We start from the raw sequence: 53874 nt of genomic DNA, 5'->3' as shown, positions 1-53874 counted from the left end.
ACCGGCCAGTACTTCCTGCGCTGGCTGGAATGGGACGCCTTTATCGTTTCGGCTGACATGGCAGCCGCATTGCGCGATACCGGTCTCGACATTGCCGAAAGCCCGACCTCGAAGAAGGATCTCGACAAGATCCAGGCTCAGATCAATGCCTGGGCCGCGCAAACCGGGCTGCCGCGTCGACACATTTCGCGCATCCTGGCGATGTCGATCGGCGAGAACCATTCGGCGGAAGCACTGCGCGAATATATGGGCGAGTAGGCATCCATTGAACGGTCTGACACGACTGACATATGTCCATCTGTCTTGGGTACCCAAGCAAACGCTTTGCCTATTCATCCATTTTTCAGCGTTATCCGTTCCGTTGTGCCTCCATTGATCGTCGGCTACAGTCATTCCCATAAGAGCAGGCTCGTCTTGGAATACTTGTCTTGATTGAGGGGGGGCATGTCGGAGCTGTTGGATAGGCTGGAGGCAGCTTTTACAGCCAAGCGGCCTGAATATGAGGCTTTCGTCGACAATCTGAAAGCTCTGCTGCAGAACCTACTCGAAGCCGGCGAAATCGAGGTAGTCCGCATCGAGGGCAGGGCGAAAGGGCTCGCCAATTTCCGTGACAAAATCAGTAGACCGAGCAAGCAAGGTAAGTACCACGCCTTGGAAGATATTACTGACTTGGCCGGTCTCAGGATCGTTGTTTACTATCAGAAAGATGTAAGTTCTGTAATTAAAATACTGGAATCTAATTTTGAAATAGATACTAAAAATAGTACGAATAAAGCAAAGGAAATAGAAATCGATAGGCTTGGATATCAGTCAATCCACTACATTGTTTCTCATTCTGCCGCTCGTCGAGGATTGGACGAGAACAAGCGCTTCCAAGGAATGAAGGCAGAGATTCAAGTTAGCACTGTTCTGCAGCACGCTTGGGCGGTTCTGGATCGACGCTTGCGTTACAATAATAACGCAGAGATGCCGGATGCCATAAAAAGGATATTGTTCTTAATAAGTGGGCAACTTGAAACTGCTGATATCTTATTCACTCAAGTTGACGACGAGGTTTTCCGTATACGAAAGGAATACGGCAAGAAGCTGCGAGAAGGTCAGGTAAGTGTTCCAATAAATGTGGACTCATTGACGGCATTTGTGACGTCAAGTTCCTTGGTTCAAGATATAATAAGCAGCGCAAAAGCCGCCGGACTGATGTCAAAAGACCGTTCTCCGACGAGTGAAGTGAGGGATTATAGCCGCCAAAAGCTCGTTGATATATTGGATGGGGCAGGAATCAAAAGTATATCGGAATTTGAAAATATACTGCAGAACCTGATTGCTGAATTCGATAAAATCTTCATGGAGGTGGTAAGCGAACTCGTTCCGATGGAATACCGTATGTCGATTTTTGCGGTGTTAAGGGCACTCATGTTCTTTTCGGACGACCGGAATGTCGTACAAGCTGCAAAGGATTACGGGGCGTTTTCTGGGCGCACAAGGGAGCGTATACTCGCCGCCTACGGTGCGCTCGTTCAAGGTGGATCGGTGTAACTCGTATCCCACAAAGGTCCGACAGACTTGAGATTGTTCGCTTTCATGACCGAGTCGCCTGCCGAATCTCTTCGTAAAAGTTGTGCAGACCAAAACCGGCTTTGTCCCGGAACTCTTTCTCTGTCGCTTTTAGCTGCTGGGAGACGGGCCTGTAGTCTTTGATCTTATCAATTGCGTAAAGGCAGCCGGCAAGCCTGATAGCGCTACGGCTTTCGCCACCTCGCATTTGATCTGGAACCTTAGGTTGGCACGTTCCCGTTCCAGCTCCTCGGCCTCCTTTCGGTAAGCCGAAATGCTCGCTTGTGCCTGCTCTTGGAAATCTGCCCTGTCGCCTATTTCAGCCGATATGGCAGCGATAGACTGAAGCATTTCGTCCCTAGCTGCAGCTTGATGACCCCACGCAAGGGTGCGCAGTTTCAACACTTCGTCTACAGGCATGGCCGCTAAACACCGCCTCGTCGATGTACTCGCTATGGCCAATTCGCATCACCTGTGAACGTGTCGCCCAGAACGGATCGAACTCCGTGACTTTGTCCATGATCGAATTGGCTCGGCTTGCAATCCGATTGGCGACGTTTCCCGACGAAGCTTGTCCGAAGAACGGAACCATGTTCCGTGATGCGCAGAAGCCGATTGTCCTCATGACAGAGGCTATCCTCGCACGGCCAATTCTGGAGTATTCCTCTCGAAGGTTCGCTCGCTTTAGCGCCCGCTTGATTGGCTGAATGGCCGGGTCGTTATTGATTCCACCGTCGGCAGCCGATTTGACGGCGAGTTCCTGAACTATTTCGTCGGGTAAGGAGAAAAGCCATTGGTCATTCTCCAGCGCAGCGGACACAACGTCTTCGTCCCGTGCAACGTTGCGAAAAGCCCACAGAAGAAATCTCGGGTTGAGCGGATAGCCGCCCGCTAAGACACTACCGATGGTCACGGAATCTGATGAAGATCGATCATAAGAGGAAGTGACGTCAAGCAGCCCCTGTCTACCCGCTATCGCAAACTCGTCGAGGATTTGTTGGAAATCATCGTCGTAGCCGGGAGCCTTTCCAAGCGGTTTCACCGGTCCAATGTTAATCCCAAGGAGCGGCGGCATCCCCATCGCTATCATGAACGACTGCGGGGGAAAGAACTCTCGGTCATCGGGATCGAACAGTACGACCCGATCAAAGGTGAGAAGTGCCCTTTTAAGTTCAAGCGAGCTAGGAACTCGCTCTGTCGGAGAAACTACGGTCTCATAAATCAAGGGGCTTATAGTCCCTTCGCAGAAATTGGCGATCTATCTTTGTTCTCCTGGATGTGTTCTTGAAGGCGTTCGTTGTCTAGCAGCATAATATTGATGCGGTCCGCAAAACATGCAACCTGAAGTGGAAAAATACCCTCTGACCCTGCTTGCGAAACAGAGAAATTGTTTTCTTTCTGGTGGTATTCCATGTCCGGATATTTTTGTTTCAAAACACTTGATAATTCCATTATTAACTCTGTACATTCTGAATATCTTGATAGGCTGCTAGCGTCTATTTCGTATATCAGAGCGGTGGCAGGGTTGTATTTAACCGAATATTCTTTGAATAAAGGGTTCGGGTCCGGTGGAGATATCTTCTGAATCCATTCGGGCGCTGCCCATAAACCCTTTTGAACCACCAATTCTCCTATTAAGTTATAATTACTTACCTCGTTTCCAATCCTGACGCCAAACAACCTTTCAAATGGCTGTTCCGCAACGGCTGAAGCGGGGTCTGTTACGAGAATGGTGTCAAAGACGGCTGTCTCTATCGGGGTGTGTTTGGCAGTGCCGGTCCAGAATGGCGTTGCAGACTCGGGCATAGCTCCCGCTGTTTCAATCGTGACAAGACACGTGGTAGCTGCAACAAGGCGCAGTATGTGACCAAATTCCATAATTAGACTCCCCATGCACCACTCGAACCATTGTGCATAATTGCATGGATAATGCGATGCGCATGTTGGCCTTCTTCGGGCGATCCCATGGAAGTTGGCAATTTGGACTTTAGAGAATGTCGTCGGCTATTTGGTTACGGGTTCAGATGCACGTACTTGCACTCCAAATAGAAGTCCTTCGTTTGCCATGAAAACTGATGCTCGGATTGATCCTGATTGGAGCAGGTTTGCCCATTCCACTGCTTGCCATTGGGATTGGTTATGATGTTTTTTGTGCTGTAGTTCCAGAATGCAAATGCCCCGCTATCTGGAGCACGGTAGAGTTCGCTGTAAGCGATGGTCCCGCACACGTCAGAATTCTGTTCAGTTGCCTGCCACTTGTTCGTGTTCGGGTTGAGCGTGAATTCTTGGTCAAATGACAGGGTCGAAACGACACACGTTGAGCCATGCACGTCTTCCGATGCACGAACGAAGGCTTCCGCCATTTTCGGGTTTCTGTTCGCACAGAATTTTGCCCCTGTCTCCAATATGGCGAGTGTCTGTGCCCGTTCTTCCTCTGGTAGACGATTCCACCTCGCCGTGAATTGCTCCGGATTCGTGTTCGGTGGAACCTTGCCGGCTTTCAAAGCCTCAATGGTTGGCCCCATGCCTTGACAGGCTTCCATTTCTTTTGGCGATGCATTCAGTGCATCGGCTATGCCTTTAGCGATCCGCTTTTCCGTTTCATCCTTGGTAGGCTTTGGCACGCTGATTTGCCGGAAGTGGCATTTCAGTTTGTCAATCTGTGGTGGATCACAGGTGAAGTAGAGATTGGCATTGTCCTGAAGGCCTTGCACTATGCCGCTGTTCGGAAAATCCGCTGCCGCCGCATGGCCGAACGGAACAACCAAAAATGCAAGCGGTAGAACTTTTCGCATGGAATGCCCCTCTGTCCACTTCCTACTAACATGCGAAAATCTCGGCTCAAACATGGTGTCTAATTGACTGGTAGCGTGTCATCGAGCAGAAGTGGCCTGGTTTCGAGGAAGCGTTCCTCGGCTTCGCACGAGCTGGCGTCTGACAAGCGCATCGTGCGCAATCCGCAGAAGATCAAATCCGTGCGCGACAACGCCGCTTTCGTCGAGCGCGTGTCGAAGGAACATGGCGGCTTCGGCAAGTTCCTCGCCGAGTGGCCGGCCGACGACCAGGTCGGCCTGATGGCCTATCTCGGCAAGCATGGCAGCCGGCTCGGCGGCAATACCGGCCAGTACTTCCTGCGCTGGTTGGAATGGGACGCCTTTATCGTTTCGGCTGACATGGCAGCCGCATTGCGCGATGCCGGTCTCGACATTGCCGAAAGCCCGACCTCGAAGAAGGATCTCGACAAGATCCAGGCTCAGATCAATGCCTGGGCCGCGCAAACCGGCCTGCCGCGCCGGCACATTTCGCGCCTCCTGGCGATGTCGATCGGCGAGAACCATTCACCGGAGGCGCTTCGCGAATATATGGGCGAGTAGCCCCTGATCGATACCCGTCACACGAGTACGATTGGTACAAGCAAACGCCATTGCGGGGCGAATTCCGCCACGCTAAACCCACTGTCATGACCAAGAAGCCCGACATACTGCGCATCGCCGTTGCCCAGCTCAACCCGACGGTCGGCGACGTCGCCGGCAATCTCGCCAAGGCGCGCGAGGCGAGGGCGGACGCCGCCCGCCAGGGCGCCGATCTCGTGCTCTACACCGAGCTGTTCCTCGCCGGTTATCCGCCGGAGGATCTGGTGCTGAAGCCGGCGTTCCTGAAGTCCTGCGAACGGGCGGCGGAAGAGTTCGCCAAGGATACCGCCGATGGCGGGCCGGGCGTCATCATCGGCACGCCGCTGAAGCGCAAGAGCGGCGCCCACAATTCGATCATCGTCGCCGATGGCGGCAAGATCCTGGCCGAACGCTACAAGCTCGATTTGCCCAATTACGGCGAGTTCGACGAGAAGCGCGTCTTCCAGGCCGGACCGGAACTGCAGGGGCCGGTCAACTTCCGCGGCGTGCGCATCGGAATCCCGATTTGCGAGGACATCTGGGGTGAGGTCGCCGTCTGCGAGACGCTGGCTGAGAGCGGGGCGGAAATCCTGCTGGTGCCGAACGGCTCGCCCTACTACCGCGCCAAGATGGACGTCCGCCACCAGGTCGTCATCCGCCAGGTCATAGAATGCGGACTGCCGATGATCTATGCCAATCAGCTTGGCGGCCAGGACGAGCTGATCTTCGACGGCGCGTCTTTCGCCATCGGCGCGGACAAGACGCTGGCCTTCCAGATGAGCCAGTTCGAGGAGGCGGTCGACGTCAGCATCTGGAAGAGGACTTCGGACGGCTGGATTTGCTCCGAAGGGCCGATGTCGAAGATTCCCGAAAGGGAGGAGGCGGACTACCGCGCCTGCATGCTCGGCCTGCGCGACTACGTCAACAAGAACGGCTTCAAGAACGTCGTGCTCGGTCTTTCCGGCGGCATCGATTCGGCGATCTGCGCGGCCCTTGCCGTCGATGCGCTAGGCGAGGAACGGCTGCGCGCGGTGATGATGCCCTATCGCTACACGTCGAAGGATTCGCTGAAGGACGCCGAGGACTGTGCCCGCGCGCTCGGCTGCCGCTATGACATCGTGCCGATCTTCGAGCCGGTCGAAGGTTTTCTGCACGCGCTGACGCAGATGTTCGAAGGCACCAAGGAAGGCATCACCGAGGAGAATTTGCAGAGCCGCGCGCGCGGCACGATCCTGATGGCGATCTCCAACAAATTCGGCTCGATGGTCGTCACCACGGGCAACAAGAGCGAGATGTCGGTCGGTTACGCCACGCTCTATGGCGACATGAATGGCGGCTTCAATCCGATCAAGGACCTCTACAAGATGCAGGTCTATGCGCTGTCGCGCTGGCGCAACAGCCATGTGCCGCCGGGCGCGCTCGGACCTTCCGGCGAGGTGATCCCGAAGAACATCATCGACAAGGCACCGTCGGCGGAACTGCGCGAGAACCAGACTGACCAGGATTCGCTGCCGCCCTATCCGGTGCTGGACGACATTCTGGAATGCCTGGTCGAGCACGAGATGGGTGTCGACGAGATCGTCGCGCGCGGCCATGACCGGGCGACGGTGACGCGGATCGAACACCTGCTCTACATCGCCGAGTACAAGCGCCGGCAGGCGGCGCCGGGCGTGAAGATCACCCGGAAGAACTTTGGCCGCGACCGCCGCTATCCGATCACCAACCGATTCAGGGACCGCGGATAGGTCACCGTCTCGGCTTAGGTGCAGCCTGTACGGCAACGGCGCGCAACCGGCCGTTGTTGCAAAATCGTCTCACTGCTTGGACCAGTTGCGCTTTTGGCCACGGCCCGCCTTGGCGATGCGCCAGGGCGCCTCTATAAGAACTCCTCCGCGCTTCCCCTTCAGGAGGAACCGAATGCCACGATTTGACATCGTTATGCGAGGCCGCGAAGCCTAGGTTCTGGTCAGCATGCCGCGAAGGTCCGCCTTCGCGACAGAAGCTGAACTGAGGACAGGCATTTGCCGCTGCCGGTCGCCGCCCCATGCGGGCGTGCCGCCAATATGCCGAACCTCCGCATCTTCGGGCGCCAATGGCGCCAGCGCGGTTTTTTCAATTTCTACCTGACCGGGACCGGGCATTTTTGCGCCCGGATGACATCATGGCTCGTTTTCGACTCGACCTGCGCGCCGACGCCTTCCGCAGCGTTCTCGGCTTCACACTCACCCACTGGCGGCGCCAGCCGTGGCGGCTTTCGCTGATCATGGGCGCTTTCCTTTTGTCAACGCTGGCCGACGTGCTGACGCCGCTCTATTCGGGACGGCTGGTCGACGCGGTGGCCAGCAGCGCCGCGGCGGACGAGGTCGCGTGGAATGCGGCGATCGCGGCCTTTTCGACGCTGGTGGCTCTGGCGCTGGCCGGCGTCGTGCTGCGCAACGCCGCCTTCATGGCCATCGTCGAGCTGACGCTGAAGATGATGGCGGATATCGCCGCCGATGCCTTCCACCGCGTCCAGCGCTTTTCCACCGACTGGCACGCCAACAGCTTTGCCGGATCGACGGTGCGCAAGGTCACGCGCGGCATGTGGGCGCTTGACCTGCTCAACGACACGATCCTGATCGCGCTGCTGCCCTCCGTCGTCATGCTCGTCGGCTCGACACTGCTGCTCGGTTGGTTCTGGCCGCTGATGGGCGCGGTGGTCGCGGCAGGCTCGGTGCTGTTCATCGCTGTCACGGCGATGCTGTCGCTCGGCTATGTCGCGCCGGCGGCAAGGCTCGCCAACACATGGGACACGCGCCTCGGCGGCTCGCTGGCCGACGCGGTGAGCTGCAACGCCGTGGTCAAGGGATTTGGCGCCGAGGCGCGCGAGGAAACGCGGCTCGCGAGGGTGGTCGCCAAGTGGCGAGCGCGTACGCGCCGCACCTGGGTGCGCGGCACCGTCAACGGCACCACGCAAGGCACGATGCTTTTGCTGCTCAGGACGGCGGTGATCGGGCTGGCGCTGATGCTGTGGGCTTGGGGTGAGGCCAGCGCCGGCGATGTCGCCTTCGTGCTGACCTCGTTCTTCGTGCTGCAGGGCTATCTGCGCGACATCGGCACGCATATCCGCAATCTGCAGCGCTCGATCAACGACATGGAGGAACTGGTCGACTTCCAGTCCGAACCGCTCGGCATCGAGGATCGCGCGGGCGCCGGGCCAATCCGGATCGGCGACGGCCGCATCACCTTCGACAAGGTCACCTTCCACTATGGCAACCATCGGCTGCCGCTCTATCGCGACTTCTCGGTAGAGATCGCGCCGGGCGAGCGCGTCGGCCTGGTCGGCCATTCCGGTTCGGGCAAGACGACCTTCGTCAAGCTGATCCAGCGCCTCTATGATGTAAGCGCCGGAAGAATCCTGATCGACGGCCAGGATATTTCCGAGGTCGCGCAGGCGTCGCTGCGCGGGCAGATCGCAATCGTCCAGCAGGAGCCGATCCTGTTCCACCGGTCGCTGGCGGAAAACATCGCCTATGCCCGCCCGAACGCCACCCAGGCCGAGATCGAGCATGCGGCCCGGCTGGCCAGCGCGCACGACTTCATCGCCAACCTGCCGAAGGGCTACGGGACGCTGGTCGGCGAGCGCGGCGTGAAGCTGTCGGGCGGCGAACGCCAGCGGGTGGCGATCGCGCGTGCGTTTCTTGCCGATGCGCGCATCCTGATCCTCGACGAGGCCACGTCGAGCCTCGACTCGGAATCGGAAGTGCTCATCCAGCAGGCGATGGAGCGGCTGATGGTCGGCCGCACGACGCTGGTCATCGCGCACCGGCTTTCGACGGTGCGGGCGCTGGACAGGCTGCTGGTGTTCGATCGCGGCCGCATAACCGAAGAGGGCTCGCATGACGAGCTGATCCGGCTGAACGGCGGCATCTACCGCCGGCTGTTCGAGCGTCAGGCGCTCGAGCTGACCAAAGGACTGGTGGTCTGATTTCGCCTGACACCCGGATAAAGGGCACCCGGATCGAATGGTCCGGGTGCCTTCGATGGAATGGCGTCAGCCGTAATGCAACTTCGGCTTCGGGGCGGTGCCGGTGAAGCGGACGCCGACGCGGTCAGTGCGGCGCCAGCGGACTTCCGCGCGATAGGCAATTCCATCGACCGGCACATAGAGCAGGAAATTGTCGGGAACCCGCGAGTCGGGAGCAACCTTCAACTCGGCGCCGCCAGCATGCTGATTGCGCAAGGTGCAACTGACCTCGGAATTCTGGATGCCGGTGATGATCGTGCCGCCCTTGAGCACACGCTGGCGATGCGCGCGCTTGTGTTCGCCGGAATTCTCTTCGAGTGGTCGTGCCGTGTTCGTCATCGGTAAAACGCCAGAGCAGTCGAAACGACTCTAGACGCAACAGCCGCAATAGCAAAGCATTCGTCGCCGGCGCCCGGCGACGTCTGGCCGGGCTGGCACCCCTCGGCCGGTCAGCTCCAGATCAGGCGTATCCGTGCGGATCGGCGCAGAAATGGGCGATGATCTGGCAGAGGTCCGGCTCGTTGATCATGCGCACGGCCTCTGCCGAGCTTACCCATTTGCGGGTCCGCGCGCGCTTTTCCTTCCAGCGCTCGGCGACGCGGTCGACCTGCAGCGGAAAGACCAGCACCTCGCACGGCACTTCCTCGCCGGAAGCCAGCGCCTTGGCGTAGAAATAGCGACCGGCCTCGAAATGCGAGACCGTGCCGCGCAATCCGGCTTCCTCGCCGGCCTCACGCGCCGCCGCCTCGCAAAGCGGCTCTCTGGCCTCTGGCCAGCCCTTGGGCAGCACCCAGCGGCCGGTGTCGCGGCTGGTGATCAGCATGATTTCGACGCCATTCCCGGCCTCTCGCCAGGGCAGGGCGGCAACCTGCAGGCGGCACGGCGCGGTGCCGAAGAGTCGCCGGACTCTTTCGACCAGGTGATTGTGCGTCGTTGGCCTCGTCAACATCGGAGAAGCTGCCCCAGCCTCCAGAATCATTTGCCGCCTGATGAATCTTACGACGTATCTTGGGCATTAAAAGTAAAAAACTTCACTCGCATTGGTTAAATTCCACCAAGGCGGACTGGTTCCACAGAATATCGTGCCCTGAAGATCCTTTTGTGGAGCAAAGGGTGCTCGCCGAGGCAGGCTAGGCGGAAAAATGGCTTCCTGGGAATCAGCCGGCGTGGTCGTCGGCGATCGGCTTCTGGTAGGTAAAACCCATGTCCCATGGAAAGTAGATCCAGGTGTCCTGGCTGACCTCGGTGACGAAGGTGTCGACCAGCGGGCGGCCTTTCGGCTTGGCGTAGACGGTGGCGAAATGCGCCTTCGGCATCATCGCGCGCACGATGCCCGCCGTCTTGCCGGTGTCGGTGAGGTCGTCGATGATCAGCACGCCGGCGCCGTCGTCGGCGAGCAGCGCCGGTGTGATCTCCTTCAGCACCTGCAACTGCCCTTGCGAGGTGTAGTCATGATAGGAGGCGACGCAGACGGTCTCGATGACCCGGATGCCGAGTTCGCGCGAGATGATGGCGGCCGGAACCAGACCTCCGCGCGTGATGCAGACGATCGCCTTCCATTGTCCTTTGTTGGCGCCGGCAAGCCGCCAGGCAAGCGCGCGGGCGTCGCGGTGGAACTGATCCCAGGAGACTGGGAAGGCTTTTTCGGGAAGAGACATGGTCGCGCACTCCGCAGGCGCGCTGGCCGCGCGCAGTCACGATGGAATGCAGGCGGAATTAGCCGGAAAGCGCTGGTCTTGGCAAGGTGGCGGCAAGCGATGCCTGTGGACTTGAAGCGCGTCGCACACTTTTGGGCGACATGCATTACCTTGAGAGGAAGGCCGCAACCTGCACTGAGCGCAGCACCGTGCGCGTCACGCCGCCGAACAGAAGCTGGCGCAGCCAGGAGTGGCTGTAGGCGCCGAGCACCAAAAGGTCGGCGCCGGTCTCAGTGATCCTGGTCTGGATGAGGTCATCGACCGAGATGCCGCCCGACTGCTGCACCGAGACGCTCACGGTCGCGCCATGCCTGGAAAGTGCGGCGGCGATTTCGGCGCCGGCGGCGTCCGGGCTCTCGTCCAGCGTCTCCGGCGGATCGATGACCAGTATGTCCGTCTTCTCGGCCTCTATGATGAAGGGCAGGGCGTCGAAGGCCGCGCGGGCTGCCTCCTTGCTGCCGTTCCAGGCCAGCAGCACGTGCTTGAAGGTGGTGACAAGAGGGCCGGCATGCGGCACGACGAGCACGGGCCGCCCGGCATCGTAGACCAGCGTGTCGACGTCGGCGCTCGGGTCGCCGCCGGTGTCGCGCTGCGCGGCGATGACCAGATCGGCGGCGCGGACGCTGGAGATGCCGGTCAGCGCGCTGTCGCCGGAAAAACTCTCGAGGCTGCGCCATTCGAAGGACAGGCCGGACTCCTCGATGCGCTTGAGGAAGAGCGCCTGCAATTTCTCGGCCCGCTCCTTGTTCATTTCGGCGGAGACCTGCAGGAACTCAGTGTCGGGAAAGCCCGTCGCGGAGGTGTAGGGGACGGGAAGCGCCTCGGCATGGATGCCGACGAGGTGGCTCTGGAAGCGCTCGGCGAGCGGGATGGCGCAGTCGAGCACGCGCTCGGCATCCTGTTCGTTCTGCAATATCGCGACGATGGTCTTGAAGCGCATGGGAATCCCTCAAAATCTGCTGGCGCTGGGTGCGCCCCGGGGGAAACGTCAGAACGCCATGCTTGGTTCCGGGCCGCTCACGGCCCGGGGATCACGGGTCAGTTGCGCCGGCGGCGATGCCGGCCACCATGGCTTCGACATCCTTGCGCGCCGCCTCCAGCGCCTCTTCGCTGCGGGCGCGGACGACGAGCTCGGTCCAGAACTTGCCGTCGCCATATTTCGGATAGGAGCCGATGATCGTGTCCGGATGGGCTTTCTGGATGTCGCCCAGCGGTCCGCCGACCAGGCCTTCGCCGAACGGGCAATGCACGGTCGCCGAGAGCATTTTGGTGCCCGCCTTCAGCGTCGGCACGACATTGTCGAGCATGGCCTGGAAGATCGACGGCACACCGGCCATGACATGGACGTTGCCGATGCGAAAGCCGGGCGCGATCGAGACGGGATTGTCGATATGGTCGGCCCCGCGCGGCATGCGCGCCATGCGCTTGCGTGCTTCGGTGTATTCGATGCCGCGCGCGGCGTAGCTCGCTTCCAGCATGGCATAGGCCTTGGCGTCGTATTCGCACGGCACGCCGAAGGCCCTGGAGATCGAATCCGCCGTTATGTCGTCATGCGTCGGGCCGATGCCGCCGGTGGTGAAGACGTAGGTGTAGCGGGCACGCACGGCATTCACCGCGGCGACGATCTCGTCCTCCTCGTCGGGAACGATGCGCACTTCCTTCAGGTCGATGCCGATCGCCGTCATGATGTCGGCGAGGTGGCCGATGTTCCTGTCCTTGGTGCGGCCGGACAGGATCTCGTCGCCGATGACAAGCATGGCGGCGGTGACGATTTCAGGCATGAGGGGCTCCGGCAAGATGTCGCCTTGGGAAGACTGGGTCGCCTGAGATAGCGCGGCGGGCGGCCGGCGGCAATGCGCCACGGATCGCGCGTCGATGGCCTTGCGGTGGCACCGGCGGCAGGTATGGTGCGGGGCGTTCGCTTCGGGTGAAAAATGCTTCTGTCCGTTTTGTCGTGGCTGTTCGGCGGCCTGCTGCTGCTGGCGGTGATCGTGGTCGCCGGCCTGGTTCTGGCGACATGGTGGATCGCCGCGAAGGCCGAAAGGCTGGTGCCGGCGAACGGAAAGTTCATCGAAATCGACGGCAACCGCATCCATTACGTCGAGGCCGGCGAGGGCAGGCCGATCGTGTTCCTGCATGGGCTTGGCGCGCAGCTTCACCATTTCCGGCATACGCTGTTCGACCGTTTCGGCCCCGGCTACCATCTGATCGCGCTCGATCGCCCGGGCTCGGGCCATTCGCTACGGGCCCGCGGAGCGACTGGCCGGCTGCCGGAGCAGGCGCAACTGGTGCGGCGCTTCATCGAGGCGCTTGGGCTGGAACGTCCTTTGGTCGTCGGCCATTCGCTTGGCGGCGCCATCGTGCTGGCCTTGGCGGTGGAACATCCCGAGACGATTTCGGGCATCGCCTTGCTCGCGCCGTTGACGCATCCGGAAACCAGGGCGCGCCAAAAATTCGACCTGCTCTATGTTCCTTCACGCCTGTTGCGCTGGATCATGGCCTATACGGTGGCGATACCGGTAAGCTTGAAATACGCGCAGCCGACGATGAAATTCATCTTCGCGCCGCAGCCAGTTGCCGGCGACTACATGATCGCAGGCGGTGGCTGGCTCGGACTGCGGCCCGCCCACTATCATGCGACTTCGACCGATGTCGTGGCGGTAGAACAGGATCTCGGCCGCATCGAGCAGCGCTATGGCGAGATCGCCATGCCGGCCGGCATCCTGTTCGGCACGGCCGACCGCGTCATTGGCATCGCTGTCCATGGCGAGCCGATGCGGGACAGGATCAAAGGGCTCGATTTCGAGGCTGTCGACGGGCTTGGACATATGCCGCAATTCGTCGAGCCAGAACGCGTCATCGCTTTCATCAAGCGCGTTGCCGAGCGGGCGTTCACGGGCCGAACATCAACACAGCCTCACAACAATTTCACTGAACCTTTGGGCTGACTACCGGTTGTACCCGCGCTGCCCCTTTGCGGCAGAGACACGGAGTAGACATCAATGATCATGAAAATTCTTGCTGCGTCGGCCTTGACCATCGGCCTCGCCACATCGGCACTGGCCCAGTCAGCCGAGTCAACGTCCGACAGTCATCACAATTGGCTATTCGGCAATGAGGACAGGAGGTCTGTCGATCGAAACACCACCGGCAGCATAGCCGCGGGTGGCGATGCATCAGGCCTGAACACGCTGGGCAATTCCGGTCCGGTCGGCCCCTGCGCCTCTAACACGGCTGGACCCGACGCCAATGCCGGGCTGAACGTCAACGATCATTACTGCGGCAAGTAATCAACCGCTCTTGCGAGTGGCTGGCAGGATGCTCTCGGGGGGCATCCGCAGCCGCCGCAGTCACCAACACCGGGCTAATCGGAAACTTCGGTTTGCGGCCGATCCCGGCCATCGGCCAGTTCGTCATGCCATTTGCCGTCGGCGTCCTCGTACTGGATGCCGTCCGTGGTGCCGGCAATCTGCTGCTCGGCCGAAGCGATCTCGGCGGCGCGCAGCGCATCCTGATGGCTGGGGAACGTTTCCGAGAAGGTCGAGCCGACCTTGTAGGCCCAGCCGCCATCATGCTCGACGATCTTGTAAGTCAGCTTCGCCATGAAGTCCTCCGGTTGAAGATGCCCCCGTAGTTCAATGCAGCTTGCTGTCGAGCAGCCTGTCGTCGGGAACCAGCACCTCCGATTCCTTGGCGGCTTCGATCAATGCCCGCCGCGCATCGGCGGTCGAGCGATATCCCTCCAGCACTTTGAGGCAAGTGTCGAGCGCATCACGATGCCGTGGGCCGCGGTTGAGCGGCCACACCGTCATCAGGCACTCCGCGGCTTCCCGCGTGCTGCGGATCTGGCGATATTTGCCGACATGGCCGAGTTCGACCACCACCGGCGTTTCAAAAGGTTTGCTGTCCATCATGGCCGCCAACGCAAAGCAGCCAATTTGGTTGCAATCGTGTCTGCCAGCGTGCGCCCAAACGTCTCAGTCGCCGCAATCCGACGCGATCAACCCGTTGTCGACGCAGTCGATCAACCCGCCGCCTTCATCCAGTGCCGCATCGTCGTTACCGAGCGGGCAAGCTGCGGCGCCGGGTGGATTTCCTCGCCGAAGGTGGCCGCCGCACGCCAGCCCCAGCGCGGATCTGCCAAGAAGGCGCGGGCCAGCGCCACCATATCGGCGCGGCCGTCGGCGATGATCATCTCGGCCTGCTGCGGATCGTCGATCAGGCCGACGGCGCGCGTCGGGATGTCGGCTCCCTTGCGCACGGCTTCCGCCAGATGCACCTGATAGCCGGGGCCTGACGGCAGCTGCTGCAATGGCGAATTGCCGCCGCTCGAACAGCAGAGATAGGCGATGCCCTCAGCCTTCAGCGCCTTGGCCACTTCGATCGCGTCCTCGACATCGAAGCCGCCATCGACCCATTCCTTCACCGACAGCCGCGCGCCGAGCATCAGCCCGGGCACGGCCTTCCGCACCGCCTTGGTGATCTCGACGACAAAGCGCATGCGGTTTTCCAGCGAGCCGCCCCAACGGTCGGTGCGCTGGTTGGACAGCGGCGACAGGAACTGGAAGATCAGATAGCCGTGCGCGGCGTGCAGCTCGATGAAATCGAAGCCTGCCCGTTCGGCCCGCCTTGCCGCCTCGGCGAAGCGTTCGATGAGTTGCAGGATCTCGCCGTCCTCCAGGGCATGAGGCACCTGCCAGCCTGTGTCGTAGGCGATAGCCGAGGCGGAGACGACCGGCCAGGGATCCTGATCGGCCGCGAGCGGTCCGCCGCCTTCCCATGGCCGCCTGTTGGAGGCCTTGCGGCCGGCGTGGGCAAGCTGGGTGCCGAATTTCGTGCCGGGTGGGGCGACGCGCCTGGCCGCATCGAGCGTGCGCCTGGCCGCGGCCTCGTTGTCGTCGGAATAAAGCCCGAGGCAGCCATGCGAGATGCGGCCGCGCCGTTCGACATCAGTCATCTCGACGGTGACCATGCCGGCGCCGGACATGGCCAGGTTCATCCAGTGGTGGAGGTGCCAGTCGCTGGCCGAGCCGTCCTCGGCGGAATACTGGCACATCGGCGCCACCGCGATGCGGTTCGGAAAGTTGAGGCCGCCAAGCGTGATCGGCTGGAAAAGCGATGTGGTCATCGAAAGCTCCTGGAGGGCGTAATCCGCTATTTAGTCAGGCGATGCGGCCAGCACCAGACACGGGGCAGTGATTGAATGCCCTGGACCAATGGCTGGCCCGATTGCATGAATGGCGGTTCACGGCTACGCCTCATGCGCGAGCACGGGAGGTTTTCGGAGTTCATCATGGAAGATCGCATTCGCATCCGTTCGGAGGAAGTGCTTTCCGATGACTGGGCGGTCCTGAAGAAGACCGTGCTCGACTATCGCCGCCGTGACGGGCAGTGGGAGACCCAGATCCGCCAGACCTACGATCGCGGCGACGGCGCGGTGATCCTGCCGTTCGATCCCGAGCGCTCGACGGTGCTGCTTGTGCGACAGTTCCGCTATCCGGCCTATGTCACCGGCCATCGCGAGCCGCTGATCGAGGCCTGCGCAGGCCTGCTCGACGAAAACGACCCGGAAACCTGTATCCGCAAGGAAGCCGAGGAGGAACTCGGCTATCGTCTGAAGAACGTCGAGCGGCTGTTTGCCCCCTATATGAGCCCAGGCAGCGTGACCGAACGGCTCTGGTTCTTCATCGCCCGCTACACGCCCGCCGACCGCATTTCGGCCGGCGGCGGCGCACCGGAGGAAGGCGAGGACATCGAAGTCCTGGAAATGACCCTTGATGACGCGCTGGCCGGTATTGCCGACGGCCGCATCGTCGACGCCAAGACGATCATCCTCATCCAGCACCTGAAATTACACCCAATTCCGGCCTGAAACGACTGCCTGTTTCAGCGCCCGCGTGCGCGGGACATCGAGCGCTTGAGGCAGCTCGGTTCTCGGATGCCGAGGCTCCCGCACAGCCTGTTGCGACCTCCGCAGCCCATGTTGAGGAGGGACGCATTCTTGTGCCTGCACAGAGGCTGTTGACGTTTTGGCGCGAAGCCCCGAAAAGCAACAGGCGCGGACGTGGCGGAATTGGTAGACGCAAGGGACTTAAAATCCCTCGATCTCTGATCGTACGGGTTCGATTCCCGTCGTCCGCACCATGTTGAAATCAAACGATAATCTGCATTCTATTGACTTATTGGATACCCTGACAAATCCGCCTTTGGGTAGCCGTAGGGGTAGCCGGGACAATGAAAAAAGGCCCGCCACCCAGGGAGAAGCAGCGGGCGCTAGTTCGGGAGGAGTGTTGTCGGGCGTCCCCTTCGCCCGTGAACAACGGTACGCCTCGCTTAGCTGAATAATAAGCTCGCGCCGGTTGAAGCTCTGCATATTCAAGCTGCGTGACTTTTCTGCCACAATATAAAGAAAGCCCGCCACCGAGGCAGCCGGGCAGTTTTTGCCGAACGGGCCTGTGAGTTTTGTCACAGACGCATCGACGCATCGGACCTAGCTTGCTGCGCGGGGTGTATCTGCAAGCGGTGAGGAGTACTCGGATGCTTATGAAGCTTCCTCTTGTCGCAGTTAGTCCCCTTGTCGATTGGCTCCGTCGCCGAGCCGAACAGAAGGCGCTGTTGAAGGCAATGGACGAACTGAGTGACGCACCAGACGACATGCTCAGCGACATCGGGATTTCCCGTGACGACATCACGACGTATGCGTTCCGCAGCTCGGCGTCGAGACGCAGGGGCTGAGCAATGAAAAGGCCCGCAACCGTGAGGCTGCGGGCCAAAGCGGCATCTCATTCGAACCTTGCCCCTAATTCCAATGCATGTGTCGGTTACCCCAATCTCTAAATTGTTCGAACGACCCTGTTCTTTTAGCCTCTGCCGAAGTTAGCGCTCGTAGCTCAATCTAGGACAGAGCGGGACCTCCCGGGTGCACCAATTTACTTGCTTCAGTAGTGGTCCGGCTGCTCCCGCTCGTCGTCGTCTTCGCGATCGTCCGCCGGCTCACAGAGCATGACGCCTTTGCCGTGGTTCTCGGACCAGCCGAGCAGCGGCTCGCCATCGGGATCGTTCTATGTATTGCTCTCGACGATGCCCGCCTTGCGCTGGTCAATGTGCTCTGTCCAGCCAAGTTCGCGCTCGTCGTCCTCTCGGCCGTCGTGCGGCTCGTCCAGCACGTCGTCGCCGTGCTCGTTCTCGACCTCACAGTCGTCAAGGCCTGGAGCGGTGGCGCGGGAGCCTCCCCAGTCCTGTTGCGAGTTGCCGCCGCCGTAGGAGACCGCTAGCTCGCCGCTGCGGCCCCATGGACTTTCCCGTGACGTTGGATGGCGTTCGATGGCGCCGAGCATCGGCCGTTACCGCCGCCGTCCTCGTCGTCGCAATTGTCTAGCTCCAGATCATCGAGGCAGCCAAGGGACGGCTCGTCGTCTGCGGTTTCCTCCAGATCGCAATCGACTTCCATCATGTCGAGGGCCGTTATGAGTGACATTGCCCGGTCCAGTAGGTCGTTAAGGCGTGTTTCGACCGATTGGCGCCATTGGCGATCTCCAGGGGTCGCCGCAACGGAGGATTATATTCCGCATATTGTACTTCGCGTACCCAAGGTGCTACCGTGAGTAGCGCCGGGGATGGATTCGCGCCCGGCGAGCTGTGGAGCTTGTGGGGCATGCTTGAGGTAAAGGCGAAACCTTTCGTTCACGCGATATCGCAACTGGCATCAATGTCGACCTTGATCCGCACATTGAACGAACACAAACCAGAGATGCCCACCGTTAAAATCGACAAGAGAGGTGCCAAGCAATTCGATGCGTTTCTTAAGCCGTTCATAGAGAGCTGCGGCCCTATGGGAGCAAAGATATCGAGCAAAGCGGCGGAACGCATTGTTCAGATGCTGAAGGACAAATCTCTCAACTACGTGGAGTTGGGCATGAAGTTCGAGACGCTAGCCCAAACGTTTAGGGATGAGTTGGAGAGTTCCAGATTGTTCGCCCTCAACGTGCGAACTGCGGACTATTTTGCGTTAGCGACCGAGACGTTCGGCGCGGATGTAATCGCTAACTTCCCCGACACTGAGTATGACCTTGAAGAGGCAGGGAAATGCCTAGCTACCGCAAGAAACACCGCGACGGTGTTTCACCTCATGCGAGCGTTGGAAGTCACTCTTCAGTTTTTATGCAAGAAACTCAATATTCCAAACACCCAACGGGTATGGGGCTTTCTTCTTTCAGACCTCAACCAGAAGATAGAGGCTATGCCGAAAGGAGAGGAAAAGAGCCGTTGGGCCGCCGCCTCTAGCTATCTTTGGCAGATCAAAGAGGTCTGGCGGAACGAAACCATGCACCCGAAACAGACCTATACGGACGAAGAGGCGAGAGATGTCTTTGAGGCAAGCCGGGTGTTCATCCGCCACGCGGCGAAGCTGGTTTAGCGATGGCTTTCAAGGCCCGCTCGAACGCCTCTCCGCTTTCATCCGCCTCAAGCTCCCGAGCGGCCTCCTTGAACCGCTCGGATTGCTCTTTCTGACTAAGCTTTCCGGTCTTTTTTCCGGGCGGCTTTCGGGCGGTATTTGGACGGTCGCCAGACGCCATAGGGTGCCTCACCTTGCACTAGTCGTTTCATAGGTCAGGCGCTTGCCGACGACACCATCAAGGATGCGGGCGGCGCGCGCTTCGTCATTCACGCCAAGGGCTACGCGCTGATTGTGGCGGAAGTCAAATTCGGCGAGGTAGCGGTGAAGATGCTTCTCGGCGCAATGCTGGTAGGTGCCGCGCATGCCACGCTTGAACACCGAGAAATAGCTTTCGATGGTGTTCGAGTGGATGACGGCGCCGCCTTCGTAGCGCACGTATTCGCCGCCAGTGTGCTTGACGCTATCGTGAGCGGCGAAGTGATCCTTCATGCCGTGATAGAGCTTGCTCTCGTCGGTGTAGAGGGTGCTTTCGTGGTGGACGTTCTCAGTCACCAGCGCCGCAACGTTGACCTTGGTCGCCTGCACTACATGGAAGGTGCGAACGTTGCCGCCGCGCTCGACTAGGCCAAGGATAGCGCGCTTGTTTGACGGGCCAGTCTTGCCGCTTTTGGTGAAGGGTCGGCCACGAGTGGAAAGGGTGCGCTTCTCTTTGGTCGGTCCATAATAGGTCTCGTCGGCCTCTACGATCATGCCGTTGCCGCCGAGCGGACCAAGCTTGCCGTCGCGCATGGCTTCACGGATGCGGTGCGAGATGAACCAAGCGGTTTTCAAGGTCACGCCAAGGGTGCGGTGAAGCTGGTTGCTCGAAATGCCCTTCTTGGACGAAGCGATAAGGAAGATCGCCTGTAGCCAATGGTTGAGCTTGACGTGACTGGCTTCGAAGATGGTGCCGATCTTCACGGTAAAGGGCTTGCGGCACTGGTAGCACTTGTAGGTGCCAATGCGGGTGCTCTTGCCTTCCATCTTCGAAATGCGCTCAAAGCCGCCGCAATGCGGGCAAACGGGGCCGTTCGGCCAAATCCTGGCTTCTACGAACTTGTAGGCGGCGGCTTCGTCGTGAAAGTGGCGGTCTGAAAGCACGGACATCGGTCTAACTCCTTATGGAATCAACCTAATCCGTTAATGTGGGTACGTCAAGTATAATATGCGGATTATATTCCTGATCTTGATGGTGCCGGCAAGCAGATTTCATCCGCCCGGTGAGGTAGGGAGACCCTATCATTTTGGCTTAGTTGTGCGCTCGCCACAACGCACCGATAAATGAAGCAGGGTTGGGGTAGTAGAGCGCCGGCATGCCGATCTCTGTTAGCTGTTCCGATCGGCAGCCGGCGTCCTTTTTTGCATGACGTTGCCGACGGTCAGGCATAGTCACGGTTGCGACTCTGGTCTCATCCAATTTGAGGAGAAGGGAACCAAACACCCCCGTTTTGCCAAGTTTGCATCGACGCAAGTCGGCCTATAACCTCGCCGGCCGGCGAACCTACCCCGTTTTCCGGCTAGGCCCGGCGGTCAAAGCCCAAGCCACCCCGGCCGCCGGGCCGCTGGACGTGCCTACTTCCCCTCGGGAGCCCCAGCTTTTCTTCCGCGACCATCTAGCGAGGCTTTCTGGCTGATGAGGCAATGGGCGTGGCCGGTCAGATCCTTCCTATAGGCCCCGGTGAACAGGGCACTCAGTCTTAAGGGCAGAAATTTCAGAATGACTTGGGCGGCACGTACAGGCAGATCGTAATGTCAGGGTTGCCAGATGGTTTTTGACGATGCCGGCCTGCTTTTTGGGCATGGCACCAATGGAAACGCATGTCGTGTGACTGACGCACCCTGCCGTCCGCGTAAGGTAGCAACTCGCCGGACGGCACTTTGAAGCCCTTGCTTGTTTCCTGAACGGTGCCATTTGCGATCGGCTCGCAATGCTCGTCCTCGCAGCACTGTTTTTCATACCAGCTATCATCATGTGCCGATGCCAACGGCATTCCGAAAGCGCAGGCGGCGGCGATGATAGCGCCCAACCCGGATGCGCCACAGCGCCCGCTCCATGGCCAGATCATGATTTACATTAGGCTTGTCTGATATGATGGCGCAAGCTGGGCAGTGTTTCTGCTGATACCGAATGGCGTTGGCCGGTTAGCGCCTCTTCACCTTCGGCGTGATCTCCTCGATTCCGTAAAAAAGAATGGCCCGCTGCCAGGGCATAGCAGCGGGCCTATCAAGGCTTGGCCGGAAAGGGTATGGGGCACAAGGGCATCCGGCCAGCATTTTCAACGAGGAAGACGAACATTCGTTCCAACGCCGTTCGCGCATTGGCTGCCTAGGCGCCGTGGCCCCTGCTGATTCCTGTGGGGTCGCCCAAACAGCCCTAGATCTGAGATTTGCGATGTAGGACCATAATCCTAATTATATACATGACATAGCGAGTCGGCCATGTTAGAGGCTTTGGCCGACAGGCCGGCACCGAAATTCTCAGAAGATTGGCTTTGCAACCCGAAGCCGTTACCGTGGTTCGTTGTTCGAGCTATGGAGAGCGGTGTGCGACCTGAAGACAGGGTGCGCAAGGGTGTGGTCTACGTCGGCATTTTGGCGGGTGATACGTTCGTTCCGCTTGGCACTGGATTCATGACCTTTGGCGAGGTCGACAAGGCGGTTTTCCCGTTTGTTGTTACGGCGCGGCATGTTCTTAGTTCAGTCAAGGAAAGTGCTACCACGAAGATTGGCGTGCGGATGAACCTGAATTCAGGTGGGTCGCAGTTCATTCCGGTTCCGTTGCAGCGGTGGAAGGCCCATCCCGAAGATGCATGTGATCTTATGATGGCTCAAATAGCGCCCGACCCCAGCGCTTATGACTATCAGATGACGCCATGCGACCTCGCGTCAATCAAAGAGGCGCAGACGGCTTTCCCGCCGGCTATCGGAAGGGAGGTATTTATTGCTGGGCTCTACACGTCACACCATGGCGCAGTCAAAAACATCCCCATTCTGCGCAACGGGCATATCGCCGCCATGCCAGAAGAGCCGGTTAGAACTTCGGTCGGCTATACCGATGGCTATCTGGTAGAGATGAGATCAATTGCCGGTCTCTCAGCGGCTCACCGGTGTTTATGAAGCGCCCCAACGTGCTCATGGAAAACGGAAACTTGAATTTCCGAGCCGGCGAGTTCTTCTATCCAATTGGCATACTTCTCGGCCATCATGTTATTGAGACGCGCGAGGACGAAATAGCGGTTCCTCGATTCCAGGGTGACCCGTTGCGGGATGTTGAGCGATTGGAGGACCGAAGCACAGGTTTCGGCGTTGTTGTCCCGATCGAAAAGGTGAGCGATGTGATTTATTCAGACGATGAAATCGCGAAAATGAAGGCACACCTAGCCAAGCAGAATACGGGTTTTCGTGGCGATTCCGCGCCTTTGTCAGAAGCTGAAATAGAACGAAAACGCGATGCGGGTTTAGCCAAGGCATTAAGCACGCCGCCGGAACCAAAGACCAAGCCTGACACGGTGTAAGCGATAGAGCTTTCGCGCCTTCTGTTTCCGCGAGATTGCCCTGACCAGTCAGGAATACATCAACCGCTTGCCGGAGGTGGCGCGGATCAAATCGTCGGCTCGTTCGCTGTCGGTGTAGCCAAGGGCGGTGCGGCGATTGTAGCGGAAATCGAATTCCGACAAGTAGCGGTGCAAGTGAGCCTCGCCGCAATGCTGATACACGCCGACCATGCCACGCTTGAAGACTGAGAACACGTTCTCAATCGTGTTCGAATGGATCGACGCGCCATCCTCATAGCGGACGTATTCGCCAGCGGAATGGTTGGTCGTCTTGTGTGAGGCGTATTCCTCGCCAGTCACGGTGTAGAGCTTGGACTGGTCGGTATAGAGCGTCGATTTGCGGTCGGCATTGCGTACAAGGATATCGCGCACCACGTCTTTGGTGGCGTGCTGGACGTGAACCATGCGAGCTTTGCCGCCACGCTCGACAAGGCCGATAACGGTGCGCTTCGGCTTCATCTTGCGCTTCAAGCGGGGCTGGCCTTTACGCTGCGGCGAAATGTAGTCCACATCGACGCGGCCAATGTAGGTTTCGTCGGCTTCGACGGTCTTGCCTTCGCCACCAAGCGGGCCAGCCGACTTCACGTCTTCCTTCATGGCTTCGCGGATACGGTGCGCCATGAACCATGCGGTCTTGTAGGTCACCCCAAGCATACGGTGCAGCTGGTGAGCGCTCATGCCTTTCTTGGACGAAGCGTAGAGATGAAAGCCGAGAACCCACTTACACAGCGGGATTTTCGAGCGCTCCATTACTGTGCCAACGGTCACGGTGAAATGCTCACGGCAAGCGTTGCACTGGAACAGGCCGGGCCGCGTGGACTTGCCAGCGAGCTTGTGGATTGTCTCACCGTCCATGTTGCCGCAGTGCGGGCAAAAGACGCCATTGGCCCAGCGGATTGCTTCAAGATGCTCGCGGGCTGCATCGTTGTCATGGAACATGGGTGCGGTGAGGTTCATCGGTGCTAACTCCTTGGATTCATTTATCCTCCAAGGTGTTAGCTATGTCAAGTATATAATTAGGACCATAATCCTATGTGGGGCGATTTCTATAACGGAGGTCGCTATGGTCAGGCGCAATCACCCAAAGCAGTTATCAGGTCAAGAATTGGAGCGGTTCCTACAGGCAGCGGAAGGGCTGCATAAGGCCATCGTCGGCCCGCTGATATCGCCAACGTGCGATCACTTCCGCTCGCTCCAGGTTCTGCATGCAGCGCTGTTGAAGACGGTGCGGAAAGTCACCGGGAAGGATCCGGCGTTCATCCAGTGGAGCGGGACAGGGCCGGTGAGGTCGCCTTTAGGCCCCGGCGAACAGGGCCCTCAGTCGCAATTGAGCGAGTTCTAATGTGCTTATAGCCTAGGCAGCGCGGGGGATTGGTTGCCACCACCCCGCAGTGGCCGGCGTGGCCTCCCAGCCCGCAAAGAGCCCCGGACCTGCGCCGGCCATTCCCTGCGGCTGGGTAGCGCATGGAAGGGGCTGCGCCTTTGGGCCTAGCGACCTTTGGCCCTTAGTCTCAATTGAGCGATTTCTAATGTGCTGTAGAATGCGGGATACTAGTCTCGCAGGGCCGGTGCAGTGTGGGGGTGTAGGGGGTAGTGCGCTGCACCGGCCGTTTCTCCACCCTAGATCGAGAATTCGCTAATATATGTGTAAAGTCCTATTTGCGGGTTCGTCCTCACACGATCCGCAATGGCCGGTGTAGGCTTTGCCCAAAGCCAACCAAACGCACCGGCCATTTCTATGGCTGGTGGAAAGCCCGCGCCCTCCTGGACGGGGAAATGCGCGGGCCAAGGTTGCCACCTGAGGCGCGCAAACAACCATTGACCGTTGCAAATGTCCACCCCTCCTTCGTAAACGCCAGCTAATATATTTAGGAACGCCGACTGGACGTTTCGGGAACGGAAAGAGCCAGAGTCGATCAATGGTACTACTCCTCCCGGAAATCCTGCAGCGATGCATGGCGGAGGTCTTCCTCGCCTCGCAGGTGCTTTACGCGGCCGATCATCCCTTGGCTTGACCCATTGCGTTGCCTGCCGCCTCATGCCCTTCGGCGGTGGCCCTGCGTGTTCCTGGACGCGCTCCTGGCGGCTAGTCGCGCATAATAGGGGAAAACGCCACGTCGGGGTTTTGTTGCGCAGTTGCTAATATTAGGCTTGGCCCAGCCGGCTTGCCCCCCAAGCCGGTTAGGCCCGGCAGCCAGTCAATCTCACCCCAACGGGCTGTCGGGCCGCTGCTGTCGTACTTCGCAGCTCAGGCAGCACTCAATCGGATTGGTCGTTACCCGCGCCCAGCGACGAGGAAGAGCTGGCACAGGGTTAGATCTTTCGCGATGGTGGATGCTCAGAACTTGTAGCTCAAGTTGATGCCGATCGTGTTCAGCTTCACGTTCTGGTCGCGATCGACAAAGGCGTCCGGCGCGTCAAAGTGCTCGGAGCGGAAATCGTAATAGCGATACTGGGCGCCGACGACGAATTGGTCGGTCAGCGCGTAGTCGACGCCGGCGCCAACGGTCCAGCCGACACTCGTGCGCGTCGTGGCGAATGACGTGCCTGCGTTCTGCGACGTTTCGATGCCGGCGAAGGCGATGCCGCCAATGCCGTAGAGCAGGAAGCGGTCCATGGCGTAGCCGGCCTTGGCGTTCACCGATCCGAGCCACTTGATGTCGGTGCCGAATGTGTTTCCAGGGCCGAGTTCAGTCGAGCCGTCAATGGAGGCGTAGTTGAGTTCGGCCACGGCGCCGACCACGGCCTGGTCGAACTGCCAGAGGCCGGCGACATGGCCGCCAATGAAGCCGCCGCCGAGGTCGGGTGAGGCGGTAAATGGCTCGCCTTCCGTTCCAGATATGTCGGAGCTGCCCCAGCCATAGCCGGCCTGCAGACCGGCATAGTAGCCCGTCCAGTCGAAGCCTGGCGCGGTCATCGGCAGTTCGGTGCCCAGGTCCGCGGCGAAAGCCGACCCGCACAGGAGGGCAAGAAAGCCGGCACTGGCAAGCGTCAGACGACGCATCGAGTTCTCCGAAATGGCGGTTCAGAAAATCCCTAGGTTGCAGGGTAACCCTATTCGCCGCAAAACGGAATCCCCTTGCTCAACAATCGAATCCGCCTGTCGCGGCGCAAGAGTGCCCTATTTGGCGTCGATGAAATCCAGCGCCGCCTGGCTGTATTCGTCCGGCGCCTGCAGCATGGCGAAATGACTGGCGTTGGGCAGGATGATGAGCTTGTCGCCCGGAATGGCGGAGGCCATGTATTCGGTGTGTTCGCGCTTTATAGCCTCGTCGTGATCGCCGGCGACGATCGCCGTCGGCGTGGTTATCTTGCCGAGCTGTTCCTTGGTCCACGCCGGTTCCGTCTCCCACATGTGGCTGATCTGCGCCACGAAGGCGTCATACTGGTCCGGGGTCTTGGACATCTTCTTGTAGTCGCGGCCGGAGCGGTCGATGTAGGCGGCAAAGGTCTTGTTGGTCATGACGCCCGGATCGACGCCATCGGTGGTGACGTTGGCGGCTTGCGCAAACAGCCTCGTCAGCCGTTCTGGATGATGCAGCGCGATGTCGATACCGATAATGCCGCCATCGCTCCAGCCGACAAGCGCGGTCTTGTCGATCTTCAGGTAGTCGAGCGGCGCCAGATAGTCCGACGCCATCAAATCGTAGCCATAAGGCTGTTCGGTGCGGGTCGAGCGGCCGTGGCCACGGCTATCGGCGATTATCACCTTGTGGGTTTTGGAAAGTGTCGCCACCTGGCTGGCCCAGATGTCGGCGTGGCCAAGGCCGCCATGAATCAGCAGCACCGGGTCGCCCGCGCCGAAAACGGCGTAGTACATCTGGATGCCATTGACCTGCGCATACCCGCTCTGATCGGGCTTGGGCATGGCCGCCGGCTCCGGCAAGGTCTGCCAGCGCTCCTCGGCGACGGCAAGAGCGGTTGAGGCAATGAACAAGCAGACGATAGCGAACGCTTTCCAGAAACGGGTCATGGTTCCCTCTTACGGTTCGGCCCGCGGTTAGCATTGCGGTTTAACCAAATTAGTCAACAAGCTCGGGTCTGCCCGGCGGGTGCCGCCGACGGCCTGGCCACGAGCGACAACTCATATCGGCGGGTTGCGCGTCCGATCCTCCAGGTCGCGCTGTTTCTCCTGGGGTGATGCCAGCCGGTTGAAGGCATATTCGGCCAGCATGGAGCCGGCGACGAAGATCAGGATCGGCGCCAGCCACATCCAGAACGAATGCAGGGTGAAGAAGGCCAGGCCGGCCAGGCATGCCGACAGCACGCAAACCGCAAATCGGATCGTCTGTGCCATGGTCCACGCCAATCGAGACAGTCGCCAGATGTGAGCCCAATTTAAAGCATTTCGCCTTGCCGGAGGAGCCGATCATGAAACGGTTCTGCATCAAGCACAATCTGGCTTTGCCAACTGGTCAAAGCCGCGCCGGATTGGCACAGTGGGCAAACAGGAGTCCCCAATGGCGAGCAGCGCGAACACCACGAAACCGAAGCCCTGGACCGAGATGGCGACGCATCTGGTCGATGTCGCCATGGGGCGCAAGCCGGCCGACCTCGTCATCCGCAACGGGCGCTGGGTGAACGTCCATTCCGGCGAGATCATTGCCGGCACCGATATCGCCATTGCCGGCGGCCGCTTCGCCTATTGCGGGCCGAATGCCGGCCACGCCATCGGGCAGGGCACCAAGGTGGTGGATGCCGGCGGGCGCTGTCTGGTGCCCGGCCTTTGCGACGCGCACATGCATGTCGAGAGCGGCATGGTGACGGTGACGGAATTCTGCCGCGCCGTCATCCCGCACGGCACCACCTCGATGTTCATCGACCCGCATGAGATCGCCAATGTGCTCGGTCTTCCCGGCGTGCGGCTTATGCATGACGAGGCCGTCGCCATGCCGATCAACGTGCATGTGCAGATGCCGTCCTGCGTGCCCTCGGCGCCGGGGCTGGAGCATGCCGGCGCCGAACTGACGGTCGCCGATGTCGCTGAAGCCATGACATGGGAAAACATTATCGGGCTCGGCGAGGTGATGAATTTTCCCGGTGTCGCCGCCAACGATCCCATCATGTCGGGTGAGATCGCGGCGACGGTGAAGGCGGGCAAGACGGTCGGCGGGCATTATGCCTCGCGCGACCTCGGCCTGCCATTCCACGGCTATGTCGCCGGCGGCCCGGAGGACGACCATGAGGGTACGCGCGCCGAGGACGCCATCGCTCGCGTGCGCCAGGGCATGAAGGCGATGCTGCGGCTGGGCTCGGCCTGGTATGACGTCGCCTCGCAGATCAAGGCGGTGACGGAGAGCGGGATCGATCCGCGCAATTTCATCCTGTGCACCGACGATAGCCATTCCGGCACGCTGGTCCAGGAGGGCCATATGGACCGCGTGGTGCGGCACGCCATCCAGCAAGGGTTGAAGCCGGTGACAGCGATCCAGATGGCGACGCTCAACACCGCCCAGCATTTCAAATTGGAGCGCGAGATCGGCTCGATCGCGCCGGGACGGCTCGCCGACCTGCTGATCGTCTCGGATCTTGCCGCGATGACCATCGACGAGGTCTATGGCCGCGGCGTTCGGCTGGCCAAGGGCGGCAAGCTCGATATCGATATCCCGGCCTACGACTATCCGAAGACGGCGAAGAACACGGTGAAGCTCGGCAAGAAGCTCAAGGCGAGGGATTTCGACGTGGTGGCGCCAAAGGGCGCCAACGAGGTGCGGGTGCGGGTTATCGGCGTCATCGAGAACCAGGCGCCGACACGGGCGCTGGAGGCCGATCTGCCGGTCGAGGACGGGCTGGTCGCGATGGACCGGCGCAACGATGTCTGCCAGATCGCGCTGGTCGAGCGCCACAGGGGCACCGGCGGCGTCACCAACGCCTTCGTCTCCGGCTTCGGCTATATGGGCGACTGCGCCATGGCCTCCAGTGTCGCGCATGACAGCCACCACATCATCGTCGTCGGCACCAACAAGCAAGACATGGCGCTCGCCGTAAACCGACTGGGCGAGGTCGGCGGCGGCGTGGTGCTGTTCTCCAAGGGCAAGGAACTGGCGCTGGTCGAAATGCCGATCGCCGGCCTGATGTCGGATGAGCGCGCCGAAATCGTCGCGGCCAAGGCCGAGAAACTCACCGAGGCGATGCGCAAGATGGGCTGTTCTCTCAACAACGCCTATATGCAGCACTCGCTGCTGGCGCTGGTGGTGATCCCAGAACTCAGAATCTCCGACGTCGGCCTGGTCGATGTGACGACCTTCCAGAAGGTCGACCTTTTTATCTGAGAACCAGGCGGCGTGCCTTATCCGCCGGTGGCGATGGTCAGCACCTTGAACGGTGTGGTGATGACGATCTCGGCCATGGAGCCGACGGCCTTTCCAATCCCTTGGCCGATATTGTCAAACTCGGCCGAGTCGGGTTCATTCGATCGCAGGGCCGCTGGTGTGCGCAGCCGGTCGCCGAGTAACTGCACCAGGATCGGATTGTCGGCGAATTTGGCGTGGTTCAGGCGGTCGCCGCCCTTGGTCTGGCTGAGGTCGGCCACGACAACACCATAGCTCGCAAGGTCGGCGGCATTGCCGTAGTCGCCGACACGCGGCTTGTCGCCGGAAATAATCGAAGACAGCTTGAGCGCCCGGTCGTCGGCGGACAGCAGGATGGCGAAAGGCTTGTCTGGCTTGCCGTAGCGGATCATCTGCTTCTTGAAGACGTCGACGTCGATGTCGGGCGAAGCGAGGATGACATAGCCCAGCTTGCCGTTGAGATCGCGGTCGCCGGTGATGGCGAGCTGACGCAGCGCCTCCATGGTCAGCCAGGTTCCCATCGAATGGGCGATGATGTCGATGCTCTTCACACGCGTCTTGGCAAGCATCCTCAGCGTCGCCTCGAGGTCGTCGCGCGCGGCGGTCGAGCTGTCCTTGTCGTAGATGTAACCGGTCGTCTTGGCGCTCGATGCCCATGAGAACAGCACCGGCGTGCCCGGATATTTGGTGTCATGCGCGATCTGCGTCAGCCGGTAGACGCCGTCGTCGAAGCCGTTGTTGAAGCCGTGCACGAACACCAAAGCGCGGTCCCCGCGCATGGATATGTCGGCGCCGACCGCCTTGGCGAATTGCTGCGCGTCGCCATAGTGGACGACATCGGTGGTGCTGAATTGCTTGGCCGGGTTGCTGTCGGCGGAGCCCTTGGCCCGTTCGATGGCGCCGACCTGATGGACCTTGGGGACGGTGACGTCGACGCGGGCGTAGCTGGTGGTCAGCGAGCGATCGCCGTCGAACACCTGGCGCGGGTCCTTGGTCGCCTGCTGGCGGGTGGTGGCGACGAAGATCTCATGGGTGGCCGCAATGTCGGAGGCTGGCGCAGCGACCGTCGTCTTGTTGAGCAGGTCGTGCGTGTTTCGGCCGGCGCAGCCTGCGAGAGCGAGCGCGAATGCCACGAATAGGAAGCTCTTCGAACGCACGGTCACACGTAGGCTCCCGCTGGTGACGCCATGCTCACGGCGTCTGCGCCCATTCGATAAAGGCACAAGGCTGCCCGGTCCAGTTCAAAGTGGTCCGATGTGGCGGCAGCCGAGCAGGTGGCCACCTTCATTGCCCGAGCAGGTTGATGCGGTCGGTCACTTCCTGGTCGCTGGCGAAGCCGTCATCGGCGCGCAGCCGCTGCCCGATCATCTTCACCAGTTCGGGATTGTCGGCGAATTTGGTGTGGTTGAACCTGTCCGATCCCTTGACGCTGGAGAGATCGACGACCGTCACGCCGTAGGTGGCGAGATCGGCAGCGTCCTTGTAGTCGCCGACGCGCGGCCGCGCGCCGGCGATCAGGCCGGACAACCTCAGCGCCCGGTCGTCGTCGGAGAGCAGCAGGATGAACGGCTTGTCCGGCTTGCCGTAGCGGCGCATCTGGCTCTTGAACACATCGACGTCGATATCGGGCGAGGCCAGCACGACATCACCCAACTTGCCGCCGAGATCGCGATCGCCGGTGATGGCGAGTTGCCGCAATGTCTCCATGGTGACCCAGGTTCCGAGCGAATGCGCGACGATATCGATGCGCCGGGCGCCGGTCTGCGCCAGCATCCGCAGCGTCACTTCCAGCTGGTCGCGGGCCGCACTGGCACTTTCCTTGTCATAGACGTAGTCGGTGGTCTTGGCACCCGACGCCCAGGAAAACAGCACCGGCGTGCCCGGATAGCCGGAATCGTGGACGATCTGGGTCAGCCGGTAGACGGCGTCGTCGAAGCCGGTGTTGTAGCCATGGACGAAGACCATGACGCGGCCGCCGCGCGCGGCGATGTCGGCGCTCAGCGCGCTGGAGAATTTCGGCTGGGTGTCGTAGCCGACAACCTCGGAAGCCATGAAATACTTGGCCGGGTCGTTAGACTTGCCGCGTGAGCGCCGCTCTATCTGGCCGGTCTCGTGGATTCCCGGAACGGTGACGTTGACGCGGGCATAGTTCAGCGTCGCCGAGCGCTCGCCGTCGAACACCTTGTTGGGGTCGTCGGATTTCTTGCGGGTGGTGGCGATGAAGATCGAGTGGTTGCCGGCGATTTCCGTCACCGGCGTGGACACGACGGCGCTGCCGAGAATTTCCTCGGTCTTGCGGCCGCCACAGCCAGCAATCAGCAAGGCAAGGGCAAGGATGCAAATCGTCTTCAAACGCACTTTTTGAAATTCCACTCCGGCCCAACCTCCGCGACACCTCCCGGACAGGCGAAGTGCGGCAGAAGTAAGTCGTGTCCAGCCGAAATGTTGTCAGCGCCGGGCGACGGCCATCGCAGTGTTGCGCGAAAGCCAATAAGGCGGCAGGAAGGCCGGAATGTTGGAGAAGGGCAGGACCTCGGGCTTCAACCGGATGCCGAGCACATCCACCATGAAGGCGCGGCGCGCCTCGATGCGACGCCAGGCTTCCGGGTAGCGCGCGGCGATCTCCTCGCGCAGTGCCTCGTCGGCAAGCGCGATGCCGTCCTCGATGTTGGTGGTGAAATAGTCTGTCCCGGTCGCCGGGATGATGTCGACCTGCAGCGCCATGCCCGATTGCAGCTTGACCTGCGAACCGGAAAACACCGGCGAATGCATCCATTCGTCGATATGGACGAGATGGCCCGGATTGAGCGAGACACCGAAGAACGGATCGCCGATGCGGTCATGCACCGCCTTCCACAAAGCGCCGCCGGGAACGCCGATGCCGACCGTCTCGTACCAGTCGACGACGGCGGAAAAATACGGCGCGACCAGTTTTTCGACATAGTCGCGGATGGCTGGCGGCAGATCGGCCGCGCTTTCGGCCAGAAAGCCGGCACGGGCATTGAGCGAGCCCTGGATGCCATAGGCCATGGTGATCGGGTCACCGCGCTTGATGACGTCGAGGCGGGGGCTCGGCAGGCCATAGGGCGCCCGCTTGCCGGCTGACAGCATCGGATGGCAGCACAGGGGCAGGCCGTTGATGCCCATCAGCCGCGTCGCCTGCAATTCGCTCATGCCGGGTTCGATGCCCCTGAGGACGTTGCGCAGGCCTTGCGAGGAAAAGGTCGCGGCGAATTCGAAGGCGGCCAGCTGGTCGGCCTCGTTGATCGCCCGCAGGCCGTCCGCCGGGTTCATCAGCAGATCCGCCGCGTTCAACACCGCACCTTTGTCGCCGGCAAGCGCGCGCAGCGTGTCGGCGATGAAGGAGGGCAGGTCGAGCGCCGTCTCGCCGAAGCCGGCATCGCTGGCGCCGAATGGTTTCCAGCCGATGGCGCCGATGCGCTGGCCGGCTTTCAGGCCGCAACCGGCAAGGATGTCGGGCAGCGCGTCGGAGCGGTCGCGCGGCTGCGCCGGCAGCGAGAAGGTCTGGTAAAGGACGCGTTCATAGGGCCCGTCGCAGATCTCGGCGTAGCCCCAGCCCTCATTGCCGACCAGCAGCTTCGGCGCTCTGCCGGGAAGGATGACCAGCAGCGTCTCCTCGAAACGGGGATCGTAGCCTGAGAGATAGGCGACATTGGCGGCATGTTCGCGGTCGCCATAGACGACGAAGGCATCGAAGCCTGCCCTTGAGCCGCGCGCCGCCAGTGCTTCGATGCGCGCCTCGTAGGTGGTTCGTGGGACGAGCGGCATCACCGTCGGCTCGCCGAATTCCGGCAATGACATGGTCTTTAAAGCGACGGCCGAAACGGACATGGATGGCTCCAATGGATTTCTGCTGGGCGCGTTAAGGCGGCCGCACGGCATCGGTGGCCGCAAACAGCGATTTGTGCAATAGGCTTCGCGTTCGAACCATTCGATCCAGAGGTGACGGCGCCATGAACAGTTTCTCCTCCCGCGTCGCCGCCGCCGCCACTGCGATCCGCCAGATCTTTCCGGAAACGCCGCTGCAGGAAAACGACTATCTGTCAAAGAAGACCGGGGCGCGGGTGCTGCTGAAGCGCGAGGACCTGACCCCGGTGCGCTCCTACAAGATCCGCGGCGCCTTCACCTTTTTCCGCAAGGCTCTCGCCGCCGGCAACGATGCCGAGCTTTTCGTCTGCGCCTCGGCTGGCAATCATGCGCAGGGCTTTGCCTTCGTCTGCCGCCATTTCGGCAAGAAGGGTGTCGTGTTCATGCCGGTGACGACACCGCAGCAGAAGATCGACAAGACGCGTCTGTTCGGCGGCGACTTCGTCGAGATCAGGCTGGTCGGCGACTTCTTTGACGATTGCTACCGCGCCGCCTTCGAATTCACCGAAAGTGCGGGCGCGCATATGGTGCCGCCTTTCGATCACAAGGATATCATCGAGGGGCAAGCGACCGTCGCCTATGAGATCGCCGACCAGATGCCTGGCGCGCGCATGCCCGACGTCATCATGCTGCCGGTCGGCGGCGGCGGCCTGGCCGCTGGCGTCACGCATTACTTCGCCGACCAGAACCGCGACACGCGCTTCGTGTTCTGCGAGCCGGCCGGAGCGCCGAGCCTGAGCGAAAGCCTGTCCACCGGAAAGCGGATCAAGCTCGCCAAGGTCGACAATTTCGTCGACGGTGCCGCGGTCGCCGAGATCGGCCGCGAACCGCTGCGCCACCTCAAGGAGTTTGCCGCCGATGCCGTGCGGCTGATCCCGGAAAACCGGCTCTGCGCGACCATGATCGAGATGCTCAACGTCGAAGGCGTGGTGCTGGAGCCGGCCGGCGCGCTGGCGATCGATGCGCTGAAGGATTTTTCGCGGAAGGAGATCAGGGGCAAGACCATCGTCGCGGTGGTTTCGGGCGGCAATTTCGATTTCGAGCGGCTGCCCGACGTCAAAGAGCGGGCGCTGCGCTTCGAGGGGCTGAAGAAATACTTCATCATCCGCTTCCCGCAGCGGCCCGGCGCGTTGCGCGACTTCCTCGAAATGCTTGGGCCTGACGACGACATCGCCCGCTTCGAATATCTGAAGAAATCGGCGCGCAATTTCGGTTCGGTGCTGATCGGCATCGAAACCAAGGACCGGCGCAATTTCGATTTGCTCAAGGCCAATTTCGACACCGAGGATGTCCAGTATCAAGACATCACCGACAACGAGACGCTTGCCGGGTTCATCATATGAGCGAGCCAGAATGAGCGAAAAAGGGACGGTTTTCGTCGCGCTGTTTTCCGGCATCAATGTCGGCGGCAACCGCATCGTCAAGATGGCGGAGTTGCGAGCCTTCTTCGAGGAACTCGGCTTTTCCGGTGTCGCCACCTATGTGCAGAGCGGCAACGCCGTCTTCCGGGCGAGGAAGGGCGACGCGGCCAGCCTGACCAAACAGCTGGAAGCAGCCTTCGAGAAGAAATGGGGCTTCTACTCGCGCATCATGGTGCGCGACCTCGGCTGGTTCGAGCGGCTGGTGAAGGAAAACCCCTATCCGCAGGTCGCCGGCGATCCGACCAAGCTCCATGCCTATGTGCTGGAGCGCGAGCCGACCGCCGAGGAGATCGCACGGCTTACCGACAAATGCACCGGTCCGGAAAGCTTCGAGATCAAGGGCGACGTGCTCTACCTGTATGCACCGAACGGGCTCGGCAAATCAGTGTTTGCCGGACTGATCCCACGCACCCTCAAAGTGCCCGGCACCGCGCGCAACTGGCGCTCGGTGCTGGCGCTGCTGGAGATGGCCGGCGGGGCGGACAGCTGACCACTAGGCCGCCGGAGCCTGTTTCCAGTCGAAAGTCAGTTCTTCACGGAAGGCGAAGCGCTTGATGTGGTCGGCGACGACTGCTTCCAGGCGCTCGAGCGAACCGGTCTCATCCGATGTCACCGCGATGTGGAGGGCGGTTGCATCGGCGTCCATGACGGTGCGGCCCATGGAGAGGTCGATGGTGCCGTGGGTCGGGTCGAACTCGACTGGGAATTTGTGCGCCCAATGCTTGCAAAGCTGCTGCAGGTAACGGCTGGCATGTTCGGTGGCGACGTCGGCGCGGCTGGTCGGCATGTATGAGTTCTCCGGGGAGGGCAGGCGCCCATGGCTTGACAGGGTGCCAGCCTTGCTAAGCTGGCGCGACAGCCGGGTACATAGGTGCCGTTATGCGAAACCGCAAAGGCCGCCGGGCGTCTCCGTCCGGCGGTACCCGCTCAAGATAATGTGATCGGCTACCAGCTTCCGGTGTTCGGCATCGAAGCCCAGGGCTCGGCCTTGGGCTTGGCCGGGCCCTTCTGCAGCAGCTCGAACGAGATGCCGTCCGGCGACTTGACGAAGGCCATGTTGCCGTCGCGCGGCGGCCGGTTGATGACGACGCCATTGTCCATCAGATGCTGGCAGGTGGCATAGATGTCGTCGACCTCATAGGCGAGGTGGCCGAAATTGCGGCCGCCCTTGTATTCCTCCGGATCCCAATTGTAGGTCAGTTCGATCAGCGGCGCCTTGTCGGCAATGCCGCTCTGCTCGTCCTCGGACGCGGCAAGGAAGATCAGCGTGAAACGCCCCTGCTCATTTTCGTGGCGGCGCACTTCCTTCATGCCGAGCTTGTTGCAGTAGAAATCGAGCGATGCATCGACGTCGGCGACGCGAACCATGGTGTGCAGATAGCGCATGTGATTTCCTCGATATGTTGGGGTGCGGCGCAACATAGGGGCCGCCCGGCCAAAGGGCAATTGCCGCATCCGGACGCGCCGGCAAACGACAAATCCGGTTTTCCTGTATTGAACCGTGAAAAAAGGCACGTCAGGCCTTGCACAGACCGGAATCCCCGGTGTTAATCTGATGTCAAGAATCAGTTGTGGTGTTCTTGAAAAAAGGGGGCGTTCTTATGGGGGAAAAGGCCTCTTTCACGGGGCGGGACGGAAGCCTTGACGACGCCTTGACGCGAGACAGTGGCGGCGACACCGCCGATCTTGTCGAAATCGCCGGTGCCATCAAGTGGTTTGACGTGGCCAAGGGCTACGGGTTCATTCTTCCGGATGATGGTGTATCCGGCGACATCCTCCTCCATGTGACATGCCTTCGAAAGGACGGGTTCCAGACCGCTCTGGAAGGCGCGCGCGTCGTCTGCCTCGTCAAGCAGGGCGAGCGCGGCCTGCAGGCTTTCCGGGTGCTGTCCATGGATGCCAGCACGGCGGTCCATCCTGCGGAGATGCAGGAGCAGCGCACCCACATCACGGTGACGCCCGAAAGCGGCCTCGAACGGGCGCTGGTGAAGTGGTTCAACCGCACCAAGGGATTCGGCTTCCTGACCCGCGGCGAAGGTACTGAGGACATTTTCGTCCATATGGAGACGTTGCGCCGCTACGGCATCACCGAGCTCAGGCCCGGTCAGGTCGTTCTGGTCCGCTTCGGCCGCGGCGACAAGGGCCTTATGGCCGCCGAAATCCACCCGGATGTGGGCACGTTGCCGGTCTCGCACTGAGGAGTGTTGATATTCAGCCGGCCTGCAAATGGCTGCTCGGCCTGACCTGAATCTCAACACACCTTGGAGCCTGATCCATCCCGGTTGAAGCGGGATGGGGTCTATCTTTTACTTGACCATCACCTTTTCCGAACCGAAGTTCTGGATTATGGCCCGGGACGAATTCCGGCCGAGGAAAATGTATGGCTCCCAGGAACTGGCTGACAGCGGGCGCGATGTGCGCCGCCTTGGCTTTCGCCGCGGCAGCGAGTGCCTATTTCTATTCGCAGCAGCCGACTGCGGCGGACGGCCAGGCAATGATCCTGCCCGTCGATCCGATGCCGCTGGTCGCGGTGACGAAGTCGGGCGAGCGCTCTTTTTCCATTGAAATCGCCGATACGTCCGACGAGCGCGAGGCCGGCCTGATGTTCCGCAAGGAGATGGCCGACGACCACGGCATGCTGTTCGTGTTCGAGAGCTCCGGGCCGCTGACCTTCTGGATGAAGAACACACCGATGCCGCTTGACCTGATCTTTGTCGGCCAGGACGGCAAGGTCCGCTCGATCAAGCGAGGCGAACCGGAATCCGAGGCGGTCATCTCGTCCGGCCTGCCGGTGCGCTTCGTGCTCGAACTCAAGGCGGGCACCGCCGCCAAGGACGGCATCGCGTATGGCGACCTGCTGCGCCACCCGGCAATCGGCACCGAACCCGGGTCCGCGATGCCGCCGGCGGACAAGGGCGACGCGCCGAACATCGATTCCAACTGAGCATTTCGGATTGCCGATGCAGTTTCTTTCCCATGACGGCCTCGATCTTGCGTTCCTCGATCGCCAGCCGGCGTCGGGCGATGGCGATCCGGTGCTGATGATCCACGGCTTTGCCTCCAGCCATTATGTCAACTGGGTGTCGCCCGGCTGGTTCAAGACGCTGAACGATGCCGGCTACCGCGCAATCGCTTTCGACAATCGCGGCCACGGTTCGTCGTCGAAGAGCTACAACGAGGCCGATTATACGCCCGCAAAAATGGCCTCGGACGGGGCAGCGCTGCTCGACCATCTCGGCATCGAGCGCGTGCATGTCATGGGCTATTCGATGGGCGCGCGTATTTCTGCATTCTTGGCATTGTCCGACCCGGACAAGGTGGCGACGCTGGTGTTCGGGGGTCTCGGCATCGGCATGGTCGACGGCGTCGGCGACTGGGATCCGATCGCCGCAGCATTGCTTGCGGACGATCCCGATGCCACGACCCATCCGCGTGGCCGCTCGTTCCGCGCCTTCGCCGACCAGACGCGCAGTGACCGCCGGGCACTGGCCGCCTGCATCGCCACGTCACGCGAATTGCTCAGCGAGGGCGACATGGCGCGCATTGCCCAGCCGACCCTGGTCGCCGTTGGAACGAAGGACGACATTGGCGGTTCACCGGACGAACTGGCGGCGCTGATGCCGAACGCCAGGGCTTTTCACATCGAGGGCCGCGACCATATGCTGGCGGTCGGCGACAAGAGCTTCAAACAGCGCGTGCTGGAGTTTTACGCCGAAAACCCCCTTTGAAGCAGCGGCGGCCCCGATGTCATCCGGCGCCGTACCCTTCAGCTTCGAACCAGAATTGCCATGGTCGACCTTCTCGTCACCTACATGGAGATGATCGCGCCGCCGTCCGGCGACGCCTTTGCGGCTCCCGCGGCGGGTGCGATGGTCGCGCACGAAACGCTCGATATCGCCGGCTTTGTCAGCCTCTACCGCGCCGTCGGCGAGCCTGTGCAGTGGGACCAGCGGCTGCGCATGGGTTCAGGCGAGCTCGAGCGGCTGCTCGCGCTTGCATCGACGCATATCCATGTCCTGCGTGTGGATGGCGAGGCCGCCGGTCTGTGCGAATTCAACGGCGTCGGCCAGGCGGACGTCGAGCTGACCCATTTCGGGCTCATCCCCAGATTTCAGGGCCGCAAGCTCGGTCCGTTCCTGCTCGACCGATCGCTTCGCGCCGCCTGGTCGCATCGGCCCAGAAGGCTCTGGCTGCACACCGACACCTTCGACCATCCCGGAGCGCAAGAGATGTACAGGCGCGCCGGCTTCAAACCCTATGCGCAACGCATGGAGACGTTTCCGGATTAGGGTTCGAGCGCTGCGATCGATCGCGCCATGTTGCGCCGGGCTTGCGGTTCGAACCGCTGCCGGAATTCCTCGGTGTGATAGATATGCGGGCGGGCGAGGAAATTCTTCAGCACCGCGCTGCGACCGGCCCGCCACATCGGTTCCTCGACCCAGCCATATTCGCGACGGACCGCCTGTTCATAGGCGTCGAACGCCTCCGGTGCGGCACCGAGGATCGAAAGGTCCATGTCGAGGAACAGCGCCGCGTCGCGGATGAAGTGCTCGTCGCCAAGCCTTTGAAGGCTGGGCAGTTCGTGCGTGGCGGTGGCGACGATCATCGTGGCGACACGGCCAAGACGTTCCGGATCGGTGCGGCCAGCGAGTTTTTCCTCGGCAAGCACTGCACTCCTGGCCTCGTTGTCCTTGGTCCGGCTGTCATAGATTGCGTCGTGGAACCAGATCGCTGCTTCGACGGCCCCAGGGTCGTGTAGCGAGGCGCGACAGTGCCTGGCCAGCGCCAGCATCGCCTCGATATGGGCGAGGTTGTGGTAGTGCCGATCCGGCGCCTGATAGAGCGCGGAAAGCGCGCGTTTCAGCGGCTCGTCGATCAAGGGTTCGTTTTCCATGGCTGCTTGATTTTCCATGAACCAAATCCATTTGACAGAGCACTAAGGAAAATTGAGTTCAATCCTGCTACGATCTGGCTTATATGTGCGGCCGGAGAATAGCCGGCAGGCCGGAGACCGTCGATGAACAGCATTACGATTGCCCGTCCCAGTGTGGTTCAGCCGGTCGATCCGATCTGGCGCTCGATCCGCGATGAGGCGATGGAAGCGGTCAACCGCGATCCGCTGCTGGCGGCGTTCCTCTATTCCACCATCCTCAATCAGGAAAGCCTGGAGGAAGCGGTCATCCACCGGTTGGCCGAGCGCCTCGACCATCAGGACGTCGGCTCAGACCTCATTCGCCAGACCTTCAAGTCGATGCTGGCCGACGACAAGGACTGGCCGACGACGGTGCGCGTCGATATCCAGGCCTATTACGATCGCGATCCGGCCTGCGACCGCTTCATCATGCCGGTGCTCTATTTCAAGGGTTTTCATGCCATCCAGACCCATAGGCTGGCGCATTGGCTGTGGAACCAGGGCCGCAGGGATTTCGCGCTCTATCTGCAGAGCCGCTCGTCCTCGGTGTTCCAGACCGACATCAATCCGGCCGCCCGCATCGGCAAGGGCATCTTCATCGATCATGCCACCGGCCTCGTCGTCGGCGAGACCGCGGTGATCGAGGACGACGTGTCGATCCTGCACGGCGTGACGCTCGGCGGCACCGGCAAGGCCGGCGGCGACCGTCATCCGAAGATCCGCCGTGGCGTGCTCATCGGCGCCGGCGCCAAGATCCTCGGCAACATCGAAGTCGGCCATTGCTCGAAGATCGCGGCGGGCTCGGTGGTGCTGTCGCCGGTGCCGCACAACAAGACGGTTGCCGGCGTGCCGGCGCGCGTCGTCGGCGAGACCGGTTGCGATCAGCCTTCGCGGCAGATGGACCAGCTTCTGCCGTCGCAGACGATGGACCACGTCGTCAGCTTCGACATCTGATTTTCGCGTCCGAGTGGGCAGCCGGATTCCGGGTGCCTGCTTCGGCCGCTCAGTTCCCGCGTCATATCCCTACGGCTTGCCTTTACATCGCCATCGTCTGCGTGTCAGAAGCGCGTTCCAACGAACAAGCCCGACATTTCGGAGAAGACTTTTGAAGCCGGACGAAATCAGAAAACTGGACGCCTATTTCAAGCGCGTCTTCCAGAATCCCAAGCTCCAGGTGAAGGCGCGTCCGCGCAAGGAGGATTCGGCCGAGGTCTATGTCGGCGACGAATTCCTCGGCATCGTCTTCAAGGACGAGGATGATGGCGACTACAATTTCTCGATGGCGATCCTCGACATCGATCTGGCCTGAGCCTGAATTCGCGGCTGGTCGGTGCTGCAGCGATGCGGCCCGGCCAGCCGTTTGCATTTGTGAATAGGCAACGAAGGGCTTTAGCGCCCTGTCTTCAGCGCATGCGCGGTCTGGGCGGCAATCGCGGCATCAAGCGCCTGCCAGTCGCCGAGAAACTCCCGCGGAAAGCGATAGGTGAGACTGAGGCCGTCGCCGACATGGATGTCGCGCTCGCAGGGCGCCAGCGATTCCTCGGCAGTCGGTCCGCTCAGGCAACGCGCGACGAACGGGTCCTTGCCTGGGCGCTTGGCGACCGCAAGCAGCTCGTTGAGGTAGCCTGATTTTTCGGTGAAGCGATAAAGCGTCGTGCCGCCTGGTCCCGCTGTGCCCGGCTGAGCGATCAAGGCGCTGTAGATCGGGGTGAAGCGGCCGCTCATGTCACGCGACATCATCTGTTGCTCGAACGACAGGAAGACGATGTCCCTGCTCGATCCGGTGTGATTGAAGTCGTCGCGGGCGGCGGCGCTGTAGCCGTCCATCTCGGGATATCGCAGATAGAGGTCGAGCCGCGAGGCGATGCCGTCACGCCGCGCCTGCTCGAACCGGATCATGTTTGCCGGCACGGCGATGACATTGTTGCCGATCACCACCTCATGGATCGTCGTGTCGTCGGTGTAGCCGGCCATGGCGATCGAGCGGCCAAGCCATTTGCCGCCCAGGCTGATCACCACCGACAACAGCGCCAGCGCCGCGAAAATATAGAACACCCGCTTCATCAGCGTGGAATCGACGATGTCGAATTCCGGACAGTTAGCGGCCGCTGCCTGCTTCATCGCAATCCCCGATGTCGTCGCCTGTAACTCTCCCGCAGGTGTCCTGGGGCGGCACACATGGCGCGGCATGGCTCTTGCAGCGCCCGTTTCGAAACCGACTGTGCGGTTTCATGGTAAACGGGAGGTAAAGATGGGCCCCGTGGAGCTCGTTCTGTTTGCTTTTGCGGTCGGCCTGACCGCATGCGGCCTGGCTGGATCGGCGATGGAGCTGATGTCGGGTCGCCGGCTTGCCTTTGCCGAACCCTATGTCTCACCGACGCATGTCCTGCGCTCGCTGGCCGCGACGGCTTGCGCCGGGCCGTTCATGCTGGTCAACGATGCCCTGGATGCCCGCAGGCAAGGCCGCATCTCGACCCTGGCGCTGATCTCCTGCGGCTGCACGGCCATCGCCTGGGCGCTGGCGCTGGGCGTTGTTCTGATCGCAATTGCGTCGTGGGCGAACACGCCCTTGGAGCAGTTCAGCTTTTGATAGGATGGCTGGCCCGCTAGGCACTTTTCCTGGAATTGCTCTAGTCTCGAACGACTACGTGGCTCGAGACGATTCGGAGACGAGATGCCGGCCTATGCGATCGACGGGAAAGCCCCCAGCTTCGAGGACGCCGACAGCAACTGGATCGCGCCGGACGCGACGCTGATCGGTGACATCAGGGTCGGCCGCAATGCCGGCTTCTGGTTCGGTGTCGTCATCCGGGGCGACAATGAGCCGATCGTCATCGGCGCCGAGACCAATGTGCAGGAACATACGGTCATGCACACCGATCCCGGCTTTCCGCTGACCATCGGCGAGGGCTGCACGATCGGCCACCGCGCGCTGCTGCATGGCTGCACGATCGGCGACAACAGCCTGATCGGCATGGGCGCGATCGTGCTCAATGGGGCGAGGGTCGGCAGGAATTCGCTGGTCGGCGCCGGCGCCCTGGTGACAGAAGGCAAGGAGTTCCCCGACAATTCGCTGATCGTCGGCTCGCCCGCGAAGGTGGTGAGGGAACTGGACGAAGCAGCGATCGCCAGGTTTCGCGGCTCGGCCGCACACTATGTCGCCAACGGCAAGCGGTTCAAGGAAGGGCTGAAGAAGGCCTGAGGTAAAATCCGGATAGGTCTTCGGCTCTTCCACTATGGTTGCGCACCACGATCGAGCATCAATCGGAACCGCGCCTGCGCATCGCATCACGCAGCAATGAAGCGCCGGCTTCGAAGCCGGCCGCATCGGCTTCCGCTAGGGCTGTCGTATAGTCATCGATGCGGGATTTGAGCGAGGGGTCGGCGCCCGCCGCCAGAAGCAGGCGGATCGCCTCTGCGTCGCGCATGGCCACCGCATAGTGGAGCGGCGTCCAGTCGTTGACGCCCCGCATGTTGGCGTCCGCGCCGTGGTCGATCAGGATGCGGATGATTTCGAGCTTGTCCGTCCGCTCGGTGGACAGTGCCGCGATGATCGAAGGAAATCCGGCGTGGTCCCCGTAGTTCGGATTCGAACCCGCATCGAGCAAGGTCGAGATGAAGGGAGATGAACTCCAGTAGATCGCATATTCCAGCGGATGGCCGAGGCCGAGCTCGAATGGCATCGCCTCGTCGTACCAGCGCGACGAGCCGCCGAGGGCCTTGGCAAGGCCCTCGAAGTCACCGGCCTTGAAGGCATCGTCGATGGCCTTGAACAGCCTGTGGCGCTCGCATCGGTCTTCCGGGATTTCCAGCATGACGGCGTCACTCGGATTTGCTTTTCCCTTTTTTCGCTGCAGCTTTGATCCGTATTCGCATGGCCCCACCTTTGGGATTTTCAATATCGAATGCGGCTGTATTCCTCACCAGGTCGCTAAGTTTGCTGAAGCCGTAGGTGCGAGGGTCGAAGTCGGAGAAGAGGTTTAAAAGCTGCTTGCCGAAGGTGCCTAGAAGCACCCAGCCATCTTCGCTTTCCATCTGGCCGATGACCTTCCGCAGTATGGGCGTCGCGGCGCTCGGCACCTCAAGTGGCTTTCTAGCCGGCGCAGCATCCTGACTATCCTCAGCGCCGCGGAGAAGGTTTTCGGTATAGACGAAACGGCGACATGCCTGCCGGAAACTCTCCGGGGTTTTCTGCTCCCCAAACCCGAACACATCAACGCCTTGTTCACGTATGCGTGCGGCAAGCCGGGTGAAGTCACTGTCGGAAGAGACCAGACAGAAGCCGTCGAAGCGACCACTGTGAAGCAGGTCCATCGCGTCGATCACGAGTGTGATATCGGAAGCGTTCTTCCCAGTGGTGTAAGCAAACTGCTGCTGCGGAATGATCGCGTGCTTCGACAAAACGTCAGCCCATCCCTTCGACCGGGCATTTGCGAAGTCACCATAGATGCGGCGGACGCTGGCCTCGCCGATCTTGGCGATCTCCTCGAACAGGCCGTCGACAATCTTGGCGGAAGCGTTATCAGCGTCGATAAGCACCGCCAAGCGCGGTGATCGGGGTTCGGTCGGCATGCAGGACTTCTCGCGGCTGGCGCACTCTCGGATTTCGAACTCTGGCCGGAGAAACCATGGCCGGACCCGGTTCGCGCTACTTGCTGTTGTAGCAGAGGCGGGCCGCAAACAGAAATCTGAGCTATTGAAACCGTATCTTCGATCAGAATTTCGACAGCTTACTCCAGAAATGGCGGAGCCGGCCCGGGGACGGGGCCGGCTCCTAAAACCCGGTCGTTGGGGACGGGGAGGGTGGGGACTCGACCGGGTTTTCTCCCTAGGCGCGTCGCATTCATGCGATGCGCTTAACCTCTTGCTCTATGCATGTCGTTATCCCAAACCGCTGCGCACTTTTTGGGCGACATGCATTGGCGCCCTCAGCGGACGCTGGCGACCGCGTCCTCGCGGCCATCGTTGATTGTCACCCAAACGCCCGAATTCTCCGTCGATTGGCGCTTCAGGTAGGTGTAGTCGGTGTCGGTCCAGGCCAGCACCTTGAGCTGCAGATTGTCGAGGATGAACTCGCCGAGGCTGGTGCGCACGGTGAGTACCGCATGGCCGTCGCCATTGGGCTGGCGCGCCACCGTCATCAGGAGGTCGCCGGCAGGGACGCCGATGTTCATCAGCTCGCGGCGCTTTTCCAGCGCATAGTCCTCGCAGTCGCCAAAGCCGCTGTCGGGATAGGACCAGACCTCTTCCTTGCCCCACATTTCCATGTCGGTGCGCGGCGTGATCCTGGTGTTGACCGAATTGTTGATGCTGACGATCTTCGCCCAGAGCTTGCGGGTCAGGTCGATCGGTGCCTGCCTCGGCGTCCTTTCGGTGCATTCTCCTGGAAGCTTCTGGCAGAATTCGTAGTGGCCGACCGGCTGGGTGGTGCGGCCGCCCGTGTGCATGAAGACCGGCCCTGCATAGGCTGTAGCCAAAGCGGAAAGCTGCATCGCCATTGCCATGAGCAACAGCTTGCCCCTCGTCTTCTTCATTGTTTTAGTCTCCCCGTTTGAGGAGACCTTGTCACAGGCGGATTTATTTGACGCAAAAACCCGAAGTAGACATTGAGTAAAACGCCAATAGAATAAACATAAAATTTGAATTAGTTTGATCTAAAATTGCTTGGACCTTCTCCGGAGCCGGCTTTTGCCGGTGTGCAACCCGTGTCTCAGCGTGGGTCATTTTGGTCGCAGGCGTCAGTGAGAACAACAAAAAAACCGGCCGCAATGGGCCGGTTCAATCGTCTGGCGGATTACCGCTCGTCAGGAGCGCGGCGCGTTGAATTCGGAGTCCAGGGTTTCCGGGCGCTGGATGACGGCGAATTCGACGGCGACGCCATCCTCGAAGTGACGCACCACCTGGCCGCGCATCGTGCCCAGCATGACCTGGATGCCGATGGCCGGCTTGACGTCGATCTCGATCGCCGCGCCCGACAGCGACAGGTCGATGATGCGGCACTGGTACTGGCGTCCGTCGGTAAGCTGGAGCACGCTCATCGGATTGCGCGGCGCGACGCGCTCGTGGCGGCGGTCTTCCGGCAGGTCGAGCTCGTGCTTGTTGGCGAGCCAGGTCAGCTGCGCGGCGAGCTTGTCCTTCTTGCGCTCCGAGGCAATGACGGTCATGGCGAAGCCGTCCTGCGAGGTGCGGGTGACGACGCCTTCGATGCGGCCGATGTGGTCGATATAGGCGATGACTTTTTCGCCGGGCATGCCGATGCGGTCGGTGCGCAACGCGACATTGCCAGGCGACATGTCGATCACTTGGCACGGGTGCTCGGTGCGGTCTTCCAGCATGAAGCGCCCATAGATCTTGACCCGGACGCGCTGAAAGTTACGCCTTTCGGCGTGGGACGGCGCGTAGTCGACCGCCGCTGACCTCATGACTGCCTACACCCCGTTGGCATTCCCGCGCGTCGATGCGAGGAATTTCACCCGGAAAAGTACAGCCATGCAGGTTAACAAAGAAGAAAAGTCCGCCGTCAGCCTTAAGATAAAACTTCAGATTTGAACTATTCCCCACGCCCGCCGTCGAACACCACGAGATGGCGGATGCGGCGCGCGCGGCCGAGCGCCGAAATCGTTTCGGGCGGGTCGTATTCGGAGGGGACAAGCGAGGGAACGCTGATCGCCGGCCGGTTCTTCAGGAACATCGGCTCCTTGTCCGGATCGACGACGCGGATCGAATCGATCAGTGCATCGGTGATCGGATCGGCACCTAGCCAGAACGGCCTTTCGGCGGCGCTGATGACGCCCATGCAGCGCGGATTCTCGACGCCGCCGTCGAGCGGCAGGGCAAGCAGTTCGAATTTGTTGGAACGGCCGTTGCGGCTAAAACCCTCATAGGTGATGAGCACCACCGACTTCTGGTCGAAGACGCCGTGAACCAGCCGCGCGACGAGCCGCTGGTCCTTCTCGCGCCACAGGGAGGGAAAGGAGAACCCCTTGAGTTCACGGCCATATCCGGCGCAAAGCCTGGTGCCGGCAAGCCGGAACACCGCTTCGCCGCGCGTATCCCTTTCGAGGATGAACGTGTCGGCAAGCAGCGATTTGATGTCGGCAGGCTCCACTTCCGAACGCTTCGGGGCGGAGCGCCCATCACGCAGCCGGTTCCAATAATGGAACAGCGTGATCGATCCGTTCTGGTTCATTTTGTGCTCTTCCGCGCAATCTGTCTTTTCATGTCCCATCGGCGAACAGACAGGGCGCCCTCCGATGACTACATGCGTTGCGTTGCAGGATGCGTGCCAGCATCGTTAACACTTGTTCACGGGTCGGGGACGTTAAGGTTAACAAGTGGTTTACGTTGCTGTCCGGCGGCGGCTGTGGCACACCAAAACCACTCCAAAAACGGTCGTTTCGCAACGATCGGCAGCACTTCAGTCAAGAGTTCAGGGGAGCAGGGGACTCGACCAGCCGTTCAAGGGGGGACCTTGAACGGCTTCTTTTTTGATTCGCGCCGGATGATTCGTTCCGGCGATTCGCCGCCGTGCGATCTGCTGGAGCGATTCACCGTTTCACGGAAACGCAGAACCGCTCTATCCTTTTGTTTTGACGCGATTCCGGACGGAAAACCGCTACGCACTTTTGCCGGAATTGCTTTAGCTGCGCGGCGGTCGCATCCCTATTTGCGCAACCGCAATGCGGATGGCCTTGCCCGGGCCGCGCCAGCTCCAGCGCGGTGGCACCGGCCGGTCGAGACGCTCGGCGAAAAGCCACAGCGCGACCGCGGCCATGGCGGCGATATGCCCATACGCAACCAGCAAGGGCAACAGCATCAATGTCCAGCATGAGCCGACACACCAGACGCCGTGCGCCGCACCGAAATGGATCGCGTCGAGATCGGCCGCCGGCCCGAACGCGGCCAGCTCCGGCCGGACGTGGCATCGATTGAGACAAATCTGCTTGGCGGGCGAAATCTGCCAAACAAGGGCAAGAATTGCCGCTGCCGTGAGCGGCAGCCAAGATGCCGGAGCGGTCAGCCCAACCGCGAAGGCCAAGGACAGCAGCACTGCGCCCGCAACCATCCAGCTTGCGGCATAGCCGGCAACGAAGAGCGCTACGGCACGCGCACGGCGTCGCGGGAAGCAGCGATCGCGGATGTGGCGCACCGGCGCGATCAGCAAGGGCGCCATCATGGCCGCAAGCATCAGCGCCCAGCTGCCGGCGAGCGATGCTGGCGGGTTGAGCGCCAGCACCAGGTCGAGCGAAGCGGCGGAAGGCGCGGCCCACAGCGCTCCGGCCGAACAGAAGGCGGGAAGCGTCATCCCCGTCGCCTCCATCGCAACGACGATCCAGGCAAGCATGCTGATCGACAGCATCGGCGCCTGGATGTCGCTTCCGGCCGGCTGGCGTCATCGCCGGAGCTCCGCTCAAACGCCCTGGCGGAAGATGCTGATGCGCCCGATGCTGATCTTCGCCTTCTTGGGGACTGGCTTCACCGGCACGATGCGAACGTCGAGCGCGCTGACGTCGAGCGCATTGTCGAGATGCAGCGCGTCGACGATTTTTGTTACCAGCACGAAGGTCAGGCCTTTTCCTGCGTGCTCTTCGTCCGTAAGGCTCGCCTTACGAACACCAAACAAAGCGATGCTGCCCGCCAGCCGTTCGGGATATTTGGCGGGATCAGCCCCCTTGGGCAGCGCGACATAGACGTGGAATGCAGTAGCGTCGGATAGGCCGCGGACATTTTCGAGGTTGAGGAATACGCGGTCGGGCTCGCCGGTCGTGGCTGCCTCGGTAAGGCTCGCCGACACCTTGCTGCGCATGCCTGCATCGAGCTGCACGGATGTGCTGGCTTCGTCGCCGCTGATCGGCAGCGCCTTGCGATTGGCGCCGACCAGCTCGACATTCTTCCCGCTCGCCAGGCGCTGCTGGGCAGCGGGACGGACGAACTCAGATAGCCGAGCTGTTTCCAGAGCGACCGGTCGATGCCGTGGATGGCACCATAGAAACGCCAGCTCGTCGGCTTGGCGAGCGCTCGCGACTTCATCGCTGCAACACCTCGTGCGTACCACACGATCGGCGCGGCCCAGTCATTGCCGAGTTCCCAGACGTTCTTACGCATGTACTGCATGATCGCCTCCCTCAAACATGGCCGATGAATTATTTGCTCGACGTTATGTCCCCAAAGCATTGATGTACAAGTGGAGTCACCGTTGCTTCGATAAATATTTTCCTATGTGAGTAATTTCACAGAGCATGAGGGATCGGCAAACTAAGATGGCCGATGGCGCAGGACAAACATCGAAAGCAAGACAAGCATCGAAATGTTTGCAATGCCGCCGAATTTTCAAAATCGAAATAAGCGGGCGCCTCCACAAAACAATCGTCGACCACGGTCCCCGGCATCTGCTTCGGCAAGGCGGCCGGTTTCGACCCGGTCCGCCATGGCTGGCGTCGGCGCATGGGCAGCAGTGCAATGGAGCTTGAAACCATAGACGGGAGGACATCATGGCCAATCAGGACATCGCAGAAACCATCGCGTCGGTCGGTTACGCGAAGGTCATCGTAACACTGACCCCGGTTGGGCTCGGGGTCGGTCTTGCGGCGGCGCGAGGCGGCGTCGACAGTTCAGCGTCTCGGGACGCCGAAGCGCAATTGCAGGATCACTTTATCGTCCCCAGCGAAGCACAGCAGGAAAGCCTGGCGCTCGACGCCCGGGCTTCCGCCAGCCGCAACTTCCGGCGCGCCGTGGATCCGGCCACGCGCCGCATGCGCGTCTATCCACATCTGGGTCTCGCCACGGGCTTTGTCGATGCAGCCGGCATGGCTGCCCTCGAGACGAGTCCGACTGCGGGGAGCATCGTCAAGGCGCCGGAATTGAGCCTCATCCGACCGACGAGCATCAGGCCGGCTCGGCCCAGGAAAACGGTGAGCTGGGGGCTGCGCCGGCTGGGCGTGGAGGATATGTGGAATGCAGGGTTCGACGGCAAGGGTGTCGTCGTTGGCCATCTCGATACGGGCATCGACGGCAACCATCCGTCGCTCAAGGGGGCCATCTTCGATTTCGCCGAGTTCGACCTGGCAGGCGACAAGGTCCCCGACGCCAAGCCGCATGACAGCGACGAGCACGGCACCCACACGGCCGGCACCATAGTCGGACGGGCGGGAGAGAAGGGTGCCTTCGGCGTTGCGCCGGGAGCGCAGATTGCCAGCGCCATGGTGATCGAAGGCGGCCAGGTGATCGACCGGATTTTGTCCGGGATGGATTGGATTATCGAAAAGAAGTGTCCCATTCTCAGCATGTCGCTGGGCTTGCGGGGCTTTACGCCCGCATTCCAGCAGATCATCAATGCGCTGCGTGCTGGCGGCGTGCTGCCGGTTTTCGCGGTCGGCAATGAAGGGCCGATGACCAGCCGTTCCCCCGGCAATTATGACAATGTCCTTTCCGTAGGGGCAATGGATCAGGCGGACGCGGTGGCGTCGTTCTCGAGCAGTCAGAAATTCGACCGGCCGGCGGATCCGCTGGTGCCCGATCTGGTGGCGCCTGGGGTCGGGATCCTGTCCTGCATCCCAGGCGGAAAGTTTGCCGAAATGGACGGCACGTCCATGGCGACGCCGCATGTCGCGGGGCTGGCCGTGCTGCTCAAGCAGGCAAGGCCGGCAGCGAGCATCGACCAGATCGAGCAGGCGATCATCGGCTCCTGCACATTGCCGGCGGGCATGCTGAAGGCACGCGGCAACCGAGGGCTGCCCGACGTGCGGCGCGCCTTCCAGTTGCTGACGGGTTCGCCTTTGCCAGTGAAAGGCCCGGCAGTCGCAGTGGCTTCGCGGCGGAAGGTCGCCAAAGCAAAGCCGGTCACCAGACGCGCGACCAAATCGACGGGCAAGAAAGTTGCGGCTGCCAGAATTTAGTCCTTTGCGCGTCCCAAATGGATGCGTGGTGCTGCAGCGTGGCATCCGAAATTCGCATCGTCCCGAAAGGGCTGCGAATTTCGGACCCATGGCCGTCGAAGCCGAAACCTGCCGCCTGTCATTTGCAAGATCGGGCCTATATATTGCTGCAGGGAAACCGGAGGCTTGCGGCATGGCCGATGAAAAGACATCTCAGGAATGGAGCCCGGCGGCCATCAAAGACGAGCTTGAGCGCCAGGCGCGCTCCGGCAAGCCGGTGAGTGCGCAGGTTTTCTTCAACGACGACGTCGCCGGCGCAGCATTGCCCGAGACCGTTTCGCGCGTGATCGAGCAGGCCGAAAAAAGCGTCGGAAAGCCTGGCGCGGTGACATTGGGAAAGGTCCGTCCTTCGGCCAACTCCGCATCCGTGAGCGGAGATCCCGACGCCATAGGCGCCATGCTCGAGAGCGCCGAGGTCAAGACAGTATTGCCGAACGTCGTCGACGACATCTTGCCGAAACCGGTCAAGCGAGAGTTGCGCTAGGGGCTCCAGGTAAGCCTCTTTTGAACGCGCGGCGAAATCGCGCCAATTGTAGTCGCCAATCGAGCAACCTGGCGGTGCTCAAGCCTGCCGTGAAAACAAGCTGCCCGCGGCCATACGGCGAAGTGGGGTTCCCGTGGCGCTTGCCAGGGGGAGCGCTCGTCCGGCGGAGGCGGAGAGAAAAATTCCCGCTCAGACCCGCTTTGCTCTAAATGCTCAACATCCGAATCCCTGGAACAGATGTGAATGAGCGAACCGGCAAGTCCTTCCGAAACCGAACAGCAGGATGAGGCCGCGGAGCCGCGCCGCGAGCCGGTGTTCAACCTGCCGCCGGTGGTGCTGGCGGTGATCGGCATCTGCGTCGCCGTCCACCTGATCCGCGTCTACGGGCTCACCGACGACCAGGATTTTGCCCTGCTGGTGCGGACTGCCTTCGTGCCGATCCGCTACTCCGGCCAGTTCGATCTCGATGTCTACGCGTTCACCAGCCCCTTCACCTATGCCTTCCTGCATGGCGGCTTCGCGCATCTGGCCATCAACATGGTGTGGCTCGCGGCTTTCGGCTCGCCGCTGGCGAACCGGTTCGGCACGTTCTGGTTCTCGCTGTTCTTCGCCGCCACCGGACTGGCGGCGGTGGTGCTGTTCTGGGCCGTGCATCCGCTCGGCCAGGCGCCGCTGGTCGGCGCTTCGGGCGCCATTTCAGGCATGATGGGGGCGGCGGCGCGCTTTGGGTTCCGCATCGACCGCTCTTCGGGCAAGGCCGGCTTTGCCGGTGCGCCGCTGCCGATCGCGGAGGTGCTGCGCTCGCGCGGCGTCATGACCTTTCTCGGCGTCTGGATGGTGATCAATCTCGTCACCGGCCTTATCGGCTTTGCACCCGGTGTTGACAGCCAGATCGCCTGGGAAGCCCATATTGGCGGCTTTGTCGCCGGCTTCTTCGGCGTACGCCTTTTCGATCGGCGCCAGCAGGACGTCCACGCAGACGAGCAATGACCGCCGCACTTGAAATGCAACCAATCACGGCGCACGATGTTCACTGGAACGTGAATGCCGGTCAGGGCAGGAACCGGCAAAGCAAAAGCTGAGGAGGACGCCATGACTGTTAAGGCAATTCTCGAGAAGAAAGGCCATGACGTGTTGACGCTCGGGCCGAACGAAAAGCTGAGCGAAGCTATTCGTATCCTGACCGAACACAGGATTGGCGCGCTGGTCATCACCAATGGCGATCACAAGATCGTCGGCATTCTTTCCGAACGCGACATCGTACGGGTGATCGCCAGGGAAGGAGCGGCAGCACTTGAAATCCCGGTGCGCTCGGCGATGACGCCCAAGGTGAAGATCTGCAACGAGAACCACACCGTCAACGAGGTCATGGAAATCATGACCAAGGGCCGCTTCCGTCATCTGCCGGTGGAAAGAGACGGCCTGCTCTACGGCATCGTGTCGATCGGCGACGTGGTCAAGCGGCGCATCGAGGATGTCGAGCGCGAGGCCGAGGAAATCAGGGCCTATATCGCCACCGCCTGAGCGGACAAGGGAAACCGCCGGCCGGAAGCCGACCGGCGGAGCCCTATGCTACCTGTTGTCGAGTTCGGCGCGGACGAGTTCGAGCCCGCGCCAAGCGGCTGGAAAGTCCGGTTCTGCGGCTTTGCGCTTGTCTCATGGAACGGTTTGCACTAGCGAAGTTGCAAATCAGAATGTGCGTTTCGCACATTACAGTCGTTCCAATTGCAGGCTCCCATGACCATCATCGATACCCGCACGCCCGACGCCAAACGCCTGATCCCCGGCGCTACCGGCGATTGGGAAATCATCATCGGCCTCGAGGTGCATGCGCAAGTGACCTCGGAAGCAAAACTGTTTTCCGGCGCCTCGACGGCGTTCGGCGCGGCGCCCAACGCCAATGTCAGCCTGGTCGATGCGGCGATGCCGGGCATGCTGCCGGTCATCAACGAGGAATGCGTCAAACAGGCGATCCGTACCGGGCTGGGGCTGAAGGCCGAGATCAACCACAAATCGGTCTTCGACCGGAAGAATTACTTCTATCCGGACCTGCCGCAGGGCTACCAGATCTCGCAGTTCAAGCAGCCGATCGTCGGTGAGGGCAAGGTGATCGTCTCGGTCGGTCCGGATCGGCAGGGCGAGTTCGAGGACATCGAGGTCGGCATCGAGCGGCTGCATCTGGAGCAGGATGCCGGCAAGTCGATGCATGACCAGCATCCAACCATGTCCTATGTCGACCTCAACCGCTCGGGCGTGGCGCTTATGGAGATCGTCTCCAAACCTGACATGCGCTCCGCCGACGAGGCCAAAGCCTATGTCACCAAGCTGCGCACCATCGTGCGCTATCTCGGTACCTGCGACGGCAACATGGACGAGGGTTCGATGCGCGCCGACGTCAACGTCTCGGTGCGCAAGCCGGGCGGCGAATTCGGCACGCGCTGCGAGATCAAGAACGTCAACTCGATCCGCTTCATCGGCCAGGCCATCGACTATGAGGCACGCCGGCAGATCGCCATTCTGGAGGATGGCGGCAAGATCGACCAGGAGACGCGGCTGTTCGACCCCAACAAGGGCGAGACGCGCTCGATGCGCTCCAAGGAAGAAGCGCATGACTACCGCTATTTTCCGGATCCCGACCTTTTGCCGCTGGAATTCGACCAGGCCTATGTCGATGCCCTGGCGAAAGACCTGCCGGAACTGCCCGACGACAAAAAGGCGCGGCTGATCGCCTCGCTGGGGCTATCGACCTACGACGCCTCGATCCTGGTGTCGGAAAAGCCGATTGCCGACTATTTCGAGCAGGTGGCCTCGGGGCGCGACGGCAAGCTCGCCGCCAACTGGGTCATCAACGACCTGCTCGGCGCTCTCAACAAGGCCGGAAAAGATATTGAAAATGCTCCGGTTTCGCCCGATCAGCTGGGTGCGGTCATCGATCTCATCAAGGAAGGCACCATTTCCGGCAAGATCGCCAAGGACCTGTTCGAGATCGTCTGGAACGAGGGCGGCGATCCGCGCCAACTGGTCGAAAGTCGCGGCATGAAGCAGGTCACCGACACCGGCGCTATCGAGAAGGCGGTGGATGACGTCATCGCCGCCAATCCGGACAAGGTCGAGCAGGCGCGCGCCAAGCCGACCATGGCCGGCTGGTTCGTCGGCCAGGTGATGAAGGCGACCGGCGGCAAGGCCAATCCGCAGGCAGTCAACGACCTGGTCAAGGACAAACTCGGTATCGAGTAGGGCAATGTTCGTCCGTACCGCCAGCGAGCGCGATCTTGCCGCGGTGCGGGCCTTGCTGGTCGAAACCT

Annotated in this window: 60 protein-coding genes, 1 tRNA gene and 1 pseudogene (2 of these 62 running past the window's edge); 30 read left to right on the top strand and 32 right to left on the bottom strand. The window is 61.1% G+C overall.

All coding sequences use genetic code 11. The features are described 5' to 3' along the window. Together DH08_RS01685 and DH08_RS01680 are read left to right on the top strand one after the other, a co-directional pair. A protein-coding gene (locus DH08_RS01685) for a DNA-3-methyladenine glycosylase I (RefSeq protein WP_192177590.1) crosses the window boundary here: on the top strand, positions 1 to 258 show its 3' end. The gene continues 456 nt to the left of window position 1, outside the view; only the last 258 of its 714 coding nucleotides appear in the window; its start codon lies beyond the left edge, outside the window; the stop codon is at positions 256 to 258. Between the two features lie 186 nt (positions 259 to 444). After that, complete coding sequence (locus DH08_RS01680) at positions 445 to 1536, top strand: GTP pyrophosphokinase (RefSeq protein WP_192177589.1); 1092 nt, start codon at positions 445 to 447, stop codon at positions 1534 to 1536. Positions 1537 to 1912: 376 nt separating this feature from the next. On the opposite strand, the gene DH08_RS01675 is transcribed toward DH08_RS01680, so the two are convergent. From DH08_RS01675 to DH08_RS01665, 3 genes are all read right to left on the bottom strand, one after another. Further along, a complete protein-coding gene (locus DH08_RS01675; protein WP_192177588.1) occupies positions 1913 to 2779 on the bottom strand; it encodes a hypothetical protein in 867 nt (288 codons plus the stop codon). Between the two features lie 5 nt (positions 2780 to 2784). Next, positions 2785 to 3432, bottom strand: a complete 648-nt coding sequence (locus DH08_RS01670; protein WP_192177587.1) for a hypothetical protein — start codon at positions 3430 to 3432, stop codon at positions 2785 to 2787. A 134-nt stretch (positions 3433 to 3566) separates the two neighbouring features. Then, positions 3567 to 4349, bottom strand: coding sequence for a hypothetical protein (locus DH08_RS01665; protein ID WP_192177586.1), 783 nt, complete (start codon positions 4347 to 4349; stop codon positions 3567 to 3569). Between the two features lie 74 nt (positions 4350 to 4423). Between DH08_RS01665 and DH08_RS01660 the strand changes: the two are divergent. From DH08_RS01660 to DH08_RS01650, 3 genes and pseudogenes are all read left to right on the top strand, one after another. Beyond that, positions 4424 to 4928: pseudogene (locus DH08_RS01660) on the top strand (DNA-3-methyladenine glycosylase I); the annotation flags it as partial. An 86-nt stretch (positions 4929 to 5014) separates the two neighbouring features. Further along, entirely contained in the window at positions 5015 to 6691 is a 1677-nt protein-coding gene (locus DH08_RS01655) for an NAD+ synthase (RefSeq protein ID WP_192177585.1), read from the top strand. Between the two features lie 416 nt (positions 6692 to 7107). Continuing rightward, positions 7108 to 8913, top strand: a complete 1806-nt coding sequence (locus tag DH08_RS01650) for an ABC transporter ATP-binding protein (protein WP_192177584.1) — start codon at positions 7108 to 7110, stop codon at positions 8911 to 8913. 66 nt (positions 8914 to 8979) lie between these two features. Here the strand turns inward: DH08_RS01650 and DH08_RS01645 are convergent, their stop codons facing one another. The 5 genes from DH08_RS01645 to DH08_RS01625 all read right to left on the bottom strand — a co-directional run bounded on the left by DH08_RS01645 (position 8980) and on the right by DH08_RS01625 (position 12430). Next, positions 8980 to 9291 (bottom strand): PilZ domain-containing protein, encoded by a 312-nt coding sequence (locus tag DH08_RS01645; RefSeq protein WP_192177583.1) that lies wholly within the window; start codon positions 9289 to 9291, stop codon positions 8980 to 8982. A 121-nt stretch (positions 9292 to 9412) separates the two neighbouring features. Then, a complete protein-coding gene (locus DH08_RS01640; RefSeq protein WP_120017340.1) occupies positions 9413 to 9901 on the bottom strand; it encodes an NUDIX hydrolase in 489 nt (162 codons plus the stop codon). A gap of 208 nt (positions 9902 to 10109) precedes the next feature. After that, complete coding sequence (gene gpt, locus DH08_RS01635) at positions 10110 to 10610, bottom strand: xanthine phosphoribosyltransferase (protein WP_006200882.1); 501 nt, start codon at positions 10608 to 10610, stop codon at positions 10110 to 10112. A 145-nt stretch (positions 10611 to 10755) separates the two neighbouring features. Continuing rightward, positions 10756 to 11589 carry a universal stress protein gene (locus DH08_RS01630; protein WP_192177582.1) on the bottom strand — a complete coding sequence of 278 codons (834 nt, stop codon included), beginning with the start codon at positions 11587 to 11589 and terminating at the stop codon, positions 10756 to 10758. Between the two features lie 91 nt (positions 11590 to 11680). After that, on the bottom strand, positions 11681 to 12430 hold the full coding sequence (locus tag DH08_RS01625) for a competence/damage-inducible protein A (RefSeq protein ID WP_192177581.1): 750 nt from the start codon (positions 12428 to 12430) through the stop codon (positions 11681 to 11683). Between the two features lie 153 nt (positions 12431 to 12583). Between DH08_RS01625 and DH08_RS01620 the strand changes: the two genes are divergently transcribed. Beyond that, positions 12584 to 13597, top strand: coding sequence for an alpha/beta fold hydrolase (locus tag DH08_RS01620; RefSeq protein ID WP_192177580.1), 1014 nt, complete (start codon positions 12584 to 12586; stop codon positions 13595 to 13597). Positions 13598 to 13651: 54 nt separating this feature from the next. Further along, positions 13652 to 13939 carry a hypothetical protein gene (locus DH08_RS01615; RefSeq protein ID WP_192177579.1) on the top strand — a complete coding sequence of 96 codons (288 nt, stop codon included), beginning with the start codon at positions 13652 to 13654 and terminating at the stop codon, positions 13937 to 13939. Positions 13940 to 14013: 74 nt separating this feature from the next. On the opposite strand, the gene DH08_RS01610 is transcribed toward DH08_RS01615, so the two are convergent. The 3 genes from DH08_RS01610 to DH08_RS01600 all read right to left on the bottom strand — a co-directional run bounded on the left by DH08_RS01610 (position 14014) and on the right by DH08_RS01600 (position 15777). Next, positions 14014 to 14253, bottom strand: a complete 240-nt coding sequence (locus DH08_RS01610; protein WP_120017345.1) for a DUF2188 domain-containing protein — start codon at positions 14251 to 14253, stop codon at positions 14014 to 14016. A 31-nt stretch (positions 14254 to 14284) separates the two neighbouring features. Further along, positions 14285 to 14563, bottom strand: a complete 279-nt coding sequence (locus DH08_RS01605) for a DUF982 domain-containing protein (RefSeq protein WP_040582322.1) — start codon at positions 14561 to 14563, stop codon at positions 14285 to 14287. Positions 14564 to 14673: 110 nt separating this feature from the next. Then, entirely contained in the window at positions 14674 to 15777 is a 1104-nt protein-coding gene (locus tag DH08_RS01600) for an NADH:flavin oxidoreductase/NADH oxidase (protein WP_192177578.1), read from the bottom strand. Between the two features lie 165 nt (positions 15778 to 15942). On the opposite strand from DH08_RS01600, the gene DH08_RS01595 reads away from it, so the two are divergent. The 3 genes from DH08_RS01595 (at position 15943) to DH08_RS01580 (ending at position 17923) form a co-directional block, all read left to right on the top strand. Continuing rightward, positions 15943 to 16521, top strand: coding sequence for an NUDIX domain-containing protein (locus DH08_RS01595; protein WP_192177577.1), 579 nt, complete (start codon positions 15943 to 15945; stop codon positions 16519 to 16521). A 186-nt stretch (positions 16522 to 16707) separates the two neighbouring features. Continuing rightward, positions 16708 to 16793: transfer RNA gene (locus DH08_RS01590), tRNA-Leu, on the top strand. A gap of 800 nt (positions 16794 to 17593) precedes the next feature. Continuing rightward, entirely contained in the window at positions 17594 to 17923 is a 330-nt protein-coding gene (locus DH08_RS01580) for a hypothetical protein (protein ID WP_192177575.1), read from the top strand. On the opposite strand, the gene DH08_RS01575 is transcribed toward DH08_RS01580, so the two are convergent. Then, entirely contained in the window at positions 17920 to 18126 is a 207-nt protein-coding gene (locus DH08_RS01575; protein ID WP_192177574.1) for a hypothetical protein, read from the bottom strand. The two genes, DH08_RS01580 and DH08_RS01575, sit on opposite strands and share 4 nt — an antisense overlap. A gap of 177 nt (positions 18127 to 18303) precedes the next feature. On the opposite strand from DH08_RS01575, the gene DH08_RS01570 reads away from it, so the two are divergent. Further along, complete coding sequence (locus DH08_RS01570) at positions 18304 to 19065, top strand: hypothetical protein (protein WP_192177573.1); 762 nt, start codon at positions 18304 to 18306, stop codon at positions 19063 to 19065. A 168-nt stretch (positions 19066 to 19233) separates the two neighbouring features. On the opposite strand, the gene DH08_RS01565 is transcribed toward DH08_RS01570, so the two are convergent. After that, the gene (locus DH08_RS01565; RefSeq protein ID WP_192177572.1) at positions 19234 to 20193 is read right to left on the bottom strand and encodes an IS1595 family transposase; all 960 of its coding nucleotides are present in this window, start codon (positions 20191 to 20193) and stop codon (positions 19234 to 19236) included. 605 nt (positions 20194 to 20798) lie between these two features. Next, complete coding sequence (locus tag DH08_RS01560) at positions 20799 to 21113, bottom strand: hypothetical protein (protein WP_192177571.1); 315 nt, start codon at positions 21111 to 21113, stop codon at positions 20799 to 20801. A 517-nt stretch (positions 21114 to 21630) separates the two neighbouring features. Between DH08_RS01560 and DH08_RS01555 the strand changes: the two genes are divergently transcribed. Together DH08_RS01555 and DH08_RS01550 are read left to right on the top strand one after the other, a co-directional pair. Then, on the top strand, positions 21631 to 22203 hold the full coding sequence (locus DH08_RS01555; RefSeq protein WP_192177570.1) for a hypothetical protein: 573 nt from the start codon (positions 21631 to 21633) through the stop codon (positions 22201 to 22203). Continuing rightward, positions 22200 to 22601 (top strand): hypothetical protein, encoded by a 402-nt coding sequence (locus tag DH08_RS01550; protein ID WP_210328495.1) that lies wholly within the window; start codon positions 22200 to 22202, stop codon positions 22599 to 22601. The genes DH08_RS01555 and DH08_RS01550 overlap by 4 nt, the downstream gene beginning before the upstream one ends. Positions 22602 to 22649: 48 nt before the next feature. Here the strand turns inward: DH08_RS01550 and DH08_RS01545 are convergent, their stop codons facing one another. The 4 genes from DH08_RS01545 to DH08_RS01530 all read right to left on the bottom strand — a co-directional run bounded on the left by DH08_RS01545 (position 22650) and on the right by DH08_RS01530 (position 26937). Then, positions 22650 to 23597 (bottom strand): IS1595 family transposase, encoded by a 948-nt coding sequence (locus DH08_RS01545; protein WP_192177568.1) that lies wholly within the window; start codon positions 23595 to 23597, stop codon positions 22650 to 22652. 1381 nt (positions 23598 to 24978) lie between these two features. Beyond that, entirely contained in the window at positions 24979 to 25644 is a 666-nt protein-coding gene (locus DH08_RS01540; protein ID WP_192177567.1) for an outer membrane protein, read from the bottom strand. 117 nt (positions 25645 to 25761) lie between these two features. Further along, positions 25762 to 26613, bottom strand: a complete 852-nt coding sequence (locus DH08_RS01535) for an alpha/beta fold hydrolase (protein WP_192177566.1) — start codon at positions 26611 to 26613, stop codon at positions 25762 to 25764. 111 nt (positions 26614 to 26724) lie between these two features. Next, positions 26725 to 26937: a hypothetical protein gene (locus tag DH08_RS01530; RefSeq protein WP_192177565.1), complete on the bottom strand. Its 213-nt coding sequence runs from the start codon at positions 26935 to 26937 to the stop codon at positions 26725 to 26727. Positions 26938 to 27100: 163 nt separating this feature from the next. Between DH08_RS01530 and ade the strand changes: the two genes are divergently transcribed. Beyond that, the gene (ade, locus tag DH08_RS01525; protein WP_192177564.1) at positions 27101 to 28912 is read left to right on the top strand and encodes an adenine deaminase; all 1812 of its coding nucleotides are present in this window, start codon (positions 27101 to 27103) and stop codon (positions 28910 to 28912) included. A 17-nt stretch (positions 28913 to 28929) separates the two neighbouring features. Here the strand turns inward: ade and DH08_RS01520 are convergent, their stop codons facing one another. From DH08_RS01520 to DH08_RS01510, 3 genes are all read right to left on the bottom strand, one after another. After that, a complete protein-coding gene (locus tag DH08_RS01520) occupies positions 28930 to 30093 on the bottom strand; it encodes an alpha/beta hydrolase (RefSeq protein WP_192177563.1) in 1164 nt (387 codons plus the stop codon). 121 nt (positions 30094 to 30214) lie between these two features. Further along, on the bottom strand, positions 30215 to 31288 hold the full coding sequence (locus DH08_RS01515; protein ID WP_192177562.1) for an alpha/beta fold hydrolase: 1074 nt from the start codon (positions 31286 to 31288) through the stop codon (positions 30215 to 30217). 90 nt (positions 31289 to 31378) lie between these two features. After that, positions 31379 to 32782, bottom strand: a complete 1404-nt coding sequence (locus tag DH08_RS01510; protein WP_192177561.1) for an aminopeptidase P family N-terminal domain-containing protein — start codon at positions 32780 to 32782, stop codon at positions 31379 to 31381. A 122-nt stretch (positions 32783 to 32904) separates the two neighbouring features. Here DH08_RS01510 and ilvA point away from each other — a divergent pair, with 122 nt between their 5' ends. Then, a complete protein-coding gene (ilvA, locus tag DH08_RS01505; RefSeq protein ID WP_192177560.1) occupies positions 32905 to 34161 on the top strand; it encodes a threonine ammonia-lyase IlvA in 1257 nt (418 codons plus the stop codon). 10 nt (positions 34162 to 34171) lie between these two features. Further along, entirely contained in the window at positions 34172 to 34729 is a 558-nt protein-coding gene (locus DH08_RS01500; protein WP_192177559.1) for a DUF1697 domain-containing protein, read from the top strand. Between the two features lie 3 nt (positions 34730 to 34732). On the opposite strand, the gene DH08_RS01495 is transcribed toward DH08_RS01500, so the two are convergent. Then, positions 34733 to 35026: a DUF2218 domain-containing protein gene (locus DH08_RS01495; protein WP_192177558.1), complete on the bottom strand. Its 294-nt coding sequence runs from the start codon at positions 35024 to 35026 to the stop codon at positions 34733 to 34735. A gap of 158 nt (positions 35027 to 35184) precedes the next feature. Further along, positions 35185 to 35625: a lactoylglutathione lyase gene (gene gloA, locus DH08_RS01490; protein ID WP_192177557.1), complete on the bottom strand. Its 441-nt coding sequence runs from the start codon at positions 35623 to 35625 to the stop codon at positions 35185 to 35187. A 215-nt stretch (positions 35626 to 35840) separates the two neighbouring features. Here gloA and DH08_RS01485 point away from each other — a divergent pair, with 215 nt between their 5' ends. The 4 genes from DH08_RS01485 (at position 35841) to DH08_RS01470 (ending at position 38528) form a co-directional block, all read left to right on the top strand. After that, positions 35841 to 36437 carry a cold-shock protein gene (locus DH08_RS01485; protein ID WP_006200859.1) on the top strand — a complete coding sequence of 199 codons (597 nt, stop codon included), beginning with the start codon at positions 35841 to 35843 and terminating at the stop codon, positions 36435 to 36437. Positions 36438 to 36619: 182 nt separating this feature from the next. Further along, complete coding sequence (locus tag DH08_RS01480) at positions 36620 to 37183, top strand: DUF192 domain-containing protein (RefSeq protein WP_192177556.1); 564 nt, start codon at positions 36620 to 36622, stop codon at positions 37181 to 37183. A gap of 16 nt (positions 37184 to 37199) precedes the next feature. Further along, positions 37200 to 37967: an alpha/beta fold hydrolase gene (locus DH08_RS01475; protein ID WP_192177555.1), complete on the top strand. Its 768-nt coding sequence runs from the start codon at positions 37200 to 37202 to the stop codon at positions 37965 to 37967. Between the two features lie 60 nt (positions 37968 to 38027). Next, complete coding sequence (locus DH08_RS01470) at positions 38028 to 38528, top strand: GNAT family N-acetyltransferase (protein ID WP_192177554.1); 501 nt, start codon at positions 38028 to 38030, stop codon at positions 38526 to 38528. Here the strand turns inward: DH08_RS01470 and DH08_RS01465 are convergent. Then, positions 38525 to 39133 carry an HD domain-containing protein gene (locus DH08_RS01465; RefSeq protein WP_192177737.1) on the bottom strand — a complete coding sequence of 203 codons (609 nt, stop codon included), beginning with the start codon at positions 39131 to 39133 and terminating at the stop codon, positions 38525 to 38527. The two genes, DH08_RS01470 and DH08_RS01465, sit on opposite strands and share 4 nt — an antisense overlap. A gap of 123 nt (positions 39134 to 39256) precedes the next feature. Here DH08_RS01465 and cysE point away from each other — a divergent pair, with 123 nt between their 5' ends. Then, entirely contained in the window at positions 39257 to 40105 is an 849-nt protein-coding gene (gene cysE / locus DH08_RS01460) for a serine O-acetyltransferase (protein WP_006200853.1), read from the top strand. A 151-nt stretch (positions 40106 to 40256) separates the two neighbouring features. Continuing rightward, positions 40257 to 40460 (top strand): DUF3126 family protein, encoded by a 204-nt coding sequence (locus DH08_RS01455; protein WP_027166457.1) that lies wholly within the window; start codon positions 40257 to 40259, stop codon positions 40458 to 40460. Positions 40461 to 40540: 80 nt separating this feature from the next. Here the strand turns inward: DH08_RS01455 and DH08_RS01450 are convergent, their stop codons facing one another. Continuing rightward, positions 40541 to 41272 carry a hypothetical protein gene (locus tag DH08_RS01450; protein WP_192177553.1) on the bottom strand — a complete coding sequence of 244 codons (732 nt, stop codon included), beginning with the start codon at positions 41270 to 41272 and terminating at the stop codon, positions 40541 to 40543. A 130-nt stretch (positions 41273 to 41402) separates the two neighbouring features. On the opposite strand from DH08_RS01450, the gene DH08_RS01445 reads away from it, so the two are divergent. Together DH08_RS01445 and DH08_RS01440 are read left to right on the top strand one after the other, a co-directional pair. Further along, on the top strand, positions 41403 to 41741 hold the full coding sequence (locus DH08_RS01445; protein WP_192177552.1) for a DUF6949 family protein: 339 nt from the start codon (positions 41403 to 41405) through the stop codon (positions 41739 to 41741). 84 nt (positions 41742 to 41825) lie between these two features. After that, positions 41826 to 42353 carry a gamma carbonic anhydrase family protein gene (locus tag DH08_RS01440; protein WP_192177551.1) on the top strand — a complete coding sequence of 176 codons (528 nt, stop codon included), beginning with the start codon at positions 41826 to 41828 and terminating at the stop codon, positions 42351 to 42353. A gap of 58 nt (positions 42354 to 42411) precedes the next feature. On the opposite strand, the gene DH08_RS01435 is transcribed toward DH08_RS01440, so the two are convergent. The 7 genes from DH08_RS01435 to DH08_RS35745 form a co-directional block, all read right to left on the bottom strand. Then, complete coding sequence (locus tag DH08_RS01435; RefSeq protein WP_192177550.1) at positions 42412 to 42966, bottom strand: ankyrin repeat domain-containing protein; 555 nt, start codon at positions 42964 to 42966, stop codon at positions 42412 to 42414. Between the two features lie 7 nt (positions 42967 to 42973). Next, positions 42974 to 43723 (bottom strand): NYN domain-containing protein, encoded by a 750-nt coding sequence (locus DH08_RS01430; RefSeq protein ID WP_192177549.1) that lies wholly within the window; start codon positions 43721 to 43723, stop codon positions 42974 to 42976. 356 nt (positions 43724 to 44079) lie between these two features. Continuing rightward, positions 44080 to 44685, bottom strand: a complete 606-nt coding sequence (locus DH08_RS01425; protein ID WP_192177548.1) for a transglutaminase-like cysteine peptidase — start codon at positions 44683 to 44685, stop codon at positions 44080 to 44082. A 270-nt stretch (positions 44686 to 44955) separates the two neighbouring features. Beyond that, positions 44956 to 45573, bottom strand: a complete 618-nt coding sequence (locus DH08_RS01420) for a PilZ domain-containing protein (protein WP_192177547.1) — start codon at positions 45571 to 45573, stop codon at positions 44956 to 44958. A 128-nt stretch (positions 45574 to 45701) separates the two neighbouring features. Next, positions 45702 to 46340 carry a PAS domain-containing protein gene (locus tag DH08_RS01415; RefSeq protein ID WP_192177546.1) on the bottom strand — a complete coding sequence of 213 codons (639 nt, stop codon included), beginning with the start codon at positions 46338 to 46340 and terminating at the stop codon, positions 45702 to 45704. Between the two features lie 450 nt (positions 46341 to 46790). Continuing rightward, positions 46791 to 47510 (bottom strand): DUF2182 domain-containing protein, encoded by a 720-nt coding sequence (locus DH08_RS01410; RefSeq protein ID WP_192177545.1) that lies wholly within the window; start codon positions 47508 to 47510, stop codon positions 46791 to 46793. A 51-nt stretch (positions 47511 to 47561) separates the two neighbouring features. Next, positions 47562 to 48206: a DUF7868 domain-containing protein gene (locus tag DH08_RS35745; protein ID WP_210328494.1), complete on the bottom strand. Its 645-nt coding sequence runs from the start codon at positions 48204 to 48206 to the stop codon at positions 47562 to 47564. Positions 48207 to 48642: 436 nt separating this feature from the next. Between DH08_RS35745 and DH08_RS01400 the strand changes: the two genes are divergently transcribed. The 6 genes from DH08_RS01400 to DH08_RS01375 form a co-directional block, all read left to right on the top strand. Then, positions 48643 to 50046 (top strand): S8 family peptidase, encoded by a 1404-nt coding sequence (locus DH08_RS01400; RefSeq protein ID WP_192177543.1) that lies wholly within the window; start codon positions 48643 to 48645, stop codon positions 50044 to 50046. An 88-nt stretch (positions 50047 to 50134) separates the two neighbouring features. Beyond that, a complete protein-coding gene (locus DH08_RS01395) occupies positions 50135 to 50569 on the top strand; it encodes a hypothetical protein (protein ID WP_192177542.1) in 435 nt (144 codons plus the stop codon). A gap of 243 nt (positions 50570 to 50812) precedes the next feature. Next, entirely contained in the window at positions 50813 to 51559 is a 747-nt protein-coding gene (locus DH08_RS01390) for a rhomboid family intramembrane serine protease (protein WP_192177541.1), read from the top strand. Between the two features lie 102 nt (positions 51560 to 51661). Beyond that, entirely contained in the window at positions 51662 to 52093 is a 432-nt protein-coding gene (locus tag DH08_RS01385) for a CBS domain-containing protein (RefSeq protein ID WP_006200834.1), read from the top strand. Between the two features lie 213 nt (positions 52094 to 52306). Beyond that, positions 52307 to 53806 (top strand): Asp-tRNA(Asn)/Glu-tRNA(Gln) amidotransferase subunit GatB, encoded by a 1500-nt coding sequence (gatB, locus tag DH08_RS01380; RefSeq protein WP_192177540.1) that lies wholly within the window; start codon positions 52307 to 52309, stop codon positions 53804 to 53806. Between the two features lie 4 nt (positions 53807 to 53810). Then, positions 53811 to 53874 carry the 5' end (the start) of a GNAT family N-acetyltransferase gene (locus DH08_RS01375; protein ID WP_192177539.1) on the top strand. It continues 425 nt past the right edge of the window, so only the first 64 of its 489 coding nucleotides appear in the window; it begins with the start codon at positions 53811 to 53813; its stop codon lies off the right edge, out of view.

Origin of the sequence: Mesorhizobium amorphae, from assembly GCF_014843845.1 — a bacterium.
GTDB classification, from domain to species: Bacteria; Pseudomonadota; Alphaproteobacteria; order Rhizobiales; family Rhizobiaceae; genus Mesorhizobium; species Mesorhizobium amorphae_A.
Note: the sequence above shows the minus strand (reverse complement) of the source record. Positions and strands in the feature narration are given on the sequence as shown.

Bases quoted from the DNA above. Each gene is read 5' to 3' on its own strand.
- DH08_RS01480 (WP_192177556.1), top strand. From the start codon at position 36,620: ATGGCTCCCAGGAACTGGCTGACAGCGGGCGCGATGTGCGCCGCCTTG.
- gpt (WP_006200882.1), bottom strand. From the start codon at position 10,610: ATGTCTCTTCCCGAAAAAGCCTTCCCAGTCTCCTGGGATCAGTTCCAC.
- DH08_RS01485 (WP_006200859.1), top strand. From the start codon at position 35,841: ATGGGGGAAAAGGCCTCTTTCACGGGGCGGGACGGAAGCCTTGACGAC.
- DH08_RS01670 (WP_192177587.1), bottom strand. From the start codon at position 3,432: ATGGAATTTGGTCACATACTGCGCCTTGTTGCAGCTACCACGTGTCTT.
- DH08_RS01545 (WP_192177568.1), bottom strand. From the start codon at position 23,597: ATGAACCTCACCGCACCCATGTTCCATGACAACGATGCAGCCCGCGAG.
- DH08_RS01640 (WP_120017340.1), bottom strand. From the start codon at position 9,901: ATGTTGACGAGGCCAACGACGCACAATCACCTGGTCGAAAGAGTCCGG.
- cysE (WP_006200853.1), top strand. From the start codon at position 39,257: ATGAACAGCATTACGATTGCCCGTCCCAGTGTGGTTCAGCCGGTCGAT.
- DH08_RS01625 (WP_192177581.1), bottom strand. From the start codon at position 12,430: ATGCCTGAAATCGTCACCGCCGCCATGCTTGTCATCGGCGACGAGATC.
- DH08_RS01435 (WP_192177550.1), bottom strand. From the start codon at position 42,966: ATGCTGGAAATCCCGGAAGACCGATGCGAGCGCCACAGGCTGTTCAAG.
- DH08_RS01540 (WP_192177567.1), bottom strand. From the start codon at position 25,644: ATGCGTCGTCTGACGCTTGCCAGTGCCGGCTTTCTTGCCCTCCTGTGC.
- DH08_RS01665 (WP_192177586.1), bottom strand. From the start codon at position 4,349: ATGCGAAAAGTTCTACCGCTTGCATTTTTGGTTGTTCCGTTCGGCCAT.
- DH08_RS01530 (WP_192177565.1), bottom strand. From the start codon at position 26,937: ATGGCACAGACGATCCGATTTGCGGTTTGCGTGCTGTCGGCATGCCTG.
- DH08_RS01395 (WP_192177542.1), top strand. From the start codon at position 50,135: ATGGCCGTCGAAGCCGAAACCTGCCGCCTGTCATTTGCAAGATCGGGC.
- gloA (WP_192177557.1), bottom strand. From the start codon at position 35,625: ATGCGCTATCTGCACACCATGGTTCGCGTCGCCGACGTCGATGCATCG.
- gatB (WP_192177540.1), top strand. From the start codon at position 52,307: ATGACCATCATCGATACCCGCACGCCCGACGCCAAACGCCTGATCCCC.
- DH08_RS01500 (WP_192177559.1), top strand. From the start codon at position 34,172: ATGAGCGAAAAAGGGACGGTTTTCGTCGCGCTGTTTTCCGGCATCAAT.
- DH08_RS01495 (WP_192177558.1), bottom strand. From the start codon at position 35,026: ATGCCGACCAGCCGCGCCGACGTCGCCACCGAACATGCCAGCCGTTAC.
- DH08_RS01440 (WP_192177551.1), top strand. From the start codon at position 41,826: ATGCCGGCCTATGCGATCGACGGGAAAGCCCCCAGCTTCGAGGACGCC.
- DH08_RS01465 (WP_192177737.1), bottom strand. From the start codon at position 39,133: ATGGAAAACGAACCCTTGATCGACGAGCCGCTGAAACGCGCGCTTTCC.
- DH08_RS01600 (WP_192177578.1), bottom strand. From the start codon at position 15,777: ATGACCACATCGCTTTTCCAGCCGATCACGCTTGGCGGCCTCAACTTT.
- DH08_RS01630 (WP_192177582.1), bottom strand. From the start codon at position 11,589: ATGCGCTTCAAGACCATCGTCGCGATATTGCAGAACGAACAGGATGCC.
- DH08_RS01470 (WP_192177554.1), top strand. From the start codon at position 38,028: ATGGTCGACCTTCTCGTCACCTACATGGAGATGATCGCGCCGCCGTCC.
- DH08_RS01550 (WP_210328495.1), top strand. From the start codon at position 22,200: ATGAAGCGCCCCAACGTGCTCATGGAAAACGGAAACTTGAATTTCCGA.
- DH08_RS01400 (WP_192177543.1), top strand. From the start codon at position 48,643: ATGGCCAATCAGGACATCGCAGAAACCATCGCGTCGGTCGGTTACGCG.
- DH08_RS01610 (WP_120017345.1), bottom strand. From the start codon at position 14,253: ATGGCGAAGCTGACTTACAAGATCGTCGAGCATGATGGCGGCTGGGCC.
- DH08_RS01575 (WP_192177574.1), bottom strand. From the start codon at position 18,126: ATGTCACTCATAACGGCCCTCGACATGATGGAAGTCGATTGCGATCTG.
- DH08_RS01620 (WP_192177580.1), top strand. From the start codon at position 12,584: ATGCTTCTGTCCGTTTTGTCGTGGCTGTTCGGCGGCCTGCTGCTGCTG.
- DH08_RS01605 (WP_040582322.1), bottom strand. From the start codon at position 14,563: ATGATGGACAGCAAACCTTTTGAAACGCCGGTGGTGGTCGAACTCGGC.
- DH08_RS01410 (WP_192177545.1), bottom strand. From the start codon at position 47,510: ATGCTGTCGATCAGCATGCTTGCCTGGATCGTCGTTGCGATGGAGGCG.
- DH08_RS01680 (WP_192177589.1), top strand. From the start codon at position 445: ATGTCGGAGCTGTTGGATAGGCTGGAGGCAGCTTTTACAGCCAAGCGG.
- ilvA (WP_192177560.1), top strand. From the start codon at position 32,905: ATGAACAGTTTCTCCTCCCGCGTCGCCGCCGCCGCCACTGCGATCCGC.
- DH08_RS01565 (WP_192177572.1), bottom strand. From the start codon at position 20,193: ATGTCCGTGCTTTCAGACCGCCACTTTCACGACGAAGCCGCCGCCTAC.
- DH08_RS01650 (WP_192177584.1), top strand. From the start codon at position 7,108: ATGGCTCGTTTTCGACTCGACCTGCGCGCCGACGCCTTCCGCAGCGTT.
- ade (WP_192177564.1), top strand. From the start codon at position 27,101: ATGGCGAGCAGCGCGAACACCACGAAACCGAAGCCCTGGACCGAGATG.
- DH08_RS01655 (WP_192177585.1), top strand. From the start codon at position 5,015: ATGACCAAGAAGCCCGACATACTGCGCATCGCCGTTGCCCAGCTCAAC.
- DH08_RS01385 (WP_006200834.1), top strand. From the start codon at position 51,662: ATGACTGTTAAGGCAATTCTCGAGAAGAAAGGCCATGACGTGTTGACG.
- DH08_RS01615 (WP_192177579.1), top strand. From the start codon at position 13,652: ATGATCATGAAAATTCTTGCTGCGTCGGCCTTGACCATCGGCCTCGCC.
- DH08_RS01510 (WP_192177561.1), bottom strand. From the start codon at position 32,782: ATGTCCGTTTCGGCCGTCGCTTTAAAGACCATGTCATTGCCGGAATTC.
- DH08_RS01430 (WP_192177549.1), bottom strand. From the start codon at position 43,723: ATGCCGACCGAACCCCGATCACCGCGCTTGGCGGTGCTTATCGACGCT.
- DH08_RS01445 (WP_192177552.1), top strand. From the start codon at position 41,403: ATGGGCCCCGTGGAGCTCGTTCTGTTTGCTTTTGCGGTCGGCCTGACC.
- DH08_RS01475 (WP_192177555.1), top strand. From the start codon at position 37,200: ATGCAGTTTCTTTCCCATGACGGCCTCGATCTTGCGTTCCTCGATCGC.
- DH08_RS01415 (WP_192177546.1), bottom strand. From the start codon at position 46,340: ATGAACCAGAACGGATCGATCACGCTGTTCCATTATTGGAACCGGCTG.
- DH08_RS01570 (WP_192177573.1), top strand. From the start codon at position 18,304: ATGCTTGAGGTAAAGGCGAAACCTTTCGTTCACGCGATATCGCAACTG.
- DH08_RS01390 (WP_192177541.1), top strand. From the start codon at position 50,813: ATGAGCGAACCGGCAAGTCCTTCCGAAACCGAACAGCAGGATGAGGCC.
- DH08_RS01420 (WP_192177547.1), bottom strand. From the start codon at position 45,573: ATGAGGTCAGCGGCGGTCGACTACGCGCCGTCCCACGCCGAAAGGCGT.
- DH08_RS01595 (WP_192177577.1), top strand. From the start codon at position 15,943: ATGGAAGATCGCATTCGCATCCGTTCGGAGGAAGTGCTTTCCGATGAC.
- DH08_RS01535 (WP_192177566.1), bottom strand. From the start codon at position 26,613: ATGACCCGTTTCTGGAAAGCGTTCGCTATCGTCTGCTTGTTCATTGCC.
- DH08_RS01645 (WP_192177583.1), bottom strand. From the start codon at position 9,291: ATGACGAACACGGCACGACCACTCGAAGAGAATTCCGGCGAACACAAG.
- DH08_RS01450 (WP_192177553.1), bottom strand. From the start codon at position 41,272: ATGAAGCAGGCAGCGGCCGCTAACTGTCCGGAATTCGACATCGTCGAT.
- DH08_RS01425 (WP_192177548.1), bottom strand. From the start codon at position 44,685: ATGAAGAAGACGAGGGGCAAGCTGTTGCTCATGGCAATGGCGATGCAG.